This is a genomic window from Pseudomonas putida (assembly GCF_002741075.1).
GTDB lineage: Bacteria > Pseudomonadota > Gammaproteobacteria > Pseudomonadales > Pseudomonadaceae > Aquipseudomonas > Aquipseudomonas putida_T.
Map to the genome: position 1 here is coordinate 1,837,738 of NZ_CP016634.1, position 56,291 is coordinate 1,894,028.

Sequence of the window (56,291 nt, forward strand, 5' to 3'; positions counted from 1 at the left end):
CGCGGTGCAGGAAACCGTCGACGTTGTCCACCAGGCGCAGCGCCGGGGCCAGCAGCTGTTCCAGGGCCTGAGCCTGGAGGAGCAGCTCACCACGCTCCTCGCCACGCAGCCACAGCCACAGGGCGTGCTGGGTGCTGGGGTTTTCCACCACGGCATCCAACTGCGGGAACGCCCGCAGGCCCGGTACGTCGCGGCCCAACGCTTTGACCAGCGGGGCACCTACGCCAAGGATCAGGCTCTGGCCATCGACCTGCGGCAGCAAGGCGTCCAGCACGGCGGGCAGCGCCTCGACCGATTGCAGGGAGAAGAACAGGTGACGGGCATGGGCCGGCACGGGTTTGGCGAGCAGACCTTGCTGGAATGGCATAGGGGGCTAATCCTCGGTAAAAACGGGCATGCTAGAGGCGCAGGCGGCAAGCTTCAAGCGACAAATCGACTCGGCAAAAACCCATGGCTCTGCCACAGGGCTGACGCCAACTTGTGGCTAGACTGCTTTGAACTTGCCAAAGGAATGCCGCCATGACCGCCTCGCCATTGCTTACCGCCGTCCTGCCCATTGCCTTGGGGATCATCATGCTGGGCCTGGGGTTGTCGTTGACCCTGGCCGATTTCACCCGGGTGGTGAAGTACCCAAGACCCGTGATCATCGGCCTGGCCTGCCAGATCGTGCTGCTGCCGCTGGTGTGTTTTTTGATCGCTAATGGCTTGGGCCTGGAGTCGGCCCTGGCGGTGGGCCTGATGCTGCTGGCCGCCTCCCCGGGCGGAACCACGGCCAACCTGTTCAGCCACCTGGCCCATGGCGATGTGGCGCTGAACATCACCCTTACAGCGGTCAACTCGCTGATCGCCATCCTGACCATGCCGCTGCTGGTGAACCTGTCGCTGGCGTGGTTCATGGCCTCGGACCAAGCCATTCCCCTGCAATTCGCCAAGGTCATGCAGGTATTCGCCATCGTCCTGCTGCCGGTGGCGCTGGGCATGCTGATCCGGCGCGCATCGCCTGCGTTCGCCACACGCATGGAAAAGCCCATGAAGCTGGTAGCAGCGCTGTTTCTGGCCTTCACCATTGCGCTGGCCCTGGCAAAGGACTGGCAGACGGTGGTCCTGTACGCCCCGGTGGTCGGCGGCGCAGCGCTGCTGTTCAACCTGCTGAGCCTCGGCGTGGGCTATTGGGTGCCGCGCCTTCTGAGCATTCCCCGGCGCCAGGCGATTGCGATCGGCATGGAGATCGGCATCCATAACGGCACCCTGGCCATTGCCCTGGCGCTGAGCCCGTCGCTGCTCAACAACCCGACCATGGCCGTGCCCGCGGCGCTCTACAGCCTGATCATGTTCTTCACCGCCGCCGTGTTCGGCTGGTGGGTCAGCCGCGCACGCCCGCAAACCGAGGCCGCCGGCAGCGTCTCGGGCCGGGCAACCGGTGACTGAGCCTGCCCCGCGAAGATGACCGAGCGGCCCTGGAAGCCGCGCGCCAGGCAAAAATGCAGAAACGCACTGCAGATTTACCGATTGTGCATGGCATATTCGCATGACAGGATCCTGCGATCCTCCAGCGCAACTTCCAGACTTCACTTGGAAAATCAATAACAAAGCAGGGAGACCGCGATCATGACCGCGCACGCTCATTCCGAGGCCCACGTTCTGGCCGATATCCGCAATCACGTCGGCCACCTGACCCTCAATCGCCCCGCCGGCCTCAACGCCCTCACCCTCGACATGGTGCGTAGCCTGCAACACCACCTGGACCAGTGGGCGGACGATCCGCAGGTCCATGCCGTGGTGCTGCGTGGCGAGGGGCCCAAAGGGTTCTGCGCCGGTGGCGACATCCGCTCGCTGCACGACAGCTACAAGGCTGGCAACAACCTGCACCGCGACTTCTTTGTCGAGGAATACGCCCTGGACCTGTGCATCCACCACTACCGCAAGCCCGTGATGGTACTGATGGACGGCTTCACCCTCGGCGGAGGCATGGGCCTGGCCCAGGGCGCCGACATGCGCGTGGTCACCGAGCGCAGCCGCCTGGGCATGCCGGAGGTGGCCATTGGTTACTTCCCGGACGTTGGCGGCAGTCACTTCCTGTCGCGAGTCCCAGGTGAGCTGGGCACTTATCTGGGCGTGAGCGGCGTGCAGATCAAAGCTGCCGACGCGCTCTACTGCGGCCTGGCGGACTGGTACCTGGAGAGCGACAAGATCGCGGCCCTGGACGCCGGTCTGGACAAGCTGGCATTCGGCGACCACCCACTCAAGGACCTCCAGGGCCTGCTGGCCAAGCTCGGCACCCAGACGCTGGACGACGCCCCGCTGGCCCACCTGCGCCCGGTGATCGACCATTTCTTTGCCTTGCCCGATGTGCCCAGCATGCTCGAACAGCTGCGCACCGTGAGCATCGGCGACAGCCACCAATGGGCGCTGGCCACCGCCGACCAGCTGGAAAGCCGCTCGCCGCTGGCCATGGCGGTTACATTGGAGATGCTACGCCGCGGCCGTCACCTGAGCCTGGAGGACTGCTTCGCGATGGAGCTGCACCTGGATCGCCAGTGGTTCGAGTACGGCGACATCATCGAGGGCGTGCGCGCCCTGATCATCGACAAGGACAAGCAGCCGCGCTGGAACCCACCGACCTTGAGCGGACTCGATCCCAAGCGAGTGAACCAATTCTTCGAAGGCCTGTGAGCCGGGGAGTACACAGATGCAAGACCTGGAACTGAGCGAAGAGCAGATCATGATCCGCGACATGGCCCGGGACTTTGCCCGTGGCGAGATCGCACCCCATGCCCAGGCCTGGGAAAAGGCAGCCTGGATCGATGACGCCGTGGTGCGCAAGATGGGCGAACTGGGCCTGCTCGGCATGGTGGTACCCGAGGACTTCGGCGGCAGCTACACCGACTACGTGGCCTATGCCCTGGCCGTGGAAGAAATCGCCGCAGGCGACGGTGCCACCGGCGCGATGATGAGCATCCACAACTCGGTCGGCTGCGGCCCGCTGCTGGCCTATGGCACGTCCGAACAGCAACAGACCTGGCTGCCGCGTCTGGCCAGCGGCGAGGTGATCGGCTGCTTCTGCCTGACCGAACCCCAGGCCGGCTCCGAAGCCCACAACCTACGCACCCGCGCGGAACTGGTCGACGGGCACTGGGTCATCAACGGTGCCAAGCAGTTCGTCAGCAATGCTCGCCGCGCGGGGCTGGCCATCGTTTTTGCGGTGACCGACCCGGAAGCTGGCAAGAAAGGCCTGTCGGCTTTCCTGGTGCCGACCGACAACCCTGGGTTCAAGGTCGACCGCAGCGAACACAAGATGGGCATCCGCGCCTCCGACACCTGCGCGGTGACCCTCGACAACTGCCGCATCCCCGCCGCCAACCTGCTGGGCGAACGGGGCAAAGGCCTGGCGATCGCGCTGTCCAACCTCGAAGGCGGCCGCATCGGCATCGCCGCCCAGGCCTTGGGCATCGCCCGAGCGGCATTCGAAGCGGCCCTGGCCTATTCGCGTGATCGCGTGCAGTTCGGCAAGCCGATCAACGAACACCAGAGCATCGCCAACCTGCTGGCGGACATGCAGGTACAGATCAACGCCACCCGCTTGTTGATCCTCCACGCTGCACGCCTGCGCACTGCCGGCAAGCCGTGCCTGTCCGAGGCATCCCAGGCCAAGCTGTTCGCCTCGGAAATGGCCGAGCGGGTGTGCTCGATGGCCATCCAGGTGCATGGCGGCTACGGCTACCTGGAGGACTACCCGGTGGAGCGCTATTACCGCGATGCGCGTATCACCCAGATCTACGAAGGGTCGAGCGAGATCCAGCGCATGCTGATCGCGCGCGAGCTCAAGCACTACCCCCTTTGACTCCCTGGGGCCCATTCGCGGGTAGACCCACAGGTACAGCGGCGCTTGCGAAGACCGCCGCTGTACCTGTGGGCGGGTTCACCCGCGAACAGAGTGCTGTCTTGCTCGCCCGTGATTCCAAAAGTGATCGAAGCCATAGCAATTACCCATTGAACACTGCGTTGAAGGTGCAGTAAGCTCGGGCTCATTCACTGGAGAGCACTATGTCCCACAGCATCCGCAACCACGCCAACCACACCGGTCGCACCGCGCGCCCTGTGCTGGCCGTTGCTGGCTGCCAGGCCGTTGCCAGCTTTTATTTTGGGTATTGGTTTAGCCACTAGGCGCCGCTGATACCCACACGGCGCCCACCTTCGAGGGGCCGCCGAACACGAGAATACTCAAACCCCCGGTCGGCTCCCCGACCGGGGGTTTTGCTTTTCAAGGCTTCTAGAAAACACCGATTCACATTGAGGAAACAGACATGAACACCATCGCTTATTACTACGCAGACTCCTACGCCTGGCGATTTAGCCAATCCCGTTCGGGCCAGCCTGCCGCCTCCGTTCGGTCGTCCACTGGTGGCAATGCTGCACGCAGTCATAAACCGAATATCTGTCGAACACCTCGATAGGGCCGACCACGCGGGCCTGAACCCGCCGTCCGCCCAGGGAAAAACGCCATGCAATCGTCGAACCTCGCCCTGCCCCTGACCCAACCCCAGGCTGCCAACACCGCCGTCAGCCAGCGTCTGCCCAGTCCGCACCTGCTCAAGCAGCAGATGCCGCTCAGCACTGCCCTCGCCCTGCAAGTCCAGCAACATCGCCAAGCCGTGCGCGCCATCCTTGAAGGCCTCGACCCGCGTCTGCTGGTGATCGTCGGCCCCTGCTCGATCCACGACCCACGCTCGGCCCTCGAATACGCCGACCGCCTGGCCGCCCTCAGCCGCGAAGTCGATGACAAGCTGCTCCTGGTGATGCGCGCCTATGTCGAGAAACCCCGTACCACCGTCGGCTGGAAAGGCCTTGCCTACGATCCGCACCTGGACGGCAGCGATGACATGCACGGCGGTATCGCACTCTCTCGCGGGCTGATGCTGAACATGATCGAGCGCGGCCTGCCGATCGCCACCGAATTGCTGCAGCCCATGGCCGCCGGCTACTTCGACGACCTGCTGAGCTGGGCCGCCATCGGTGCACGCACCACCGAATCACAGATTCACCGTGAAATGGTCAGTGGCCTGGAGCTTCCCGTGGGCTTCAAGAATGGCACCGACGGTGGCGTGGGCATCGCCTGCGACGCCATGCGCAGCGCCGCTCATCCGCACCGCCACTTCGGCATGGACGCCCAAGGCTACCCGGCGATCATCGAAACCCTGGGCAACGCCGACACCCACCTGGTACTGCGCGGTGGCCACCAAGGGCCGAACTACGATGCGGCAAGCATCGCCCAGGCACGCCAAGGCCTGACCAAGGTTGGCCTGACCGGGCGCGTCATGGTCGACTGCAGCCACGCCAACAGTGGCAAGGACCCCGCCCGCCAGCCTGCGGTCTTCGAAGAGGTGTTGCAGCAACGCCTGCAAGGCGACCGGGCGATCATCGGCATGATGCTCGAAGGCCACCTGTACGATGGCTGCCAGGCCCTGGGCAAGGGCCCGCTCAAGTACGGCGTGTCGATCACCGATGGCTGCCTGGGTTGGGATTCGACCGAGGCGCTGCTGCGCCGGGCGGCCGAGCGTTTGTGACAGGCGCGGCAAGCCTGGCGAGACATTTGCCGAACAAGTGCGCTAGGCTTGCTTTTTTCACCCTAGGAGTAGTCCCCCATGGCCCGTGCCACCGCCCGCCACATCCTGGTCAGCAGCCTCGAAAAGTGCAACGAACTCAAAGCACAGATCGAAGCTGGTGCCGACTTCGCCGAAGTCGCCAAGGCCAACTCCACCTGCCCGTCCAGCCGCCAAGGTGGCGACCTGGGCTCGTTCGGCCCAGGCCAGATGGTCAAGGAATTCGACACCGTCGTCTTCAGCGCCCCGGTCAACACCGTGCAAGGCCCGGTCAAGACCCAGTTCGGTTATCACCTGCTGGAAGTGACCAGCCGTCAGGACTGAGCCCTCGGTCCCGGTGATGCCCTCTGTGGGAGCGGGTTCACCCGCGAATGCCGTCCTGCCAGCAACCCTGTTGCCAGAACGGACGCATTCGCGGGCAAGCCCGCTCCCACAGTACGTGTTAGGTCTGTTGATGCTATGCCTGACGCTTACAGCCCATGCCGCCCCCACCCACGCGCTCACCGCCTACGGCGAAGCCCCGCGCTACCCCCAAGCCTTCCGTCACTTCGACTACGTCAACCCCGACGCCCCCAAGGGTGGCAGCCTGCGGCGTTCAGCCCTGGAGATCGGGCAGTTCGACCATATCCTGCCGTACATCGACAAAGGCATCGGCGTCAGCGAGGTCGATGGCTGGCTGTATGCACCTCTGGCGGAGCGCTCCTTCGACGAGCCCTATACCGTCTATGGCTTGATTGCCCGGCGCATGGAGCGTGGTCCTGACGACGCCTGGCTGCGGTTCGAACTCGACCCCCGTGCCACGTTCGCCGATGGCAAACCGGCGCGCGCCGAGGACGTGCGCTTCACCTTCGAGCTGCTGATGAACAAAGGCAGCCTGCGCTATCGCACCCAGTTCGCCGACGTCACGAAGGTCACGGTAGAAGGCCCGCGGCAGGTGCGCTTCGACTTCAAACGGCCCCATGGCCGCACCCTGGCCCTGGACCTGGCCACCCTACCGGTGCTGCCCGAGCACGACTGGCAGCACCGCGATTTCGCCAACGGCGCCGGCTTCGACAAACCCATCGGCAGCGGGCCCTACCGCATCGGGCAGATCGACAACGGCCGCAGTATCACCTTCGAGCGCGACCCCACCTGGTGGGCGGCCAATCTGCCGGCCAGCCGAGGCCGCTACAATTTCGACCGTATCCGCATCGAGTACTTCGGCGACACCGAGGTCGCCCGTCAGGTGTTGCGCGGTGGCGGATTCGACTACAACCGCGAGTTCTCCGCCACGGCCTTCACCCTGGGCTACCAGGGCGATGCGCTGAACGATGGCCGCCTGCAGCGCGCCCACCTGGGCCCGTCCAAGCCGCAGACGGCCCAGGGCTTCGTGTTCAACCTCAAGCAGCCGGTGTTCCAGGATCGGCGCGTACGCCAGGCACTGGCCATGCTCTGGGACTTCGAATGGAGCAACCGGCAGATGATGCGCAACCTGTACATTCGCCAGCAAAGCGTGTTTTCCAACACGCCGCTGGCCGCGCGCGCCTTGCCCGACGCCCAGGAGCTCAAACTGCTCGAACCGCTTCGCGGCCAAGTGCCGGATGAAGTCTTCAGCCAGGTCTACACCGCACCGGTGACCGACGGATCGGGCATCATCCGCACCCAGCAATTGCAAGCCTTGGCCTTGCTCCAAGCCGCTGGCTGGCGCCCCGAGGGCGATCGGCTGGTCAATGCCCAGGGCGAACCGCTGAGCTTCACCTTCCTCAATGGCCAGTCGGGGCTCGAACGCCTGTTGCTGCCCTGGAAGCGCAATCTGGCGCAGATCGGCATCACCCTGAATATCCGCAATGTCGATTCGGCCCAGTACGTCAACCGCCTGATGGCCCGCGACTACGACATGATCGTTACCGGTTACCCGGTGACCCTTTCCCCCGGCAGCGAGTTGTACAACTACTTCGGCTCGGCCTCGGCCGAGGACCCCGGCTCGAACAACTTCATGGTGTTGCGCGACCCGGCCGTGGACGCACTGCTCGACGGCCTGGTACGCGCCGAGACCCAGCCCGACATGCTGCGCCACGCCCATGCCCTGGACCGGGTGCTGCAATGGAACTACTACTGGATCCCCAATTACTACCCACCAGGCAGCTCGACTGTGTGGTGGAACCGCTTCGGTCTGCCCAAGGTCCAGGCGACCTATGACGAAGGCCTGGACACCTGGTGGGAGATCAGCCCGACGCCGCTGACCAACGCACAGATGGCCGAACACAAGAAGGCCATGCCATGACCGCCTATATCCTGCGGCGCCTGTTGCTCATCATCCCGACCTTGCTGGCGATCCTGCTGGTCAACTTCGCGATCGTCCAGGCCGCTCCTGGCGGGCCGGTGGAACAGGCCGTGGCGCGCCTGCAAGGCATCGGCGGCGGCGCACCGGGGGCGCGGGTCGAGACGGTGCGCGGCGAGTCCCGCGCAAGCCGGGGGCTGGACCCCAAACTCATCGAAGAGATCAAACGCCAGTACGGCTTCGACAAGTCGGCCCCTGAACGCCTGTGGCTGATGCTCGGCCAATACGCCAGGCTGGACTTCGGCCAGAGTTTCTTCCGCGGTGCCAAGGTTACCGACCTGATCCTCGACAAGCTGCCGGTGACCGTGTCGCTGGGCTTGTGGGCCACCCTGATCACCTACCTGGTGTCGATCCCGCTGGGCATTCGCAAGGCCGTGCGCCATGGCAGCCGCTTCGATGCCTGGAGCAGCACGTTGATCGTCATCGGCTATGCCCTGCCCTCATTCCTATTCGCCTTGCTGTTGATCGTGCTGTTCGCAGGCGGCACTTCACTGAACTGGTTCCCGGTGCGCGGGCTGGTCTCGGAGAACTTCGACCAGTTGAGCCTGTTGGGCAAGGTCGCCGACTATTTCTGGCACCTGGTGCTGCCGGTCAGCGCGCTGGTGATCGGCGGTTTCGCCACCCTCACCCTGTTGACCAAGAACGCCTTTCTCGACGAAGTCTCCCGCCAGTACGTGGTCACCGCCCGGGCCAAGGGCCTGAGCGAGCGCCGCGTGCTGTACGGCCATGTGCTGCGCAATGCCATGCTGTTGGTGCTGGCTGGGCTGCCCCAGGCGTTGATCACGGTGTTCTTCGCAGGCTCCTTGCTGATCGAGGTGATCTTCTCCCTCGATGGCCTCGGGCGGCTAAGCTATGAGGCTGCCGTTTCGCGGGATTACCCGGTGGTGTTCGGCACCCTGTTCATCTTCACCCTCGCGGGCCTGTTGATCCGCCTGATTGGCGACCTGAGCTATACGGTGCTCGATCCTCGCATCGATTTCGACGCGAGGGGCCGCTGATGTTCTCACCCGTCGCGCTGCGCCGTTGGCGCTGTTTCCGGCGCAATCGCCTGGGTTGGTTCTCACTGTGGCTGTTCGCCGGGATCCTCGTGCTCAGCCTGGGCGCGGAACTGGTGGCCAACGATAAACCGCTGCTGCTCTCCTACAAGGGCGAGCTGTATACGCCGGCGCTCAAGCGCTACACCGAGCAGCAGTTCGGCGGCCAGCTGCCCTTCCAGCCCGATTACCGCAGTGCTTACGTACGCCAGTTGATCGAAAGCCAGGGTGGCTGGATGCTGTTCGCGCCGATCCCCTTCAGCGCCGATACGCCCAACTACGATTTACAGGTGCCCACCCCCAGCCCGCCGAGCGCGAGCAACTGGCTAGGCACCGACGATCAGGGGCGGGATGTGCTGGCGCGGGTGCTGTATGGCACAAGGGTATCGCTGTTGTTCGCCTTCGCCTTAACGGTGCTCAGTGTGCTGATCGGCGTTGCCGCAGGCGCCGTGCAGGGGTACTACGGGGGCTGGGTGGACCTTCTGGGCCAGCGGTTGCTGGAGGTCTGGTCGGGGTTGCCGGTGCTTTACCTGTTGATCATCCTCAGCGGTTTCGTCGAGCCGGATTTCTGGTGGCTGCTGGGGATCATGGCGCTGTTTTCCTGGCTGACCTTGGTGGATGTGGTGCGCGCCGAATTCCTGCGCGGGCGCAACCTGGAGTACGTCAAGGCCGCGCGAGCCCTGGGTTTGCCGGACGGGCAAGTGATGTTGCGGCATATCCTGCCCAACGCGATGACGGCCACCCTGACCTACGTGCCGTTCATGCTCACCGGGGCCATCACCACCCTCACCGCCCTGGATTTTCTTGGCTTCGGGATGCCTGCGGGCAGCGCCTCGCTAGGTGAACTGGTGACACAGGGCAAGCAGCATCTGGAAGCGCCATGGCTGGGTTTTACTGCATTCTTCGCCTTGGCGCTGACCCTGTCGTTGCTGGTATTCATTGGCGATGCGCTGCGCGAGGCGTTCGATCCGCGGGCATAAGCACTCTTTTGCAGTGGCCCACTTCGCGGGTAAACCCGCCACCACCAAGAGCGCGATCGATCGGCCTTCGCCAGCCTGGTTCGCAGCCGTCATAATCCCCGCCACTGCACTTCAAAGGCCCAGCCCATGCAAGACAGCGACAGCCTCAAGGACTACCCCCAGGTCCGGCAACTGGCGATCCGCTCACTGTTCGAGATCATCGAGCAGTCCAGCGAAGGGACAGTGATCGTCGATCGCCAGGCGCGTATCGTCTGGATGAACGAGCGCTACGCCCGGCGCTTCGGCCTGCCCGATGCCGCCAGCGCCATCGGCCAGCCCTGCGAGGCGGTGATCCCGGGCAGCCTGATGCGCGATGTGGTGAGCAACGGCCGGCCGATCCTGCTGGACATGCTCGACACACCCAACGAGCCGCTGGTGGTGATGCGCCTGCCCATTCATGACGACCGCGACGAGCTGATCGGCGCCATCGGTTTTGCCCTGTTCGATGAGCTGCGTAGCCTCTCGCCGCTGCTCAAGCGCTACTCGAGCATGCAGCAGGAGCTGGCCTCGACCCGTTCGCAGTTGCGCGCCCGCCAGGCCAAGTACAGCTTCGCCCAATTCGTCGGCACCAGCGCCGCGAGCCTGGAGGCCAAGCGCCGGGCACGCCGTGGCGCGGGCAGCGACTCTCCGGTGCTGCTGCTGGGCGAGACCGGCACTGGCAAGGAACTGCTGGCCCACGCGATACACGCCGCCTCGGCACGAGCCCACAAGGCGTTCGTCAGCATCAACAGCGCCGCGATTCCCGAAACCCTGCTCGAAGCCGAGTTCTTCGGTACCGCGCCCGGTGCCTTCACCGGTGCCGACCGCAAAGGCCGCAGCGGCAAGCTGCAACTGGCGGAGGGCGGCACGCTGTTCCTCGACGAGATCGGCGACATGCCACTGCCCCTGCAAAGCAAGCTGCTGCGCGTGCTGCAAGAAAAAGAATACGAGCCGGTCGGCTCCAACCAGATGCTGCGCAGTGACGTGCGCATCATCGCCGCCACCTCCATCGACCTGCAGGCGGCCATGGCCAGCGGCGCGTTTCGGGCCGACCTGTATTACCGGCTCAACGTCCTGCCCATCGAAGTGCCGCCCCTACGCGAACGCCTGGGCGATCTGCCAGCACTGTGCGAGGCTATCCTTGCCGAGCTCGGCAGCCAGTACGAACTGGAACCCGACGCCCAGGCATTGCTGGCCCGTCATGCCTGGCCCGGCAACATCCGCGAACTGCGCAACGTGCTGGAACGCGCGACGCTGCTGGCGGATCAGCCGCGCTTGGGCGTGAATGACCTGCAGTCGGCGCTCGGGCCGTTGAGCCCCGCGGCGCCTGGGGTTGCGGTACACCAGGGGTATCGGGAGGCGTGCGAGGCATTCGAACGCAAATTGATCGCCGATGCCCTGGTCAGTTGCGCCGGGAATGTGCCGCAGGCCGCGAAAGCGCTGGGGTTGGGGCGGTCGACGCTGTACAAGAAAATGATTGCCTTGGGCATTCAGTCTCAATAGAGAGACTTTACTCTCCATCTAGAGACATTGCTTTTTGACCGCTTTGCGGTCCATCGCACAGGCGCAGCCCAACTTTTTGTGGGCGCTGGCGAAGCCTGAGATGGCCTGCAAAGCAACCCCGACAGTCTCCATATCGAGACGCACACACCGAGAAGACCAATAAAACCTATATAATTCAACAACTTAAAAACATGGCACGATTCCCGCTATCTCCCGGCTCACCATAAAAACAACGACCTGGAGACACTTCCGATGACCGTGCTCATCGCCCTCGCTGCCCTGGCCCTACTCATGTTGGCCGCCTATCGCGGCTACAGCGTCATCCTCTTTGCACCTATCGCCGCACTGGGTGCCGTTCTGCTGACCGACCCTGCCGCCGTGGCCCCGACCTTCACAGGCGTGTTCATGGAGAAGATGGTCGGCTTCATCAAGCTGTACTTCCCGGTGTTCCTGCTCGGTGCCGTCTTCGGCAAGCTGATCGAACTCTCCGGTTTCTCGCGCTCGATCGTCGCAGCCGCCATTCGCCTGCTGGGCACTCGCCAGGCCATGCTGGTGATCGTGCTGGTGTGTGCCTTGCTCACCTATGGCGGCGTGTCGCTGTTCGTGGTGGTGTTCGCCGTATACCCGTTCGCGGCCGAGATGTTCCGCCAGAGCGACATCCCCAAGCGCCTGATCCCGGCGACCATTGCCCTGGGGGCGTTCTCCTTCACCATGGACGCCCTGCCCGGCACTCCGCAGATCCAGAACATCATCCCCAGCACATTCTTCAACACCACGGCCTGGGCCGCACCCTGGCTGGGGCTGATCGGCACGCTATTCGTCTTCAGCGTCGGCATGCTCTACCTGCGCCGTCAGCGCAACAAGGCCCTGCGCGCCGGAGAAGGCTACGGCAGCGACCTGCGCAACGAGCCTGAAACCGCCGATGACCTGGCACTGCCCAACCCCTGGCTAGCGCTCTCGCCCTTGGTGCTGGTGGGCGTGATGAACCTGGTGTTCACCCACTGGATCCCCCAGTGGTATGGGGCCAGCCATACGTTGCAGTTGCCCGGCATGAGCGTGCCGGTGCAAAGCGATGTGGCCAAGCTCACCGCGATCTGGGCCGTGCAGGCGGCCTTGCTGGTGGGCATTCTGATGGTGCTGGTGTGTGCCTTCGGCGCCATCCGCCAACGGTTGGCCGAAGGCACCAAGAGCGCCGTCAGTGGTGCGTTGCTGGCGGCCATGAACACCGCCTCGGAGTATGGCTTCGGCGCGGTGATCGCCTCGCTGCCGGGCTTTCTGGTGTTGGCCGACGCGCTGCGCGCCATTCCCAATCCGTTGGTCAACGAAGCGATCACCGTCACATTGTTGGCCGGCATCACCGGTTCGGCCTCCGGCGGCATGAGCATCGCCTTGGCGGCCATGAGCGAAAGTTTCATCGCCGCGGCCCATGCCGCGAACATTCCGCTGGAAGTGCTGCACCGGGTGGCCGCAATGGCCAGCGGTGGCATGGACACCTTGCCGCACAACGGCGCGGTGATCACCTTGCTGGCGGTCACCGGGCTGACCCACCGCGAGGCCTACAAGGACATTTTCGGTATTACCCTGATCAAGACCCTGGCGGTTTTCGTGGTCATCGCCACCTTCTACGCCACCGGCATCGTCTAAGGAGATCTGCATGACGCTCAAAGGCAAGACAGCACTGGTCACCGGCTCCACCAGCGGCATTGGCCTGGGTATCGCCCAGGTGCTGGCCGGTGCAGGGGCGAACATCCTGCTCAATGGTTTCGGCGACCCGGCACCGGCGCTCGCCGAGATCGCCCGTCACGGGGTCAAGGTGATCCACCATCCCGCGGACCTGTCCGATGTGGCCCAGATCGAGGCGTTGTTCGACCTGGCCGAGCGCGAATTCGGTGGCGTGGACATCCAGGTCAACAATGCCGGCATCCAGCACGTGGCACCGGTCGAACAGTTCCCCGTGCAGGCCTGGGACAAGATTATCGCGTTGAACCTCTCGGCCGTCTTCCACGGCACCCGCCTGGCCTTGCCCGGCATGCGTGCGCGGGGCTGGGGGCGGATCGTCAATATCGCCTCGGTGCACGGCTTGGTGGGCTCCACCGGCAAGGCGGCCTATGTGGCCGCCAAGCATGGCGTGGTTGGCCTGACCAAGGTCGTGGGCCTGGAAACGGCGACCAGCAATGTCACCTGCAATGCCATCTGCCCTGGCTGGGTCCTGACCCCGCTGGTGCAGAAGCAGATCGACGACCGCGCCGCAACTGGTGTTGATCCACAGCAGGCGCAGCACGATCTTTTGGCCGAAAAGCAGCCTTCCGTGGCATTTGTAACACCCCAGCACTTGGGAGAGCTGGTATTGTTCCTGTGCAGCGAGGCCGGTAGCCAGGTCCGTGGCGCCGCCTGGAACATCGATGGCGGTTGGTTGGCCCAGTGAGGGCCAGCCGGGATCTGGCGCGGTCTTGCATTCGTTTTCACTTGCAAGGAGGCCCTATGCGCCCATTCCCACTGACCGCGATTCTTTCCCTGACTTTGGCTGGCGCCGCGCCTGTGATGGCAGCCGGGCTCAAGGACGTCGCGCCCTACCCCGAGGCGGAAAAAGGCTTTACCCGGCAGGTCATCCACCTGCCGGCCCAGACCGACGAATCGGCCTATCAACTGGAAATCCTCGCTGGCAAGACCTTGATGGTCGACTGCAACCGCCAACGCCTGGCCGGCAGCCTTGAAGAGCACAATCTCGAAGGTTGGGGCTACAGCTACTACCGGCTGGAAAAGGTTGGCGGCCCGGCCAGCACCCTGATGGCCTGCCCGGACGGCAAGCAGACCGAGGCCTTCGTGCCGGTGGTCGGTGAAGGTTTCATGCTGCGTTACAACAGCAAGCTGCCGGTGGTGCTGTACGTGCCCAAGGACATCGAAGTGCGCTATCGCGTCTGGTCGGCGTCGCCGGATGTACAAAAGGCTAAAGTGGAGTAAAAGCCACTCGGGCTGCGCAGTTCGAAGATCAGTTGCGCAGCCCCTGCAGGAGCGGGTTTGCCCGCTCCAACAGGCCCCAGGTTCTATCGTAAGCGAGAGGTCTCGGCATGAATGATGTGCTCTGGCGCCCCTCCACGGCGCAGATCCAGGCCAGCCGGATGGATGCCTTCCGCCGTCAGGTCAACCTGCGTTACAACCTGCAGCTCACTGACTACGCCGCCCTGCATCGTTGGAGCATCGAGCAACGCCCCGCCTTCTGGCAAACCCTTGCCGACTATTTCCATGTCCAGTGGCACACGCCACCGACCCAAACCCTCCGCGAAGGCCCGCTGATGCCCGAGGCGCAGTGGTTTCCAGGCGCCACCTTGAACTACGCCGAACACCTGCTGCAGCGGCGCGATGACCGCCCCGCCATCGTGGCCGTGCGCGAGGATGGCCTGCGCCAGGTACTGACTCACGCGCAACTGGCGGCCCATGTGGCCGGCATGCAGAAGGCCCTGCAGGCGCTGGGCATCCAGGCCGGCGACCGGGTTGCCTCGGTGATGCCCAATACCTGGGAAACCCTGGTGGCCATGCTCGCCTGCACCAGCCTCGGCGCGATCTGGTCCAGTTCATCGCCCGAGTTCGGCCTGCACGGCATCATCGACCGCTTCGGCCAGATCGCCCCCAAGCTGCTCATTGCCTGCGCCGGCTACCAATACGCCGGCAAGACCATCGATCAGGTCGAAAAGATCAACCAGGTCACAGCCCAGTTGCCTCACCTAGAACACCTGCTGGTGGTGCCCTACACCCGCTCGCACACCCGCCCCGGCGAGTTCTGCGCCCCCCGCGCCAGCCTGTGGGATGACTTCTACCAACCCGGTGGTGAACCACGCTTTACCGCCCTGCCGTTCGATCATCCGCTGTACATCCTCTACTCAAGCGGCACCACCGGCGTGCCCAAGTGCATCGTCCACCGCACCGGCGGCGTACTGCTGCAACACCTGAAGGAACACGGCCTGCACAACGATCTGAAGGCCGAGGACGTCTTGTTCTACTACACCACTTGCGGCTGGATGATGTGGAACTGGTTGGTCAGCGGTCTGGCGGTCGGCGCTACCCTGGTGCTGTACGACGGCTCGCCCTTCCACCCAGGCCCCCAGCGTTTGCTCGACCTGATCGACGCCGAACGTATCCACGCCTTCGGCACCAGCGCCAAATACCTGGCCGCCCTGGAACAGGCAGGCATCGCCCCGGCCAAGAGTCACAGCCTGAACAGCCTGCGCCTGATCATGTCCACCGGCTCACCGCTCTCGCCTCACAGCTACGACTACGTCTATCGCAAGATCAAACCCGACCTGTGCCTGGCATCGATGTCCGGTGGCACCGACATTGTCTCGTGTTTCGTACTCGGCAACCCGGTGCTGCCGGTGCGCCGCGGTGAGATCCAGTGCAAGGGCCTGGGCATGGCGGTGGAGGTGTGGAACGAGCATGGCCAGCCGGTGACCGGCGAGAAAGGCGAGCTGGTCTGTACCCGCAACTTCCCCTCCATGCCAGTGGGCTTCTGGGGCGACAGCGACGGCAGCCGCTACCACGAGGCCTATTTCAGTCAGTACCCCGGCATCTGGGCCCAGGGCGATTACGCCGAAGAGAACGCCGAGGGTGGCATGGTGATCCATGGTCGCTCGGACGCGGTGCTCAACCCTGGCGGTGTGCGCATCGGCACAGCAGAAATCTACCGTCAGGTAGAAAAAGTCGAGGAGGTGGTCGAAAGTGTCGCCATCGGCCAGGACTGGCACAACGACGTGCGCGTGGTGCTGTTCGTGCGCCTGCGCGAAGGTCTGCAGTTGGACGATGCCCTGCGCCAGCACATTCGCCAGGTGATCCGCCAGTACACCACGCCCCGCCATGTCCCGGCCGTGATCGTCCAGGTCACCGACATCCCGCGCACGATCAGCGGCAAGCTGGTGGAGCTGGCGATCCGCAACGTGGTCCATGGCCTGCCGGTGAAGAACACCGACGCCCTGGCCAACCCCGAAGCCCTGGCGCAATTCCGAGACCGCGCAGAGCTGCGCGATCAGGCATAATGGCGCCCTTTTTTGCCCGAAGCACAGGTGTCCCATGAAAGCCCAAGCCCGCCACATCCTGGTCAAGACCGCTGCCGAAGCCGAACAGCTCAAGCAACGGATCGCCAAGGGCGAAGCCTTCGACGTGCTGGCCAAGAAGTTCTCCACCTGCCCCTCGGGCAAACGCGGCGGCGACCTGGGCGAAGTCCGCCCAGGTCAACTGGTGGGCGCCATCGACCAAGTGATCTTCAAGAAAGCCCTGCGGGTGGTGCATGGGCCGATCAAGACCAAGTTTGGGTATCACTTGGTGCAGACGTTCTACCGCGACTGACCTCAGCGCCGCGCCGCCAAAAGCCCCAACCCCGCACACCCCAGCAATGACGCACTGACCCGATTGAACACCCGGCGTGGCCCTGGACGCTCGAACCAACGTTGCATATACGCCCCAAGGCCTGCGTAGATGGCGATGGCGGCCCATTCCAGCAGCAGGAACATCACGCCGAGCCAGAGGAATTGCTCCGCCACTGGGGTGGCGCTGCCCACCGAGACGAACTGGGGCAGGAAGGCAGTGAAGATAAGGATGGCTTTCGGATTACCCGCCGCGACCCAGAACTCCTGACGGGCCAGGCGCCAAGTCCCGCGCGGATGATCACTCGCCACCACCGCCTCGCCCACCGGCGCACGCCATAGCTGCCAGGCAATGTAGAACAGGTAGGCCGCACCCAGCACCTTGATCGCCAGGAACAAGTATTCGCTGGTGTGCAGCACCACCGCCAGCCCCATGGCGGCCAGAGCGATCATGCCGCTGAAGGCGAGCAGCCGGCCGATACCGGCCATGCAGGCGGTCCGCAGGCCATAACGGCTGGCATTGTGCAGCGACAACAGGTTGTTGGGGCCCGGCGCCATGTTCAAGGCGAAACAGGCGGGGATGAACAGCAGTAGGCTCGACAGGTCCATTTTTCTTCTCCTTGGGACTTCGGCAGCCTCGCGCTGGGCGGGCCATGCGTCAAGCACAGTGGCGCGGTGAATGGCCGTAACAGTGGCTGGCGGTTTAGACTGCGCGCTCCGGCACTCGGCCAGCAGGCATTGCATGACCCTCTCCAGCAGCGAAATCTGGCGCGACCCGGCCCTGCCCTTCGTGGAAAGCCGGCGCGCCTGTCATAGCCGGGCCTGTTACAAGGCCCATAGCCATCCGACGTTTTCCATCGGTGCGGTAGATACGGGTTTCAGCTGGTTTACCGGCGCGGGTGACGGCCAGGCGCGGCTGACGCCCGGCACCTTGGTGCTGGTCCCGGCGCAGCGGGTGCATGCCTGCAATCCCGAACCGGGCCAAGCGTGGAGCTACCAGATGGTGCATGTGGATGCGCAGTGGCTGGGCCGACTGAGACTGGAGTCGGGAGTGAGCGCTGCCGAGCCCGGCGCGCCCGCGCGTATCACGCGCTCGGTTGAGGTGTATCGTCAGTTCTGCCAGCTCAATGCGCTGTTGTTCTCCGAAACGGACGCATCGCAGAAGGAAGCCGCGTTGGTGGCCTTCATCGGCGACCACGACTTTGCCGCGCATACGACGCTAGATGCAGCCCCGGCACCGGTCTTGAGCACGCCTGCCCTGCGCGAGCTGATTGCCATGCTGCAGACCTGCGAGCTGGCCGAGATCAGCCTGGCGCATCTGGCCAGGCACGCGGGGTTGGGGCGTTACCAACTGATTCGGGCGTTCCGGGCCGCAACGGGGCTGACACCGCATGCCTACCTGCTCAATGAGCGGGTCAACCGGGCGCGAGGCTTGCTCGGTAAAGGTCAGGACCTTGCGCAGGTGGCCTATCGCTTGGGCTTTGCCGACCAGAGCCATTTCCAGCGAGTGTTCAAGGCGCACACGGGCTTGACCCCAGGGCAATATCGACACGGCGCGGCTGGCAGATAAGTCGGCGAACCGAACCATCGCTTTCACCTCTGTAGAATCGGGTTTACCCGCGAACACCGGCACAACCGGTGCCACTCACCGTGCGAGCTGCTTCGCGGCGGTTTCAACGCCTCGATACCCCCCACAGATTTTTGTGCTGCTCTCAAACACCGCCGTACCTGGGAAAGCGGTGCCCCGCGGTCTGGCGCGTGCGCCATGCAATTATCTTCAATACCGCCCAGGGCTTGGGGCGACAGACTGCGGCTTTCCTTGCCACAGAAGCCTCGCCATGGAGCAATTTCTCGTCGTCGCCGCTGCACACTTTTTGGCCCTGCTCTCCCCGGGCCCTGATTTCTTCCTCGTCGCTCGCGCTTCGGCCAGCGCTGGCTGGCGTACCGCGAGCGGTGCGTGCCTGGGCATCGCCCTGGCCAACGGCGTATTCATCGCCATGGCCTTTACCGGGGTTTCCATCCTGCGTGAGGGCAGCGCGCTGTTCATCGCCTTGCAACTGGCCGGCTGCGCCTACTTGCTGTACATCGGTGGACTATTCCTGCGCCATGCCGGGCACAGCAGCCTGCTATCGGCTGAGGTCGGCGTGGGGCATGGTTGGGTGAAAAACCTGGGGGTGGGCTTCACCTCGGGCATCCTCAATCCGAAGAACGCACTGTTCTACGCCAGCCTGGCGAGCATGCTCGCGGCCAGCAGTGCAACCTGGAAACTGGCCTATGGTGTGTGGATGTTCACTCTCGTGCTGGTCTGGGACCTACTGGTCGCCTTGGCGATTGGCAATCGGCGCGTGCTGCGGCGCTTCGGCCAAGCATTGCCGTGGCTGGAGCGTGCCTCGGGTGTGTTGTTGATCCTGCTGGCCAGCGCAGTGCTCATGCGCCTGATCTGGGGTTGATCACGGTCAGCGTCCGAAGGTCCACCACGCTGAAAAAGCCGCTGGCCCAACCGCCGGTGTCCAGGTGCCAGACGTTGCCCAGCTGCTTGACCCGCAGGACCGGTGTATGACCGACCAGCAAGGCCCGCAAGCCGCGGACCGGTTCGGTGTCGCCCTCACGCAGGCGCCGCCGTGACCATTGGCAGACTTCCCGCACTTCTGGATCGTCCATGGCCTCCAGAAAGGCCTTGAGCGTTGACCATTCGGGGAAAGGGCTATCAGCGTGCAAAAGGCCGATCAGCCCAAGAGACGTCTGCACTTCGATCGCCAAAGGCATCTGCGCAAAGCCTTCGACATAGCGTTGCTGCTCCGCGCGCGGAAGATCGAGAAACCATGCACCACCGGCAGAACGGTACATCTCCAGATCGACCCTGCCACCCCGCAGGTGGGCGATGGCGAGCGCCTCGTGATTGCCCTGCACCGCGTGGAACCAGGGTTGCGCCAGCCAGTCCAGCGCCCGTTCGCTGGCTGGCCCACGGTCCACCAGGTCGCCGACGCTGAACAGCCGATCGACTTCAGGATCGAAACCCACCTCATCCAAACAGCGCTGCAACCGGTCGAAATGGCCATGGATGTCGCCCACGGCCAGATCGCGGCCACGGGTATTGGCAGTCACCCGCCGAAAACGGCTCATTGCACCCATCCTCTGCTGCTGTGCCAGCGACAGGCGTAAAATAGTGGGGCGAATCGTCCGTGCCCGTGGAGGTGCATCATGCGTACCACCCTCGCCTGAGTCTTGTTGATGCTGCTGGCTTCCAACAGCATGGCACAAGGCGCACCGACCGCGCAGGTCGACGTGCATTTCGATCAACCCGAGCGATTTCGCGATGCCAGTCTCGACAGCCACGGGGTGGTCTGAGCGCACCGGCCGATAGTATCCTCGCCTTTTTCGCTTTATCCATGGATGGACTCGCCATGAAGCTGTGCGCTGTACAACTGGCCTCCCGTAGGGGCGACCTGCCTGGCAATCTGGAGCGTCATCGCTATTGCGTCGAACAGGCGATTGCACGAGGGGCGCAACTGGTGGTGTTCCCCGAACTGTCCTTGACCGGCTATGAACCCACCCTGGCCCGTCAACTGGCACAGCCGTCGGACACTTCGCTGCTCGATCCACTGCAAGCGCTCTGTGACCGCCATGGCATTGCGGTGGCCGTGGGCCTGCCGTTGCTGACCCCCAGGGGGATATGCATTGGCCTGCCGATCCTGCGCCCCGCCGCCCCGCCACATTTTTATGCCAAGCAGCGCCTGCACGATGACGAACTACCGTTCTTCATCGCAGGCGAGCAGCCCCTGGTGTTCACGCTGGGCAACCAGCGCATCGCACCGGCCATCTGCTATGAGTCGATGTTCATCGAACATGCCGAGCTCGCCCGGTCAGCGGGGGCGGATATCTATATGGTCAGCGTGGCCAAGACAACCAAGGGCATCGACGAAGGTTTCCGGCACTACCCGGACGTTGCCCGGCGCCTGGGCATGCCGGTGTTGCTCGCCAACTGCGTGGGGCCGGCCGACACCTTCGTCGGTGCCGGCCATTCCGCGGCCTGGGACCCTCAAGGGAATGTGTTGGCATCGCTGGACGAGCAGGTCCAGGGGCTGGTGCTGCTCGACACCACGTCAATGACTGCTCAAGCGTTACCGCTGGATGCGCTGGCGACATGAAATACCTGATCACAGTGCTGGTCTGCTACGCCTGCGCTCATGGCAGGCTGGCCGAAATGGCCGAAGGGTTGCGCCACCGAGCGGACGCCCCGACACCTGGCGAGTTCCTGCGCGAAGCACAACCCCACGCTCGGCGCGCCCACCGGCAGTACAGCCTGGTGGTCGGGACGGTGGCAGCAGTGCTCGGTTGCCTGATCGTGCTCTGGGTGGGCTGAACGGGCTCAGAGATCCAGCGCCAGGCTCTCTCGCCCTTCCAGGGCCAGCAGGTACTGTTTGGCCTGCAGTCCGCCGGCAAAACCGGTCAAGCTGCCGGAAGCGCCAATCACCCGGTGGCACGGGGCGATGATTGAAATCGGGTTGCGCCCGTTGGCCGCCCCCACCGCCCGAACAGCGCTTGGGTTGCCGATCTGCCGGGCGATATCGCTGTAGCTGCGCGTTTGCCCGAAGGGGATGGTCAGCAACGCTGCCCAGACCTGGCGCTGGAAATCCGTGCCAACGAAATCCAACGGCAGCTCGAAGCCCCGGCGACAGCCGGCAAAATACTCGTTCAACTGGCGCGCCGTCTCCCGCAGCGTAGGGTGCCCATCGTCCCGGTGCAGTTCACCCAGGCGGACACGATTCTCCCGCTCCTGCTCCCACAACACCGCAGCCAGGCTATCGCCTCGCGCGACCAGGGTGAGGGTTCCAACGGGTGACTGCATGAAGGAAAACGCGCTGGACACGGTAGGTGCTCGCTTGGAAAAACCGATGTGGGGCACTCTACCCTCCGAGGCTACCCGGTGCATCCGCTTTCTTGCTCGAAGCGTCCACGCGCACTAGTCATTCCACATATCTGTAACTGCATCAGACAATTACACGCGCAAAATGCGCACCGCCTGGAAACTGGCACATACCAAAGCGATAGCTATTCTGGGATATACACAGTGTTTGTTCTTGCCGGATCATCGGAAGACTGGCCCAAGGCAAACCGCAACCATCCGCATGCCGATAGACGTGGCCGCCATGGCTGAGTTTCTGCGTCAATGCTGGTTTCTGCTGCTAAGCCTCTACCAGACCATTCAAAGTCATGGGCTGGTCGGTTGTGTGGTCGCATTCATCCTGGCGATACTGCTGAGCAAGGTCGGCAGCTGGCTCACGGGGCGCGCCGAGCGTTTCACCGGCACCGTGCAGAACGGCTATGGGGACCAGCATCATCACCCGGCCATTGAAGGCACGGCCAAAAGCTGGGCGCGTCGCTTGGTGGGGACACTGGTGCAAATAGCGGCGGGGATACTGTTTCTGGTCGCCATGATTGCCACGGCGAATGTGCTTCTGTACGGGCATTCGTGATGGAAGGTCGCCGTCTGCCCTAAGACGGTGACCTTCCCAATGCGCCTAATACATCAACGTCCAGAGCAAACGGCCACAACCGCGAGCTTGGCGTTGCGCCCGCTGGACTGCAACGCAGGCTCGCTTGCCACTCTTCTGGCACGCCCGACACCCCAGGCCAGTGCCCGGGTCATCGATTCGCCTGGACGCGAGTCGAACGCCTCCTCATGCAAGGCCATGCCGGACGGCGCGTAGAGACCGATGAACATCTGCGTGGCACCGGTTCGAGACAATCGAACCTGCACGTCAATACACGAGCCGCTGTCGAGTGTTTCGTCATGCGTTCGATGATGGAGAGTGGGGTCTGCCCAAGACCAGAACACGTCACCGCGAATTCTCATGCCGCCTCCTACGACTTTAGTCTTATGTGTGTTGGTAGTGGCACCATAGCGGATGCGTGCCAGCACGCAACCGCGTTCGACGGACAGAGGGATAGAATCGGACAACCGGTGCAGCACCTACCGTGGAGGTCAGGAAGAGTCCGAGGTTTTGTCGCTCCCAGGTTCAAGCAACGATTCGGCGAACGCCATCCAATCCTCGAACGCCTTGCGGTGTGCCTGGCACATCCCCTTCCAGTCGGCGCCTCCCACACGACCGTAGGCAATCTGGTTCATGGTCGAGGAAGTCAGCGAATCGAGTTCTCTCAAGAGGTGGTAGGCGCGGTAGCGCTGTTCTCTTTCAGGCATGGCTTTGTCTTCCAGCTTTTGCACGACAGGGCAAATACGAAGCCTTTTAATGGATTTTTGCGGCTTCCTGGGTCTGGACCTTCACCTGCCCGAAAAGGTTCGGGCCGCATGGTGAGTCATTCGTCAAAAACCAGTAGCCCATCCCGCGAATCACGAACGGGTGCGAATCACGCCACTGATCGCCCACCCCGCGAACACGAAGAAGGCGTCGAGGTAGAACAACCCTTGATAGTTGGGCAGCACGGTTTCGCCAGCGAGTGCGGGAGTAGGCGCAACGATGGCATGGATGCCGTTGGGGATCACCGCCAGGAGCACCAAGGCTGCATAGGTGGCGAGGCGAAGCACGCTCGTTCGCTCGATGGAGGCTTCGGCCAGTTTCAAGCCAAAAAAGGCGATAACAGCTGCCACCGGCAGTACCCAGATATGCGTTGGCAGACTGAAGAACACCTCGGCCATCAAGCTTTTCGTTCCCACGGTTAGACCTTTTCGTTGAAAGGCCGAATTATCCATTGGCCGACGGCTTCGTGACCAGGCCGAGCGTGTTCATGCTGATGATTCCGCAGGATCCAGGGGATGAGCTGATTGCCCCTATGGACATTCGTGATTGCCAAACCGGGCCCTCACCATGTCGCATCCGTCACGCCTCAGGGCGCGACGGCTTGGCCAAGGATACGGCGCAGTTACTTCATTTGCCCTGCCGAATCTATGGGTAGCACAAAGGTATTTGGTGATGGCCACAGAAAAGGTGTCTCTATACTGAAGATTCCAGGGTGCTCGGAATAGCTGAACGCATGAAACAGACGAAGCATTTTTCGGGCCGTTTTCGAAATGAGGGTTTGCGGAGTGACCGAAAACTTTCGGAATCTACCAAGCCACAAGGACCTAAAAATGAAAAAAAATCACGAATACCCAGCGCCTAGATTAAAACTAAAAGTCTCAACTTCATTACTACTCATGACTGTCGCAACGCTTGCAATTGCCGAGTGCAATATTGACTTCCCAGATAGGAAAAGCATCGATGTATGTGAGTACAAAACAGATACACTGCGACAATCCACCCCTAAGGCAACAATCGGAGACGTAACCGGAACGGTAATCTACATATGCAGCTTCAAAGCACTACATGATTACAAGACTTCTGAGCTCTTCACCATTTGGAGCACAAGGAGCAAGGGTCGTTATTTGGTAGAGAATAGTGGTAGCCAGGCAAATCCACGGGAAGCATTCCTAGTAAAGGGGTTTGGCACTCCGACGAAGGGAGATTTTTCTATCACTTTCCGAGACGGTGTCCGCGTAACCGTCACCTCGAATGGCTGGGGAACAACCAGCCTTGATCACATCGCCAATAAAAATAGTCTTTATGGCGCAACTTCTAACGAACCCAGCAAAGCCGGAGGCTCATGTAAAAGAGCGGGAAACATTACGGCCCAATTTATTGTGACGGAATAATCCAGCGCGCTGTTCACCGTTGACGATTACATACAGCTGCAGTAAATATTGCAAAACCTGCAGCTGTCGTTCCTGGTTACTGCCCCTTCTGAACAGGCGCCCCGGCTTGAACGGCCTGACGTGCCAGCTTTTTACATCTCACCAAAACTAGCGCGACAGTTCGAAGAGGCCAGCATGACCGAGCTGAAGCCTGATCCAGGTGACAAGGTGGTCTGGCCTTGACCTGCAGCCTGGCAACGGCCTCAGCCTGCGCGTCACTGATCTCGCGGATGGCATCACTTACATTCGGATGGTCGACAACACGAAGAGCATTACCGCCCAGCAGTAATGCGGTGGCACGGTCAACGAGCCCCTTCTCGTCCAAGCCGTCGAACTTCGCTGCACCGATAACCGCAACCAGCGCTTGCTCCAGAGCAACCTCACGATTTGTCGCCATACCCCCTCCTTGATCCGGCCCCATGCCGGTCACCCGCAATACCTCATATCGCCAAAAGCGCCAACTCTCGGAGCTCAAATTCTCAAGGGTCAACAGCGCCATCACTTTGTATTACGGGACTCGGCACAGTTGGTGATGGAGTAGTGTCATATGTAGTGCTATTTAAATATGGCAGCTCCGCCTTAATTAGCTCATAAGCTTTCTCCCGAAGCTCACGTTTTTGTTGTGCATAATCTTGGGGCGAAATGAACCCATTGAAGCGGTCTATGCAGAGATCAGAAAGACCGTCTCGAAGAAACTGGACACCCTGCGTACGTCTAAATAGTTGCTTCATCGAGACCGCTATTTGGCTTTGCAATGGAAAGGAATCCTGTGATGGCTAAGCGCTACGAACTTTCGGATGAAGCATGGGATGTGGTTGCGGATCTCTTCACCCCAACCCACACCAGAGGCCGACCGCGATCAAGTGATCGCCTGATGCTCGATGGCGTGCCGTGGTGGTTGCGCTCAGGCGCTGCCTGGCGTGACATGCCCGAGTGTTTTGGGCCTTGGCGGACGGTGTATCACCGATTCCGAGTTTGGCGAAATCGGGGAACATTTGATCAGATGCTCAAGCGGTTACATCTCAAACTCAATGATCAAGGGCCCATTGACCTACAGACCTGGATGATCGATTCGGCTGCTGTTCGTGCTACCCGCGCTTCAGCAGGTGCAGGTAAAAAAGGGGCCATGATGAACCCGCCGATCACGCTCTAGGCCGCAGTCGTGGTGGCCTCACCACCAAGATTCATATGCTCTGCGACGCCAACGGCGTACCACTGCGCTTTCTCCTTTCTGGCGGTCAAGCCAGCGATATTAGCTACGCGCAGCCATTGCTGGACGATGTCTGCATCCCGACGAGCAAACGTGGGCGACCTCGCAAGCGCTGCCGCTGGCTTTTGGCCGACAAGGGCTACGACGCTGATGCGCTGCGACGTTTTTGTGACCGGTATCGCATGCAACCGGTTATTCCTTTGCGTTCGATGAAGCGTAACCCAAGCCTGGACTATCCCGACTGTTTGATCGCCCCAAGTACCGCCAGCGTAATGTGATCGAGCGCATGTTCGGTTGGCTGAAAGAGAACCGCCGAGTTGAGACTCGTTTTGACAAGCTCGCAAAAAGCTATAGCGCGCTGGTGTCGCTGGCTTGTGTCATGCGGTGTCTACGACACCTTTTTTCAGACAGCACCTAGATGCTAAATGTATGGTCGCAGTTATTGCAAAGATGGTTGTCCAGAATTGTCTCATCGACAACTTTACCTGCAGCCGCACCAACTGCGGCGCCAGCGGTTAATCCACCCAGGAAGCCAATAACGCCGCCGACCACCGTGCCCACGCCAGGAAATAGAGCGCTACCAATAGCGGCGCCCATGGCAGCCCCTTCGCCTCCTCCAGCGACAGCGCCGACCCCTCCAGCCACGGCACCAACACCTGCCGCCACTTTCGTTCCAGTATTTCTTTTTTGAGTTTTATCAGAGCCACATTTGGGACAGGTGACAGCCATCGATCTTCCTTAATGCGCAGGACAATTGTGTGTCACAAGATATCAATACGATATCACTCCTGTCCAATGCCTCTAGCTCGAAGTGGCGCCGTATCCCACTCAATAGCTCAAGGTAAAGCTTGAGCACATTTGTACTCCACCCAGCTGTACCCCTCTCCCCTCTATTCACTGCCGCGATATGGCGGTCAAGGACGAAGTCATGCCTGAAGAAAACCAACTGCACCCAGCCCTGGCGCGCATCTACGACATTTTCGGCCTGCACCACTCGCATCCGATCAGCGCAAACGGAGTGGGCATCGGCAAACGTTAAGCGCAATGCCATCACTAGGCTTTCGACGATCCTCGCCGGCGCGATGCGCGATGGCCTGCTGAGCAAGAACCCGGCGGAGGTGATTGATTTGCCGAAGCGATCGCGCAAGGAGATCCATCCATTCAGCCTCGAGGAGGCGAACGCGATTATCGCCAGGCTGTACGAACACCCCCACTGACCAAGCCGGATCTACGCCGCGTTGTTCGAGTTCATGTTACAGGGCTCCGACTTTCCGAGGCCCTGGCGGTGCGGTGGGAGGTGATCGACGAAGGGAAAAGGACGGTTCACGTCAGGAGGACCATCGCTCTGGCAAGGTTGAGGAGCGGACGAAGACAGGGAGGGGCAGGTTCGTTCTGCTGAACGAGAGGGCTTTGCGCGCTGCGGTATGCGAGGGATTACGCCGAGCAGCGGAAGCAAGGGAAGGAACTGATGGCGAATACGCCATCGTCGGACCTGCACAAACAGTGGTGCCAGTGCTGAACGAGCTGGGGATCAGAAGGAGGCCCCCATACAACTGTAGGCACACCTATGCGACAATATGCTTAATGTCTGGCCTCAACCCCGCATTTATCGCCCAACAGCTGGGTCACAGCGTGCAAATGCTGCTGTCGACGTATGCGCGTTGGCTCAACTCAAGCTCCGACTGGAGCGAGCTGGAAAAGCTCAAGATTGGTATCAAATCGGTATCAACCGAGAATCCAGCCGCGTAAGTTACTGATAGGTAAGCGCTTTGATCTCCACCGCCAATATCACCATGCAATTCGGCGCCAAGCCGCTCTTTGAAAACGTCTCGGTCAAATTCAACAACGGCAACCGCTACGGCCTGATCGGCGCCAACGGCTGCGGCAAGTCGACCTTCATGAAGATCCTCGGCGGTGACCTGGAGCCGTCCGCCGGCCAGGTGATGCTCGAGCAGAACACCCGCCTGGGTAAACTGCGCCAGGACCAGTTCGCCTACGAGGCGTTCAGCGTGATCGACACGGTGATCATGGGCCACGAACAGCTGTGGAAGGTCAAGGCCGAGCGTGACCGCATCTATTCCCTGCCGGAAATGACCGAAGAAGACGGCATGGCCGTCGCCGAACTGGAAACCGAATTCGCCGAGATGGACGGCTACACCGCCGAATCACGTGCCGGTGAGCTGCTGCTGGGCCTGGGCATCCCCCTGGAGCAGCACTTCGGGCCGATGAGCGAAGTGGCGCCGGGCTGGAAACTGCGCGTGCTGCTGGCCCAGGCGCTGTTCTCGGACCCAGACGTGCTGCTGCTGGACGAACCGACCAACCACCTGGACATCAACACCATCCGCTGGCTGGAAAACATTCTGACCGCGCGTAACAGCACCATGGTCATCATTTCCCACGACCGACACTTCCTGAACAGCGTCTGCACCCACATGGCGGACCTGGACTACGGTGAACTGCGCCTGTTCCCAGGCAACTACGACGAATACATGACCGCCGCCACCCAGGCGCGGGAGCAGTTGCTAGCCGACAACGCCAAGAAGAAAGCCCAGATCGCCGAGCTGCAGACCTTCGTCAGCCGCTTCTCGGCCAACGCCTCCAAGGCCAAGCAGGCCACCTCGCGCGCCAAGCAGATCGACAAGATCCAGCTGGCCGAGGTCAAGCCGTCGAGCCGGGTCAGCCCGTTCATTCGTTTCGAGCAAACCAAGAAGTTGCACCGCCAGGCGGTGACCGTGGAGAAAGTCTCCAAGGGCTTCGAGGGCAAGACCCTGTTCAAGGACTTCAGCTTCGTGGTCGAGGCTGGCGAACGCGTGGCGATCATCGGCCCCAACGGTATCGGCAAGACGACCCTGCTGCGCACCCTGGTCGGCGAGATGGCACCGGATGCCGGTTCCGTGAAGTGGACCGACAGCGCTGAGGTGGGCTATTACGCCCAGGACCACGCCCACGACTTCGAAGACGACCTGAGCCTGTTCGACTGGATGGGTCAGTGGACTCAAGGCGAACAGCTGATCCGCGGCACCCTGGGTCGTATGCTGTTCTCCAACGACGAAATCCTGAAGTCGGTGAAGGTGATCTCCGGCGGTGAGCAAGGCCGCATGCTGTTCGGCAAGCTGATCCTGCAAAAACCCAACGTGCTGGTGATGGACGAACCGACCAACCACCTGGACATGGAATCGATCGAGGCGCTGAACCTGGCGCTGGAGAACTACCCGGGAACGCTGGTATTCGTCAGCCATGACCGTGAGTTCGTGTCGTCGTTGGCAACGCGCATCATCGAACTGACGCCCGATGGCGTGGTGGACTTCAGCGGGACCTACGACGACTACCTGCGCAGCCAGGGTGTCGTGGTCTGATAGAGCCCCCACGTCGACCGCTTGCACGCCCTTCGCGGGTAAACCCGCTCCCACAGGTACTGCGTCGTTCTCCGGCTCGGCGCTGTACCCTTGGGAGATGCGGCCCCTTAAATGACCGAAGACTGGCGGGCTCCGCGCGCTGAAATTCGAGGGCCAGGGGCTGCTTTGCAGCCCATTGCAGGCTTAGCCGGCTCCCACAACCAGCACGCAACCACCGAACAACTCGTTAGCCTGCTTTCTTTTATTCCGCACAGACGCCATGATGGGCCACGTCCCACCGCCCGCCCGCGAACGTGCCCATGACCGCGCAACAACCCACCTCCAGCATCACCCTGCAGATCCTCTCGATCGTCTTCTATACCTTCATCGCCTTTCTGTGCATCGGTCTGCCGATCGCGGTGCTGCCCAGCTATGTCCATGACCAGCTTGGCTTTGGCGCCGTGATCGCCGGCCTGACCATTGGCCTGCAATACCTGTCCACCCTGCTCAGCCGTCCGTTCGCGGGCCGGGTGGCCGATGGCCTCGGGGGTAAACGGGCAATTCGCTACGGGCTGTACGGCATCGCCGGCTGCGGCGTGCTGACGCTGTGCTCGGCCTGGACCCTCGCCCTGCCCTGGCTGAGCCTCATCCTGCTGCTCGGTGGCCGGGTATTGCTGGGCATCGCCCAAGGGTTGATCGGCGTCGCCACGTTGAGCTGGGGCATCGGCCAGGTCGGCAGTGAGCACACCGCGAAGGTGATTTCGTGGAACGGTATCGCGTCCTACGGGGCCATCGCCATTGGCGCACCAGCCGGCGTGCTGCTGGTGGACGGGCTGGACTTCAGCGTACTCGGCCCGGCCTTGCTGATCCTGGCCCTGCTTGCGCTGCTGGCTTTGCGCACACGTCCAGACACCGTGGTGGTACGAGGCGAACGCCTGCCATTCTGGTCCGCCTTCGGGCGGGTGGCCCCGTTCGGCCTAGGCCTGACCCTGGCCTCGATCGGCTATGGCACGCTCACGACCTTCGTCACCCTCTATTACCTGGAGCGTGGCTGGGTCGGTGCCGCCTGGTGCCTGAGCGCCTTCGGCCTGTGCTTCATCGTGTCCCGGCTGTTGTTCGTCAACGCAGTCAACCGCTTTGGCGGCTACAACGTCGCCATCGCGTGCATGGCCACCGAAGTGTTGGGGCTGACCCTGCTCTGGCTGGCGCCCTCACCTGCCTGGGCCTTGGTCGGCGCTGGCCTGACGGGGTTCGGGCTGTCACTGGTGTACCCCGCGCTCGGTGTGGAAGCGATCCAGCAGGTACCGAGCAGCAGTCGCGGCGCTGGCTTAGGCGCCTATGCGGTGTTCTTCGACCTGGCCTTGGCCATCGCCGGGCCTGTGATGGGGGCGGTCGCCGTGCGCCAGGGCTATGCGTCGATCTTCTGCGTGGCCGCCTTGCTGGCGCTGTCAGGGGTGGGACTTGTGCTGCTGCTCGCCCGGCACGCCCGTCGCGACTGAGCGTTCGGCAGGCAGCGGTGCCCCCAGGGCCTGGCTGAAGAACAACGCCGTCTCACGCTGCAGCGAATGGTGAATGTGGCGACGGTCGACACCTTCGGCGTCCTTGCACAGCGCGGGCATGTGGGCATGCTGCTCCTCGTCGCAGGGCGCCATGAACACGAAATGGCCGGCACCGGCCAGCAGGCGATAGTCGGGCGTTACCGGCAACTTGCGCGCCAAGGCTTCGGCATTGCGGTCCACGGCTAGCAACTGGTCCCGATCCCCGCTGTAGATCAGTGCGGGGACCTTTACTCCAGCCAAGGCATGGCGGCCAAACATCAGGCTCAGGGGCGCCATCAACATCACCGCCCCCACGCGGGCATCGGCCTGGGGCGTGAGTTCGGCGCGGTCGGCGATCAGTACCCCGTGGGTCTTGCATGCATCCGCGTCGCCGGGCCGTTCCAGGCAATACCGGTGCAGGCGGTCCAGGTCTGGTTGCGCACCGGAAAGAATCAACGCGGTTTCCCCTCCCGCCGAGTACCCGATTACCCCGACCTTACCATCGTTCAGGTAGGGGCCAAGCAAGCGGTCATCACGGGCAGCGCTGATCGCAGCGCTCACTTGCAAGGGCCGTCCGTAGAGATTGCTCAAGGTGCCCAGACGGCTGTGGTCACGGTTGTTGTCGCCGGGATGGACCACGGCCACGACGATAAAGCCCCGGCGCGCCAGAGCGGTGGCCAGGTCGTGCAGCGCCAGTGGGCTGCCGTTATTGCCGTGGGACAACACCAGCAACGGAAACTGCCCCATAGCGACCGGTGCTTCCTCCGCCACGGTCAACGGATAGCCTTCCAAACGGACAGCGCGGGTCGGGCCATGGGCCGGGTAGAACGCCAGCGCCTGCATAGGCCGGGCATCCAGCGGATCGGCCAGCTGCATCCGGTGCAGGCCACTGACCCAAGGCGCTGCCTCGGCGCGGGCCAGCAAGCCACCGAGCAACACCAGGGCCAACAGTGCACAGGTTCGCTTCATGGGCAGGCAGCTCCGCGCAAGACTGAGGAACAGTGCCAGCATAAAGCCAGCCAAACGACCAGCAGATGAAACCTGAATGAAAAAACCGGCTGGCGCCTGGAGCATCAGCCGGTTTTTTTTGCGTGCCGATCAGGCGGCCACGAACAGCTCGTTGGCGATCTGTGCTTGGGCCGCGTCGATGGCCTTGCTGCGGTGTTCCGGGCCATAGGCAAGGCCATGGGCACGAACGATCTCAAGGTCGGTGATACCGATGAAGCCCAGGAACACCTTGAGGAACTCCTCATGGCCTACGCCGGTCGGCTGGCCGTGGTGCAGGCCACCGGCGGTGGACACCAGGATCACTTTCTTGTCACCGCACAGGCCTTCAGGGCCAGCTTCGGTGTAGCGGAAGGTCTTGCCAGCGACGGCGACGCGGTCGATCCAGGCCTTGAGCTGGGTCGGTACCGTGAAGTTGTACATCGGCGCGCCGATCACGACCGCATCGGCAGCCAGGAACTCTTCCAGGGTCTCGGCGCTGAGCTTGGCTTCGTGAGCCTGGGCGGCGTCGCGCATTTCGTCTGGGGTACCGGCGGCAACCAGGGTCGCGGCGGAGAAGTGGCTGATGGCATCGGCAGCCAGGTCGCGGTACACGACCTCGATGCTGGGATCTGCAGCTTTCCAGGCTTCGACGACTTCGCGGCTCAGTTGGCGGGAGGCGGAATTGTCGCCCAGGATACTCGAATCGATATGCAACAGTTTCATGGGACTCTCCTGTGAGTGAAGACCGCATCTAGGGGCGATCGCGATGGAGAGAATCCTATAGAACCATCGAATGACTGATAAGCGGGTAAAAATGCGTTAGTTTGTCCCATACATGGAACAATGAGACGTTACCCATGCAAGACCTCAATGACCTCTTCTATTTCGCCCGTGTGGTGGAAGCCGGTGGTTTTGCGGCTGCGGGCCGCCAGTTGGGCATCCCCAAGTCGCGCCTGTCACGGCGCATCGCCGAGCTGGAAGAACGCCTGGGCACACGCCTTTTACAGCGCACCACCCGGCAACTGAAGCTCACTGCCGTCGGCGAGCGCTACCTGCAGCATTGCCAGGCCATGCTGCTGGAGGCCGAGGCCGCCGACGAAGCTGTGGCCAGTATGAGCAGTGAGCCACGCGGGCGTTTGCGGGTCTCGTGCCCAGTGGCCCTGGCCCATGCCTTCATGCCGGATGTGGTCAGTCGGTTTCTCGAGCAGTATCCCTTGGTGCAACTGGACTTGGTCCTGCTCAATCGCCGGGTCGACCTGATTTCCGAAGGGGTCGACGTGGCCTTGCGCGTACGTGACTTGGGTGACGAAGACCCAGCCCTGGTCACTCGTCGTCTGCGCCCGGCACAAACTCACCTGGTGGCCGCGCCGGGCTTTGCCGACCACTTGCGCGAGCCGTCGCAACTGGCCGGTTTGCCTGTGCTTGGCGCGGCGGAGGCCGACCGGCTGGTGCACTTGCGTCTGATCGGCCCGGGGGGACGGCAAGAGGAGCTCGCCCTGGAGCCGCGCCTGGCAGTCGACGACTTTTTGGTGCGCAAGGCGGCCGTACGCGCAGGCCTGGGGTTCACGGCCCTGCCGAGCATGTTCTGCGAAGAGGAACTCAAACGCGGCGAACTGGTACGCCTGTTGCCGGACTGGTCGCTGCCTGGCGGCTGGCTGCAGGCGGTCTACCCTCATCGCCGGGGCCTGCTGCCGGCAGTGCGGGTGTGGATCGACCATCTGGCGGCTTCGTTCGAAGCCTGTGGAGAGCGGTATGTCTGAGCGGCGGATGACGCCGGAGCAGGTAGCGGCGTTCTGCCTGACCTTGCCCGGTGCCCGGGAAGACTACAAATGGGGCGGCGTACGGGTGTTCTCGGTCGCGGGCAACAAGATGTTCGCAGTGCTGGACCTGGCTGGTGCAGGGTTGTCGTTCAAGGTGGCCGATGAGCTGTTCCTGGGCTATTGCGACCACCCCGGCGTACGCCCGGCGCCTTATCTTGCGCGGGCGCATTGGATCAGCATGGCCCCACCGTATCCGATGGGGCGCGAAGCGTTGTGTGAGCTGCTGCAGCGCTCACACCAATTGGTGGTGAGGCGGTTGCCCAAGCGGCTGCAGGCAGGACTCTTGCTGGAGTGAGGGCGAGGCGGATCGGGCGGCGATCACCTCCTCCCCATCAATTGCCGGTCAAGAAACCGAACACTCCGCCCAGCCAGCGGCCATTCAGCAGCAAGTGATCGACCCAGAACGCCTCGTGCAGCATCACGATGCCCCAGAACGTCGCCTGGTAAGACACCTTGCGTGTCTTGTGCCGAAACAGCTGCTGAGCCACCAGCGCACCCGGCCAACCACCACACAGCTCGCTGGCGTGCAGGACCTTCTCGGGCGTACGCCATGCCTGGGTGCGGGCTTGCTGCTTGTCCTGCCAGTAGAGCAACAGGCTGACCAGGCTCGCCAACGGATAGACCGCCAACGGAATCCAGGACTGCCCGTTGATGGCCATCTGTGCAGCGCCCAGCGTGGGCAGCAGACACAGCCCGGCCAGCACCAGCAACTTCAGGCGCAGGTTGCGTACGCCCTCCTGGGCGCGGTTGGCGCCGCGCTGCGGTACAGTTTGCGAACGGGCCATCTCAGCCGTGCGCCGTGGCCCAGTTGACCCAGCCAAAATGCCAGGTCGCCAGGATCAACAAACCGAAAACGATGCGGTACCAGGCAAAGGCCGCATAACTGTGGTTGGCGATGAACTTCAGCAGGCCCCGTACCGCGATCATGGCGAAGATGAACGACACCACGAAACCGACGGCGAACACTGGCAGATCGCCAGGCTGGAACAGGTCACGGTATTTGTAGCCCGAGTACACCGCGGCACCGACCATGGTCGGCATAGCCAGGAAGAACGAGAACTCGGTCGCGGCCTTGCGCGACAGGCCGAACAACAAGCCGCCGATGATGGTCGAGCCCGAACGCGAAGTCCCCGGAATCATCGCCAGGCACTGGACAAGGCCGATCTTCAGGGCGTGGCTCCAGCGCATGTCATCCACATGGTCGACCTCGACGCGGTGATCGCGCCGCTCCGCCCAGAGCATGATCACCCCGCCAACCACCAGGGCTGCGGCCACGGTGATCGGGTTGAACAGGTATTCGTGGATCATGTCGGCGAACAGCACGCCCAGCACCACTGCCGGGAAGAACGCGATCAGCAGGTTAGCGGTGAAGCGACGCGCCTGGGGCTGGCTCTGCAACCCAAGCACCACATCGAAGATCTTGCGGCGAAACTCCCACACCACGGCGAGGATCGCGCCGAGCTGGATGATGATGTTGAACGCCATGGCCCGCTCGCCACCGAAGTCGATCAGGTCAGCGACGATGATCTGGTGCCCGGTGCTGGAGATCGGCAAGAACTCCGTCAACCCTTCCACCACGCCTAAGATGATTGCCTGCAAGGCACTCCAAAAATCCATTATTCCCCCGATGGAACTCAGCTCCTGGCTGGCCCCTTGTACTTGATTTGCATGTGATTGCCGCGAAAGGCCCGGCTTTTTTACAGCGACTGCCGACCCGCTTTCCAGTGGAAAGAGCCTGATACCTAAAGGTTTCATCTTGCGCGGCCGAGATCCTATCAGAGCTGCCTGTCAATTGGCTCGCGCGGTATGCGACACGAAATGCCTGCCACGGCACTTAGCCCTTGGTCGGGTGTGTCGCGATGTGCAAAGCATGCTTGGATGCGCCTGATAACAAGAACAATGCGGGAGTACCTTTCATGAAGACCTTGAGGTCGATGTCGATCAGCCGGCGTCTGTCGCTGATCCTGCTGGTGGCGGTGGCCATGCTGGTGGTCCTGGGCCTGCTGATGCTGCGCCAGCTTCATGGTGACCTGTACCTGGCCAAGGCACAGAAGACCCAGCACGTGGTACAGACCGCCGCCGGGGTGCTGGCCTATTACCAAGGCCTGGAAGCTGCCGGCACACTCAGTCGCGAGGCGGCCCAACAGCAAGCGCTGCAGGTGGTGCGGGGGCTGCGCTACGACAAGGACGACTATTTCTGGATCAACGACCTGGGGCCGAAGATGATCATGCACCCGGCCAACCCCAAGCTCGATGGCCAGGACCTTTCCGCCATCCGCGACCCCGACGGCTTTGCCGTGTTCAACGAGATGGTCGCCCTCGCCCGCAGCCACGGCGCAGGCTCGGTCGACTACCGCTGGCCCAAGCCCGGCGCCAGCGAGCCGGTGGCCAAGACTTCCTACATCCAGCTGTTCAAACCTTGGGGCTGGATCATAGGCTCGGGGGTCTATATCGACGACGTTCAGGCCGAGTTCGCCCGCCAGGTGCGCGATGCCTCCCTGCTCGGCCTGGGCATCGCCGTGCTGATGGCCCTGCTGGTGCTGTTGATCGCCCGCAGCATTGCCCGCCCGCTGCAGGACGCGGTGCAAGCCATGGGCAACATCGCCAGTGGTGAAAGCGACCTGACCCGGCGCCTGGACACCCATGGCCGCGACGAGCTCACGTACCTGGGCGAGCACTTCAATCGCTTCAACGGCAAGCTGCAGGGGGTGGTCGGTCAGTTGCAAGGCGCAGCCCATGCGCTGGCCCAGTCCGCCAGCCACGTCGGCGACAACGCAGGCCAGGCCCAGGCGCGCAGCGTCCAGCAGTCGCTGCAGATGGACCAAGTGGCCACGGCCGTCAACGAGGTCACCTACGCGGTTCAGGACGTGGCCAAGACCGCCGAACAGGCCGCCAACGAGATGCACGCGGCCCAAGTGCAGGTCGATCATGGGCAGCAGGCCATCCACGGCAGCCTGCAGCAGATCGACCGGCTGTCCAGCACCATCGAACAGGCGGTGCAGGTGATCCGCGAGTTGGCGGGGCACAGCACGCGGATCGGCGGGGTGCTGGAAGTGATCCGCTCGATCGCCGAGCAGACCAACCTGCTCGCCCTCAATGCCGCCATCGAGGCCGCCCGAGCCGGTGAACAGGGCCGGGGCTTTGCCGTGGTCGCCGATGAAGTGCGGCTGCTGGCTCAGCGCACGGCCCAGTCGACCGCCGAGATCCAGACCATGATCGAGCACCTGCAAGGCCAGTCGGAAGCGGCCGTCAAGGCCATCGACACCAGCAGCGAGGCCTCGCGCCAGACCGTCCAGCAAGCGCGCGAGGCAGGCACCAGCCTGGATGCGATCAGCCAGGCGCTGAACAACCTCACCGCACTCAACGCGTCGATCGCCAGCGCCACCTTGCAGCAAGCCCATGTGGTCGAAGAGATCAATCGCAACGTCCTCGACACCGCCGGGCTGTCCCAGCAGACCGCCGAGGCGGCCCGCCAGTCCAGCGATGCGGGTGCCTCCCTGGCACGCCTGAGCGAGGAGCTGGAACAGTTGCTGCGCCAGTTCAAGGTCTGACAGCTCATCGATGTGCGCACGGGTGAACCCGCTCCCCCTCCAGGAGCGGGGTTGTCCGCGAACAGGCCGCCATCAGCCACTACAGCTTCCCTGCCTCACAGGCTACAATCGCGCCCTTCCCCACTCCCAAGGATCGCCGATGTCCGGCCTCGAACTCTTCGCCGCCGTGCTCGGCGTCATCGCCGTGTGGCTCACGGTCAAGCAGAATCCGTGGTGCTGGCCGATCGGCCTGGTAATGGTGCTGCTCTACAGCTGGATCTTCTATGAAGTGAAGCTGTATTCCGACATGCTCCTGCAAGTGGTCTATGCCGTGCTGCAGCTGTACGGCTGGTGGCAATGGACGCGCCCAGAGCGGGTCGAGGACGCCCGCCAGGTGTCCAGCCTCGCCCCAGGACCTATGCTCACAGGGCTCGGAATCGGCCTGCTGGCAAGCCTGGGTCTTGGCATGGCGATGGCGCACTGGACCGACGCCGCCCAGCCCTGGCTGGACGCCGCCCTGACAGGCTTCAGCCTGGTAGCGCAATGGTGGATGGCGCAGAAGCGCCTGCAATGCTGGGCGTTGTGGGTGGTGCTGGACGTGATCTTCGTCGGCCTGTTCCTTTATAAAGACCTGTACCTGACCGCCGCGCTCTACGCCCTGTTCACCCTGATTGCCGTGCGCGGCTGGCTGGAATGGCGACGCGACCCGGCGCTGGTGGCGACATGAAGGTCCTGGTGCTGTGCGGGCCGGAGTCCAGCGGCAAGAGCTGGCTCAGTGGAGAGATCCAGGCGCATTTCGGGGGGGTGGTCGTCAGCGAGTACGTGCGCCACTTCATCGATCGGGAACAGCGCGACACCTGTTACGCCGACATCCCCACCATCGCCCAGGGCCAGCTGGCCTGGGAAGACCAGGCCCGTCAGTTGGCGCCGGAGCTGTTGATTCTCGACACCCACCTGCTCAGCAACATGCTCTGGAGCTATGCCCTGTTCGATGACTGCCCGTCCTGGCTGGAACAGGCCTTGCTTGCACGTCGGTACGACCTGCACTTGTTGCTCAGCCCCCAAGACGTCGGCTGGGTAGATGATGGCCAGCGCAGCCAGCCCGACCTGAACGACCGCCAACGGTTCTTCGACGACAGCCTGGCGTGGCTGGAACGCCATCGCCAACCGGTGCAGATCATTGGCGCAGAGTGGTCCAAACGAAGCATGGCAGCCCTGAACGCGGTGCAACGCCTGCTGGATGGCAAATCTCCCACCTGCCCCACCGAGTGTTAAGGGCCTGACACACCCTTGGGGGCGTAACCCCCGGATTCACGGGCCTTTCACCAGTTTTGGGGGTAGTGTCAAACACGTGAAACACTTGTGAAAAAAGCCTCCTCAGGCAACGCCGATGCAGGGTCAGGCCGCACTCGACTGAAAATCCGTCTCATCCCTGATACAACAAAATCCAAACCCCCGTAGCTAGATTCTCCAACGCTTTGATTTAACGGGAAAATCAAAAACCGGCACACCTTCTGCTCTCATCAGGGCAACGCTGACCAGGGCCAGCGCACAAAAGAAGGAATTGCCATCGTGAGGAAATTCGCCAAAGGCCTGATTCACCCCCTGCTGGCTGGTTGCGTACTCGGCTCATGCCTGAGCCTGCCCGTCCAGGCCGACAACGGCATCATCGTGATCACCCGCGATGTCCAGCCCCGCATGGCCATCCGTGCCCCTGTCGCCCCAGACCCCAACCCCACCACTGCCAACGCCAACCCCTCTGCGCACATCCTCAGGCAGACCAACGAGCTCAGTGACGGCGACTTCGCCAATATCACCAGCGGCACAGGCATTTCCTCGCTGATCACTCAGCAGACCACCAACCTGGGCGGCTCCATTGGCAACCAGACCCAACTGCCCAACATGGCCGCAGGCCGCGGTACAGGTGGCGGCAACAGCATCTCCAACATGGTCAACTCAAGCGTGCAGCGCGGTATGGCGCCGCTACAGATCCTGACCGGAGGCAAATGAGATGAGGCAGACGCTGTTAATCCTTGCCGCGTTTTGCAGTGCATCGGCCTTGGCCCAACCTCCTGTGATCAACGACGCCACCATCGACAATTCCGGCGCGCAATACCAAGGCAACTTCAGCCTCAACCAAGCGGCGGGTGACTTGCAGCAGCAAGCCAACGCACGGGCCTTCGCCTATGGCCACGAGGCCAGCGCGACCACGCAGATCCGCCAGGGCCTGCAGACGGTGGTCGACCCCAACATGGGGGCTCGCGCCAGCATCCAGGGCAATGCCTTCAGCCATGGCAGCGGTGCACTGGGCGTGAACCAGAGCGCAGGCGCCAGCACCCAGCAAGCCAACGCACTGAGGATCAGCATCAGTGCGCATCCACAAGCCATCGACGACAGCGTCCTGCTGCAGCAGAACGTTGCGTTGGTCAACAGCTCCGATCCAACCGATGCCTCTCCCGGCTATCGCCAGGTCACCACCGGTGACCAGGCCTTCACCGGTAGCCGTGGGGTCATTCAGTTGAATCAGAGCGCCGGGGTGGGAAACCAGACGGCAAACACCCTGAGCGTCCGGGTCGCTAATTGACCCAAACAGGTGAGAACAACACTTAACCTAAAAAAGATGGAGAAACACCATGAAACCCTCGATGGCACTCAAGCCTCTGGTTTTCGCAATTGCTGCGGTCATGGCTGTTGCTGCACAAGCGGATCAGAACGATCGGCGTGGACATGGCCATAACGGCCACCACAATCCTCCACCAAAACCTGTTTACACCAGCTCCACTGCCAAAGCTGACGATACGCAACGAAGTCACGACAACTTCATTCTCAATGAAGGCACCATAAACGAAGCAGAGATGAGCAGCTCCGGTGGCGGCGCGAGCGGCAACGTCGGGATCAACGTGGCGGCCGGTAACGGCAACCAACAAGACAACGCGGCGGCCATTGCCAACACCGCGTCCGACAATTCCGCGCTCGACAACAGCTTCGTCTTCGGCGAATCCATGGCAACCGCCAGCGTCGATCAGCGCAGCAGCAACAACACCGTCAAGAACTGGTCGACCCAAAGTTCTGCCGTCATGAGCGGCTCGGCAGACACCACCAGCGGCAACGTGGGTATCAACATCGCTGGTGGCGACCTGAACCAGCAGAAAAACACCATGGCCATTGCCAACAACAGTGCGCCAATGGGTAATTCCACCGCTACCGCTACCGCCACTCAGACCGGCCCAGGCCTGACCGTCATCAACAAGGCAGACCGCACCTATCGGGTGGATACGCTGACCTACACCACGTCGAAGAGCGGTTCCTCTTCCAGTAGCGGCACGTTCGACTCCAGCATCGACAAGAGCTCCAGCTCCAGCTTCAGCGAGTCTGGGTCCAACAGCAGCAGTGCCAGCGCCTCTCACAGCAGCAGTGCCAGTGGTTCGAGCAGCATGACCGCCAGTGGATCCCACAGCAGCAGCGCCAGCGGCTCGAACAACATGGCTGCCAACGGTTCCAACAGCTGGAATGCCAGTGGCTCGCACAACTCGAGCTCGAGCTCGTCGTCGAGCGCTTCGTTGAACGCGTCGTTGGATGCGACTGTCGGTGCCGACGCCACCTCGACCACCACGTTCGGTCCGTTCGTGCGTAGCCGCAGCGACAGCTTCGACGGCTCGCTCAACGCCAACCTCGATGTGAGCGTCGATACCTCGCACGACCAGTCGCATGAGTCGTCGTTCGACAAGTCCTTCGATTCGTCGTTCGACAAGTCGCTCAGTTCCTCGTATGACCGCGCCCATGACTCCTCGTACGAGAAATCTCGCGACTCTTCGTATGACAAGTCGCGCGAGTCGGCATGGGAGAAAGCGAACGCCTCGGCCTACGAGAAAGCTGGCGAGAAAGCCTCGCAATCTTCGGACACCATCTCGAAGAGCTACAGCGAGTCTAGCGAGTACGCACTGAGCAACACTGTGTCGTTCCAAGTGCTGACCCCGACCGGCTGGGCCAACCCTGTGACCAACACCGCAACCCTCAGTGGTTCGGTCAATGGCGGCAGCGGCAACCTGGGCGTCAACGTGGCAGCAGGTGTGGGCAACCAGCAAAGCAACTCGCTGGCCATCTCCAACACCTCGATGTAACTGCGACCTGGAGGCCCCCTGCGGGGGGCCTCTTCCTCACCAGAAATGCAAGGGGGCGTGGGACATGCGTATTTTCGCCTTGGCGTTGTTGCTGTGCGTGACCTGCGTGGGCGAAGCCGCCCAGATGCCGCTGTCGGTCCTGCCAGGCGGCGCGGTGATCTACAAACCCATTCAAAGCATTCGCGAACGCAAGTTCGCCGACCTGGTGCAGCAGAAAACCGACTTCAGTTGCGGCGCCGCGGCGCTGGCGACCATCCTGCGTCAGGCCTACTGGCTGGACGTCAACGAAGAACAGATCATCGAGGGCATGCTCGCCCACGCTGACCAGGACTTGGTCCGGGTGCAGGGCTTCTCGATGCTCGACATGAAACGCTACGTGGAAAGCCTCGGCATGCGTGCCCGTGGCTATCGGGTGGCCCCCGACACCCTGTCCAGTATCCGCATTCCAGTGGTCGTGCTGATGGACATCCGGGGCTACAAGCACTTCGTGGTCATGCAGAAGGTCGATAGAGGCTGGGTCTACATCGGTGACCCAGTGCTGGGCCATAAACGCTTCACGGTCGCAGATTTCCTCAAGGGCTGGAACGGCATCATCTTCGCCGTCATCGGCCAGGGCTACGACAAGAACAATATCTTGCTCGACCCGCCGTTGCCGCTGAGTGCCAAGAACCGCGTGAACAACTTCACCCCCGTGCAGGACGCTGAGTTGATGGACTTTGGCTTCATCCAAAGCGACTTCTTCTGAATATTAGAGTGGGCATGACGCTCCGGGAGCTCCCATGAAGACTTCAACCTGGCTGGCCGCCATTTGCCTGGTCGCCGCCCTGCCGACCCAAGCCGAAACGTTCAAACCCATCGAACTCAAGGACCAGGAACTGGCCAACCTGCGAGGCCGCTACGTGATGCCGGGACGGATCGTCAGCTTCGGCATCGTCATGACCAGCACCTGGCAGAACGCCAACGGCGAGGTGATCGGTGCGACCTCTGCGATGCAGATCCAGCAAGCGACCATCAAACCGCAATTCTACGTGTCGTTGATCAACGAGAAAGGCACCGGCACCTCCCAGCCCAAGAGCGGCACCGGCACGGTCACCGGTGGCAGCGGCCTCAATACCACCGAAGGCGTGACTCAGGTGGTGCGGGCCGCCGGTGACTTCAACACCGCCCACAACAATGTCGCCATCAACGTGACCAAGGGCGACAAAGCACCCAGCGGCACGCCCATGGGCCAGGCGCTGGCCAACGGTTCCACACTGGTCGGCAGCAACGGCGCAGGGGCGCTGAAAGTGTCCTCCTCCGGCACCGGCGTGCAGATGAACATCGTCGCCAACAACAACCAGGGCAGCACCTTCCAGCGCATTGGCCAGGGCGGCCTGATGCAGAACACCACCTTGCTCGGATCCAGCAACCGCGTCAGCAACCTGACCTCGTTCAACGTCGTGCTGCGAGAGGCGCCTGCGGCCGGGTCGATGAACGTCAACCTGGACCAGCTTAAAGGTCTCCGTGGTCTCGGATACTGATCTACGCTCAGTCTCATCGAAAGCAGTCAGAAGGGACGGCTAACCCATGCACCGTTTGTTGACGCTAAGAGCTATCGTTTGTTTGAGTACCCTGACCCCAGCCACCCTGCTACACGCAGCAACCGATCCCCAGGTCGAAGCGCTGAAGCAGGAGCTGATGGCGCTCAAAGAGCGCTACGAAGCACAACAGAACGCATTGATGGTGCTGGAACAACGGCTGCGCCAGGTCGAAGAAGCACCTGTGGCTCCGGCTCCGCGGCGCCTGACCAAATCGCCCGCCGAGGGCGTCAAGGGCAGCCAGACCGTGGCCTCTGGCGCCCCGGGCACCACCGGAAGCTCCTATGGGCAATCGCTGCAGGACAACTCCGAGCCCGCCCAGAGCGTTTCCAACCTGTATGACGAGGCCAGCGGCTTCTTCGGCGGCGGCAAGTTCAGCTTCGAGACCGGCATCACCTATACCCACTACGATACGCGGGCCCTCACCCTCAATGGGTTCCTGGCACTGGACTCGATCTTCCTCGGCAACATCAACATCGACCGCATCAAGGCGGACAACTGGACCCTGGACCTGACCGGCCGCTACAACCTGGACCAACGCTGGCAGTTCGATATAAACGTGCCGATCGTCTACCGCGAGTCCACCTACTCCTCCGGTGGCGCAGGTGGCGCCGCCGGGGTCACCTCGGACGACTCGGTAACCCGCGACCCGACCATCGGCGACGTCAACTTCGGCATCGCCTACAAGTTCCTGGACGAGTCGGAAACCTGGCCAGACGCCGTCGCCACCCTGCGGGTGAAGGCTCCGACCGGCAAGGATCCCTACGGCATCAAGCTGATCCAGAGCCCCGGCAACGACAACCTGGCTGTGCCCGAAGACCTGCCGACCGGCAACGGTGTCTGGTCGATCTCGCCCGGCCTCTCGCTGGTCAAGACCTTCGACCCGGCGGTGCTGTTCGCCAGCTTGCAGTACACCTACAACATGCAAGACTCGTTCAGCGACATCAGCCCGCAGGTTGGCAGCAAGGTCAAAGGCGATGTGAAACTTGGGGATTCCTGGCAGATCGGCGGCGGCATCGCCTTTGCCTTGAACGAAAAGATGAGTATGTCGTTCTCGTTCACCGACCAGTTCTCCAGCAAAAGCAAGATCAAGCCCGATGGCGGCGATTGGCAGTCGATTTCCAACAGCGACTACAACGCAGCGAACTTCAACATCGGCATGACCTTCGCGGCCACGAACAACCTGACCATCGTTCCGAACCTCGCCATTGGCCTGACCGACGACGCACCGGACTTCTCGTTCAGCCTCAAGTTTCCCTATTACTTCTGATCAGAACCGGGGTGCACTGCACCCCAACGCTGTCGTTTATGCAAACTTTGGTAATGAGTCTGCAGGCCGCGCCGCCCCTTGCACCCTGTCCGCAAGCCCCGCCCAGCGCCGAACGCCTGTTATCATGGAGCACACTTGAGTGACTGTTTCATGACAAGAAGGAAGTCTTTGTGAAGAACATACTCGGTCATCCCCGTGCCCGACTGCTCGCCTTGGCAGTCCTGGTGCTGGTGATCCCACTGGGTACAAGGGCCTTGCTCGGCTGGTCCAACCCCTTAGGCTACCTGTCCGATATCGCGATCGGTAGCCTGTTGGTGCTGCTTCTGCACCGTCGCGCCTGGTGGCTGGCGCTGCCTGTACTATTGGTCTGGGGCGCTTTGCTGGTGGCTTCGGCAGAGCTGGTGAGCGCAGTCGGTCGACTGCCCAACAGCGCCGACCTCACCTACCTGTTCGATCCGCAATTCATGGAAAACTCCACCGGCGGCGCCCTGGCCCACGCTTGGCTGCCCTGGCTGCTGGCCGCCGGGCTGCTGGCCTGGCTGATCACCGCCTGGCGCAGCCGTGGGCAACGCGATGCATCCCTGCCCCGCACGGCCTGGGCCATCCCCCTGGCTTTGCTGGGCGTGCATTGGGCCAGCCAGCACCTGAGCCCCTCCGACGCCGACCAATGGCGTCAGTACAACCTTCCTCACCAACTGCTCGCCGCCGCGGTGGGCAATGTACAACGCGCAACGTCCAGCGTTCTGGGCAACGAGCAACCCGTGCCCGTCCTGCCCATCGCCGGCCTGACCCAGTCGGACCTCAACGGGCGCAAGCTTCTCGATGCGCCGGGCAAAGCCCGGAACGTGCTGGTGATCGCCCTGGAAGGCATCCCTGGCGCCTACGTGCGCGCCAACCGCCAAGCACTGCACAGCCATTTCGACGAAGAACTCATGCCCAATCTCAGCCGCTGGGCTGAGCGCGGCATGAACACGCCCGACTATGTGCTGCACACCCATCAGACCATCCGCGGCCTGTACGCCCTGCTCTGCGGCGACTACGACAAGCTCGCCAACGGTACGCCCAAGGGCATGGAGCTGCTGACCCAGGACCTGCGCAACCAAGCCTGCCTGCCGGCGCAGCTGCGCCAGGCCGGTTTCAGCACCCATTACCTGCAAGGAGCCGGCCTGCGCTTCATGGCCAAGGACCGGATCATGCCGCACATCGGCTTCACGTCGGTGCACGGGCAGGAGTGGTTCACCAACAAGAACTACCTGCATTTCCCTTGGGGCAAGGACGACCGCGCCTTCTTCGAAGGAGCCCAGAAGTACGTGACCAAGCTGCGCAAGCAAAAGCAGCCTTGGATGCTCACCCTGCTGACCGTTGGCACCCACCAGCCCTACTCAGCGCCAGAGCGCTACCTGCAGCGTTACGACACCGCCAAGCAAGCGGCGGTGGCTTATCTGGATGATGCCCTGGGCGCCTTCCTCGACAACCTCGAGCGCCAAGGCGTGCTCAAGGACACCCTGGTGGTCATCACGTCCGATGAGTCCCACGGTATCGACGGCGTACGCCTGGCCTCCTCATGGGGCTTCAACCTCACCCTGGCGCCGGAACAGGCCCAACTGCCGCGCCTCAAACAAGGCACCTATGGCCATGTGGACCTGGCCACCTCCCTGCTCGACTACTTCGCCTTGCCCATTCCCGCCGCCCTGAGCGGGCGCTCGCTGTTCCGCGACTACGACACCGGGCGCGAGATGATTTCCTACACCAACGGCATGCTGCGCTATCACGACGGCCATGGCACCCTGACCGAATGCGACTTCCAGGAGCGCTGCCGTCGCTATGCAAGCCAGGGTTTCATTGCCGACCATGCCCAGTACCTGGGCCGAGGCAATGAGATCACCGGGCAGCAGCTCACCGCCCTGGCCACCACACTGGATCAGTCGCTGCTGCAAACCCCGCTCAACCTGCGTTACCAATTCGGTGGGCCGGCAGCCATTACTTTGCACAAACGTATCCGCGATGACTGGGCCGACAATCTCATCGGAGCCCAATACCTGGAAATGCCTCAGGGCTCACATACCCGGGTGCGGGTGAAGGTGCGTTCCCTCGATCCGAAACACGATGCCTATATCCAGCTCAAGGCCAAAGAGTTCGAGCAGGATGTGCCGTTGGGTTTGCCGGAGGAAATCATCGTCACCGCCGATCAGCCCCTGGAGCTTGAGTTCGGCTTCGACAACCCGTCGGTGCGCAAGGCGTTTTCATTCCACCTATTGGGTTATGGCGGGGGCAAGGTGGAAATCAGTGACTTCAGTGTGATCACCGGCTTCGCTGGAGGCGGCTGAATCACCTCCGGGACGCTCCCACCGTTGCAGTGGGAGCCGTTGCATGTCGTGATGGGGCTGCTGGGCAGCCCCTTTTTCCATCAGGCGATTGCCGAATCCACCAACACCTGAGCTTCTTGCACCAGGCGCTGAAGGTGCGCTTCATCGATGAAGCTCTCGGCGTAGATCTTGTAGATATCCTCGGTGCCAGACGGTCGCGCTGCGAACCAACCGTTGGCAGTCATCACTTTCAGACCACCAATGGCCTGGCCATTGCCTGGCGCGTGGCTGAGGATCTGCTCGATCGGCTCCCCGGCAAGCTCGGTGGACGTCACCTGCCCGGGCGCCAGTTTGCTCAACAGCGCCTTCTGCCGTGCATCAGCCTTGGCCTCCACACGTGTCGCGTACGGTTTGCCCAAGGCTTCGGTCAGGTCGGCATAGGCCTGGCTTGGGTTGCGGCCAGTACGGGCGGTCATTTCCGCGGCCAGCAATGCCGGAATCAGACCGTCCTTGTCAGTGGCCCAGACCGTGCCATCCTTGCGCAGGAACGAAGCTCCGGCACTCTCCTCGCCACCAAAGCCCAACGAGCCATCGAACAGCCCCTGGGCAAAGAACTTGAAGCCCACCGGCACTTCGTACAGGTCGCGGCCCAGACGAGCGGTCACGCGGTCGATCAAGCCGCTGCTGACCACGGTCTTGCCCACCGCCGCGTCGCTGCGCCACTGTGGGCGATGACGGAACAGATAATCGATGGCCACGGCCAGGTAGTTGTTCGGTTGCAGCAAACCATCGGGCGTGACGATGCCGTGGCGGTCGTGGTCGGGGTCGCAGGCGAAGGCCACATCGAACCGCTCGCGCAGACCAATCAGGCCCTGCATGGCATGGGGCGAGGATGGGTCCATGCGGATCTGGCCATCCCAGTCGACGGTCATGAAGCGGAACGTCGGATCGACCTCGGTGTTGACCACTTCCAGGTCCAGACGGTAGTGCTCGGCGATCGCCTGCCAGTAGCGCACCCCTGCCCCGCCCAATGGGTCGACACCCAGGCGCAGTTTGGCGTTGCGGATGACGTCGAAGTCGATGACGTTTTCAAGATCGGCCACATAGCGGCCCACATAGTCGTAACGCTGGGTGGTGGAGGCTTGCAGGGCCTGGGCATGGTCCATGCGCTTGACGCCGGCAAGACCTGCGGCCAGTAGCTCGTTGGCCTTGGCCTCGATCCACTTGGTCACGTCGCTGTCGGCCGGCCCCCCATTGGGGGGGTTGTACTTGAAACCGCCACTTTGCGGCGGGTTGTGCGACGGCGTGATGACCACGCCATCGGCCAGACCCTGCTGGCGGCCACGGTTGTGGCAGAGAATGGCGTGTGACACGGCCGGGGTCGGTGTGTACTCATCGTCCTTGGACAGCATCACCTGCACGCCATTGGCGGCCAGCACCTCCAAGGCGCTGGCTGCAGCTGGTGCCGACAGGGCATGGGTATCGGCGCCGACGAACAGCGGGCCATCGATGCCTTTTTCCTGGCGATAGAGGCAGATGGCCTGGGTGATCGCCAACACGTGATCTTCGTTGAAGCTCAGTTCCAGCGACGTGCCCCGGTGCCCTGAAGTGCCGAAGGCCACACGCTGGGCCGCCACTGCCGCGTCGGGACGGCCGGTGTAGTAGGCGGTGAGCAGGCGGGGAATATCGACCAGCACGCTGGCCGGAGCCGGCTTGCCTGCCAAAGGACTGAGCGTCATGCAAGAACCTCGAGATCAACAGGATGTTGGTGTTGGAACACGCAGTGTACTGGGAGTTGCAACGCCGTGCGATGGGGCCTGCGTGGATTATTCGCGAGCTGCCTGCCACCAGGAAGGGAACATCTGCTGCACCCTTGGCTCGGCGAAACGCTCGTCGATCAACAGCAACACGCCACGGTCCTGATCGCCGCGGATAACCCGGCCTGCGGCCTGGATCACCTTGCGCACGCCGGGGTAGAGATAGGCGTAGTCGAAGCCTGCGCCGAACTGACGTCCCAGACGCTGCTTGAACTGCTCGTTGACCGGGTTGACCTGGGGCAGCCCCAGGGTGGCGACGAACGCGCCAATCAAGCGGCTGCCAGGCAGGTCCACACCTTCGCCGAAAGCGCCACCCAGCACCGCGAAGCCAACCCCTTTGCCGTCAGGCACGAAACGCCCCAGAAACGCCTCGCGCGCGCCTTCGTCCATCCCCGGTGCCTGCTCCCACCGGGGGATCGCCGGATAACGCTTGGCCAGCAGCATCGCCACCTGGTCGAGGTATTCGAAGCTGCTGAAGAACGCCAGGTAGTTGCCTGGCTGGCGTCGATACTGCTCGGCGATCAACTCGACGATCGGTGCCAACGAGGCATGACGTTCCCGATAGCGGGTGGAAACCTCGCTGACGATGCGCACCGCTAACTGCTCTGCGCGAAACGGTGCCGCCACTTCCAGCCAGGCCGTGTCGCTCGGCATGCCGAGCAAGTCGGCATAGTAATGCCGTGGGCTCAGTGTGGCGGAGAATAGCGTGACGCTGCGCGCCGCCTGCATGCGCGGCCCCAGCAACCGCGCCGGCACCACGTTGCGCAGGCACAAAGTGGCCAGACGACGCTTGCGCGGGCCCGTGCGCAGGGTCACATCGAAGATGAAGTGCTCATCGAACAGTTCAGCGACCCGAGTGAACTGCAGGGCCTGGAAAAAAAACTGCAACAGCGCAGGATCCACCTCGCCAGGCACCTGCTCCAAGCGCTCCTGGATCAGGCCGATGCACTGCGCAAGGGCCCGCAGGAACGCCTCGGGCAGGCGGTCGAGTGCCTGGTAAGGGGCTTGCTGCGTCTTGTACAAGGCGTTCCACTGCCGGTTCAAACGCTCGAGGGCGCTGCCCATCCCAAGGGGTTTGCTCTGGCGCAGGCAGGCCAATTGGCCTTGGTCCAGGTTTGCGCTGTACATCCCCCGCCCACGCTCGACCAGGTTGTGCGCCTCGTCTACCAGTACCGCCACACGCCACTGGTTGGCTTGGGCCAGGGCATACAGCAAGGCATGGGCGTCGAAGTAATAGTTATAGTCAGCCACCAGCACATCGGCCCAACGCGCCATCTCCTGCCCCAGGTAGTAAGGGCAGATTTGGTGTGCTAGGGCCACCTCGCGAAGGCCAGCCTTGTCGAGCAGCGGTCGGCGCGCCGCCTCCTCGCGCGCGGCATGCAGGCGGTCATAGAGGCCCCTGGCCAATGGGCAGGACTCGCCATGGCAGGCACTGCCGGGGTGTTCGCACGCTTTGTCCCGGGCGATCAACTCCAGGGTCCGCAAGGCCGGCAGCGGCGTAGCATCGGTGATCTGGCGCAAAGCATCCAACGCCAGTGCCCGGCCTGGGGTCTTGGCGGTCAGGAAAAACACTTTGTCCAGTTGCTGGGGTGCCATGGCCTTGAGCAACGGGAACAAGGTCCCGAGGGTCTTGCCGATGCCAGTGCTGGCCTGGGCCATCAGGCAACGGCCGGTGCTCACCGCCTTGTACAGCGTCTCGGCCAACTGGCGCTGGCCCTGGCGAAATTGTGGATAGGGAAACCTCAAGGCCTGCAGATCCCGATCACGTTCGGCCAAGCGCTGCTGCTGGAACTGGGCCCACGCAAGAAAGCGCTGGCACTGAGTCTGGAAAAAGCATTGCAGGTCTGCGGCGGTGTGCTGTTCGCTGATCAACGTCTGGCGGTCGCTGTCCACGTCCAGGTAGACCAACGCGACGTCGATCGTTTCCAGCGCCCGGGCGTGGCACATCAGCCAGGCATAGACCTTGGCCTGCGCCCAATGCAACTGACGATGGTTGGGCGGCTGGCGGGCCAGGTCGCCTCGGTGGGTCTTGATCTCTTCCAGGCAATTGCGCGCCGGGTCATATCCGTCGGCGCGGCCACGCACGCGCAAGCCTTGGTACTGCCCCTCCAGTGCTACCTCAGCTTCGTAGCCTGCGTCCCGCCGGGCCACGACCCGACGGTGACCCGCGATACCTTCCTGGGCCGTGGGCGATGGCGTGAATCGCAGGTCCAAATCGCCCACCTTCGCGCTGAACTCGCACAGCGCCCGGACTGCCACGGTGTAGGTCATGCCGGCGTCTCGACCCAGCGTACATGGCACACCGCAACGGGCAGGCCGTGCTCACGGCAGAAATCGAGCCAGCGCACTTGGTTGTCCTGTAGCCGATCCCCAGGCCCCTTGACCTCGACCATGCGGTAACGGCCTTCGGCTGGCCAGAACTGGATCAGGTCAGGCATGCCCGCGCGATTGCTGCGAATGTCCTGCAAGAGGCGTACGAAACAGTGTTTGAGGTGAGCCGCAGGTATACAGGTCAGGGCCTGATCGAGCAGTTCGGGGGTGAGCATCGGCCAGAACACGAACGGCGATTGCAGCCCTTGTTTGGCGACGAAACAGTCCTGCATGGCCTGGCGGTAGCTGCCATCGTCGAGCCTACTCAGGCAGGCTTGGAACAAAGCCGCGCGCCGTTGCTGGAAGTCGCCGTCGTGCAGGTCTTGGGGCCCTGCCTGGAATGGGTGGAAGAAAGCGCCAGGCACCGGCGCGAAGATCGCGTCCCAGCACAGCAGGCCGAAGAGGCTGTTGAACAGGGTGTTTTCGACGTAATGGCAGGTGCTTGAACCTTCGGCCAGGTGCAACCGTACCGCCTCTTCGACACCATGGGCGGAGCGTGCCACTGGTAGCTGCAGCTCAATCAATGCCAGGTCCGTTGGGCGGCGGCGAGCTTGCGGCGGCCCGCCAAGCTTGCGTGCCAGACGTGGCAGCATACGCGCCAGGGCTTGTTGTTCCTGGGCATTGGCAGGCGAGGTGGCCAAGTCCAGTGCCATTGCCTGCGCCCGCTCCCACTGCTCGCTGCGCTCCAGTACCCGCACCTGGCGCACACGCGCCTCGGGGTGATCGCTGCGCGCATAGACCGCCAAGGCCTGGTCCCAGTCACCCCGGCGCTCGCACTGCTGGCCGATGCTGTACATCAGTCGCCCCCGTCGCCGTACCAACCACGGGTTGTCGCTGTGCAGGCCCTCCAGGGTCGCCAGCAACGAATCGGCGTCCTCTCCTTGCTCCAGCCGCTCGGCACATTGGTGCAACGCCATGGCCAGGTCGACCTCCGTGCGCTGGCGCAAGGCCCGCGAATCGGCGCACAGCGGCACCTGTTCATAACGCAACAAACCCAGATCGGCCAGCACGAACTCCGACCAGTCCTGATACAGGTTGCCGAAAAACAACAAACGCAAGCGGTCACACAACGGCTGCAGGCGCCAATGGAGGATACGTACAGGAGATTGCGCAAACCACTCAGCCAGCGGGCGGGGTGCAAGTGCGAGGGACTGCAATTGCGTGAGCAGTTCGCCCTTGGCTGCCCGAGGCCTGCTCAGTTGGGCGGCAAAGCACTGGGCCAGTTCCTGCTTGCGCAGTACATCGAACAATTGCTCCAGGGTCAGGACGGCATCGTCGCTGACCCACCCCAACGCCAGCAGCGGCTGCAGCGCCGCAGTACTATCACCAATTTCGGCGTAGTCGAGCCTGTCGCTGCGAAACAACTCCCCCTTGCGCATGACCATCCGCACCAGCAAGGCCTGGGCAGGCTCGGGCAACTGCTCGAACGCTTGCAGGAAGCCCTGCTCGGCCTCATCGAGCAGGTCAGCATAGCGCTGCTCGACCCAGGCCAACACCTGCCGGAAGTTATGCAGGTAATAAAGAGGGTCGTCGACGGAGTGGGCAATCACAGTGCGCGTTCAGTTGAGGAAACAGGCACTGGTTATACATACAGATCAAGCGCGGTGGCAAGTGCTACAGGTCGCCTCGCTGGCGAGGGCAGTGGCACTCGCCGGCAAAGCGCCGCTCAAGGCCGGTACATGAGGTAGGCTTCACCGCTGACTCGGATCATCGGGTGCGGCACGATAGTGCAGGTTTTGACAATCTTGAACCCGTGTCGCTCGTAGAAACGCCGGGCACCGGTGTTCGCGGCATAGTCGATCAAACTCAGGCCTTTGAGCCCTAACTGATCAGCGCGTTGCTGAGCCTGTTCAAGGAACCGTACACCCAGACCCTGGTTACGCCAGCCTTCACGAAGAGCCAAGCTCGAAACATAGAGGGTGTCGGGGACTTCCATATCGGCATAAGGCGCCAACACAGGATCAGTCGCCGGCGCAGGGTCTGGATCGTGATACATCGGATAGCTGTGCATCATGCCGATGACCTGCCCTTCGGCTTCAGCAATAAGGCAGTTCTGGTAGGAGAAATCTACGTTATCGCGGGCATAGCGGACAGTGCCGACATCGAGTAAATCCTGACCCGGTTCTGCTAACTGGCTCCAGATATAATCGGCTACCCCTTCGGAAGTTATTTGGAACAACTGGGCAATATCACGCGCATCCGAGCTGCGACCCGGACGAAATTCGACGGCCATGTAGAGGACTCCAAGGAAGTGTCGCTCTTTATAGCGTGGAGAAAAGCGTGTTTCAACAGCACCAATAAAAAGATATAACGGCCTTATTAACCGATATAAAAGCGCGTCGTACAAGGGCATTTATATGTCGCACCCGGACAATAAGAACTCTTAATTTACGCTTCACCTTCAACGTTGAACGCCTCCAAGACCCTTGTCGAAAAACGTACAAGGGGTGAATTCGTTCAACGTCCGACAAGCCCCCTTCCCAACCGACGCAACGCCTGTTCCAGGCCATCCCACGACTCTGCGCACCAGACCAGCAGCACATGCTGCGGGAAACTGCCCTTGAGCCCGAACAACTCTCCGGGAATGACGGACAAGGGGGTCCCCGCCACCGCTGCCAGGAGGACCTTCGTATCGATCGGCTGGTTCAGCCGCGCCCAGATTCCTCGCCCTCCATCAGGCCTGGCGAACGCCAGGTGCGTGCCCAGGCGCAATTCGATCCGGCTGCAAAGGTGCTCCATGCGAGCCTGGAGATCGAAGCGTAAGGCTGCCAGGCTCTCGTCGACCTCCCCTTTAGCGAAGGTATTCGCCACCGCGTGCTGACGCAGCGGTGGGAGCAAAAAGCCGCGTCGGACGATAGCTTCGTCGACGCCAGGTTGGCGACACAGCAAGTAGGCGTAAGGTGCTTCTGCGCCTATCGTGGCCTCCAGCGAGCCGAGTATCAGCAGGCGACTGGCGTCGATGCCATCGCGTAGCCGCGACGCCGGGGGGCCTGCGAAACAGTGATCGCTGTCCAGGTCATTCTCCAGTAACAACGCGGAATGCTCGGCAAGCAAACGGGCTAGCTGTTGCTGATCCTGCGCAGGCATAAGACGCCCCAGGGGCACGGACAGACAAGAAGGCATCACGACAAGCTGGACCGGCTCACGCTCCAGCAAACGTGCGAACGCGCGTATATCCAGCCCTCCATGAGCAGCCATCGGCGCTTCGAGCACGCGCATACCGGCCTGCTGCAAGCCATTCAGCAACCGCCAGCAGCAGGGGGTTGCCACCACGGCCGTTGCCCCTTGCAGATGCAGGGCGAGCAACAAGGTTTCAAGCAAGGCTTGCACATCCGTGGCCAAATGAACGTGCCGGGCATTCCAGCAATGGCCAGAGGCGCGGGTATAGCGGGTGGCCAGAGCGCTACGCAACAAGGCGCCGTTGCCCAAACGCCACGTCGCCTCACCACCCTGGCGCGAGAGACGTCGCTCATGGGCGAGCAAGGTACGTTCCAGCGTCCGGGGCGATGGCATTGGCAGGGGGAATGCCGGAAGAACCAGGGCGGCGTCCGCACCTGGCGAGTCCACCTCCCGCTCGGCGAAATTCACGAAGTACCCGGACTTGGGCACCGAGCGAACCCGGCCTTGCCGCTCCAACAGGCTATAGGCGCACTGCACGGTCGCCAGCGAAACCCGAAGGCGCCGGGCCAGGTCTCGCAAGGACGGCAAACGCCCCTGCTCTGCGTAATCGGCCTGGGCAATCAGGGCGTCCAGATAGCGATACACACCTTGATAGGCGAACTCCCCACGCGCCGAACGCCCCATCAGAGTGCCGCCTGGCGCACGATCGCAGGTGCCGTGTCCAGAGGCGACAACCACCGCAGCGCCGCATCTCGCCGTGTCAGATTGACCAGCACACGCCATGCCGATGGCTCGAGGTGACCGGCGTAGACCGCCTGCAACTGAGCCAGGCTCAGACCGCTGACATCCACCAACCAATGCTTGATGGTCTCGGGGCAAGGTTTGCCTTGCAGTGCCTTGTGCAGATACGGCAAAGCAACACGCATGCGCGGATGGTAGGCGTGCACGAAGTCCGTAAGCTTTTTACCTTGCCCGTTGAAGGGAGCGAACAGCAGGCATACCAGCTGGGTTTCATCGAGCCCCAGCGCCTGCAGGAATGACGCCCTGTCTTGTTGCTGCACCCGCAGCCACCAGCTCACTCGTGCATCCTTCTGGGACAGGTGCCCTTCTTGCCACCGGGACTGTCGCGCCAGCAGATGTGCATGCAAGCCCGCCAAGTTCTCTACCACGCTGGACGCTGTCCAGGCGCCCAACGGCGTATCGGGTACGCCGAGCACTTTTTGCGCGCCAAACATCGCGTCCAGGTGATGCGCCTCGCTCGCGGGACAAAGCAAGTCGTCCACCGTCAACATCTGGAGCGGTAGTTCAGGGGCCATTGCCGCAGGCATATCCAGACACCGGCCCAAGGGTGCCCCGACCCGCATATGCAAGCGGCTCAACCCTTCGGTCAACGTCGCAGCACATTGATGCACGTCGCCAAGCCCCTGGAATTCCCCAGCCAGGCGCAGCAGACGCCGCCCCCAGGCCATGACACGTCTGCGCTCACGATCTGGCAGGGCCGTGACCAACGCGCTGGCACCGCCGCTGTGGCCCAGCGCCCCGTGCAAGGCTCCAGCCAGTTGCAGATGCAGCCTGCAGCCCAGCAGGGCCTTGGGTGTGGCCTCAGTCAGGTGCCCGAACATCAACAATGCCTGCCGTGCTCCCGTCCAAGGCTGGACGGCTTGTGCCTGGCATGCGCTGAACGGCACCACCTTGTCGTCCTCCAGCATGAGCAGCTCTACCCGAGGGTCGTCCTGCATGAACAGCGCGCTGAAGAGACGCTCATGACTCAGCAGCGTCTCTGGATCGGGGGTGGGCAGGCAGCTCGCGACCACGCGCAACCGGAAGGTCTGGCCGCCACGCAGGGCCAGGCGCAACTGGGCTGCGCGCAGACTGGCCAGCAGATGCGCGCTGCGACGGTCGCCACCTTGCACCACCAGCAACTGGAATTCACCGATGTACTGCTCCCCGCCAGCGGCAATCGTCAAGCGCTGGACCAGCAATTGCAGCGAGGCCTGTTGTCCACGGGACATCTGATCGCACACACGGTCCAGTACCTGTTGGTAGATGGACTGCATGGCTTGGTCATGAAGACTGCTCATCGGAACACTCCCTGTTCTTCGTTGCGGTGTTTCAACGTAAAAGGCGGAACAAAAAAGGGGCTCACTTCAACTTTGCAGAACTTTCCTACAAAACTTTGGGAAGTACAAAAGTGCACCACCCGGCCCAATTCATTCCGCGCACTGGCGTACACACGCCATAGCCTCCCCAAGCCCATCCATTGCTCCTAGAAAACATCCGTACAAGGCCATTATCGAAGGTTGCATTACGAATAAAAGATACAGATCCGGGTAAAAAAACCATTCAGCCCCGTCCGCTTTAACCATTAAAGATCTGGACGCGATCGAGTGGTGCAAACAAATACTTCATTTATTGACTGTCAACTTTTATTTGTAAGATTAACGTTGATGCAATGTAGGATTTATCTCTAGGTAGAGCCAAATAAAAAGCCCGGACCAAAGGCCCGGGCTTTTTATTATTCGCACATGACAGATTGGGGTTAACCCATCGTCAAGACAATCCGCCCTCCACAGGGGCATTCATCCATCTCGCGGTGTGCTTCGACCACATGGGTGAAGGGATAGACCTTGCTGATCTGGGGTGTCAGCAACTGATCGGCCGTGAACTGGTTGATGTCACGCAACGCGCGATGCAAGGCAACCTGGTCCTGGGCAATGCCCAGCTCCGGCTTGCCGGTGAAATTGCCGATGCAGTGCACGTAGAACTGAATATTCTTCTGGAACGCCGCACA

The 56,291-nt window shown here is 62.4% G+C and carries 54 protein-coding genes and 2 pseudogenes (2 of these 56 only partly in view); 36 read left to right on the plus strand and 20 right to left on the minus strand.

The annotated features are described in order from the left end of the window. On the minus strand, positions 1-367 hold the 5' end (the start) of the coding sequence (locus IEC33019_RS08525) for a Dyp-type peroxidase (protein ID WP_070092914.1). 512 nt of this gene lie to the left of the window's left edge; 367 of the gene's 879 nt are visible here — the first part of the coding sequence; the start codon lies at positions 365-367; the stop codon falls past the left edge of the window. 152 nt (positions 368-519) lie between these two features. Between IEC33019_RS08525 and IEC33019_RS08530 the strand changes: the two genes are divergently transcribed. The 14 genes from IEC33019_RS08530 (at position 520) to IEC33019_RS08595 (ending at position 16,792) form a co-directional block, all read left to right on the plus strand. After that, on the plus strand, positions 520-1,428 hold the full coding sequence (locus IEC33019_RS08530) for a bile acid:sodium symporter family protein (protein ID WP_099593327.1): 909 nt from the start codon (positions 520-522) through the stop codon (positions 1,426-1,428). Between the two features lie 180 nt (positions 1,429-1,608). Continuing rightward, complete coding sequence (locus tag IEC33019_RS08535) at positions 1,609-2,673, plus strand: enoyl-CoA hydratase/isomerase family protein (RefSeq protein WP_070092912.1); 1,065 nt, start codon at positions 1,609-1,611, stop codon at positions 2,671-2,673. A 16-nt stretch (positions 2,674-2,689) separates the two neighbouring features. Next, positions 2,690-3,841, plus strand: coding sequence for an acyl-CoA dehydrogenase family protein (locus IEC33019_RS08540; RefSeq protein WP_070092911.1), 1,152 nt, complete (start codon positions 2,690-2,692; stop codon positions 3,839-3,841). A gap of 661 nt (positions 3,842-4,502) precedes the next feature. Beyond that, positions 4,503-5,564, plus strand: a complete 1,062-nt coding sequence (locus IEC33019_RS08545) for a 3-deoxy-7-phosphoheptulonate synthase (protein ID WP_070092910.1) — start codon at positions 4,503-4,505, stop codon at positions 5,562-5,564. A 78-nt stretch (positions 5,565-5,642) separates the two neighbouring features. Then, on the plus strand, positions 5,643-5,924 hold the full coding sequence (locus IEC33019_RS08550; protein ID WP_043214523.1) for a peptidylprolyl isomerase: 282 nt from the start codon (positions 5,643-5,645) through the stop codon (positions 5,922-5,924). Between the two features lie 16 nt (positions 5,925-5,940). Next, on the plus strand, positions 5,941-7,863 hold the full coding sequence (locus tag IEC33019_RS08555; protein ID WP_081337464.1) for an extracellular solute-binding protein: 1,923 nt from the start codon (positions 5,941-5,943) through the stop codon (positions 7,861-7,863). Further along, complete coding sequence (locus IEC33019_RS08560) at positions 7,860-8,918, plus strand: microcin C ABC transporter permease YejB (RefSeq protein WP_070092908.1); 1,059 nt, start codon at positions 7,860-7,862, stop codon at positions 8,916-8,918. Before IEC33019_RS08555 ends, IEC33019_RS08560 begins: the two co-directional genes overlap by 4 nt. Then, complete coding sequence (locus tag IEC33019_RS08565) at positions 8,918-9,934, plus strand: ABC transporter permease (RefSeq protein ID WP_070092907.1); 1,017 nt, start codon at positions 8,918-8,920, stop codon at positions 9,932-9,934. Before IEC33019_RS08560 ends, IEC33019_RS08565 begins: the two co-directional genes overlap by 1 nt. Positions 9,935-10,060: 126 nt before the next feature. Then, complete coding sequence (locus IEC33019_RS08570; RefSeq protein ID WP_070092906.1) at positions 10,061-11,455, plus strand: sigma-54 interaction domain-containing protein; 1,395 nt, start codon at positions 10,061-10,063, stop codon at positions 11,453-11,455. A gap of 252 nt (positions 11,456-11,707) precedes the next feature. Next, positions 11,708-13,099, plus strand: a complete 1,392-nt coding sequence (locus tag IEC33019_RS08575; RefSeq protein ID WP_070092905.1) for a GntP family permease — start codon at positions 11,708-11,710, stop codon at positions 13,097-13,099. A gap of 10 nt (positions 13,100-13,109) precedes the next feature. After that, complete coding sequence (hbdH, locus tag IEC33019_RS08580; protein ID WP_070092904.1) at positions 13,110-13,880, plus strand: 3-hydroxybutyrate dehydrogenase; 771 nt, start codon at positions 13,110-13,112, stop codon at positions 13,878-13,880. Positions 13,881-13,936: 56 nt separating this feature from the next. After that, positions 13,937-14,416 carry a serine protease inhibitor ecotin gene (eco, locus tag IEC33019_RS08585; RefSeq protein WP_070092903.1) on the plus strand — a complete coding sequence of 160 codons (480 nt, stop codon included), beginning with the start codon at positions 13,937-13,939 and terminating at the stop codon, positions 14,414-14,416. 107 nt (positions 14,417-14,523) lie between these two features. Beyond that, positions 14,524-16,482 carry an acetoacetate--CoA ligase gene (locus IEC33019_RS08590; protein ID WP_070092902.1) on the plus strand — a complete coding sequence of 653 codons (1,959 nt, stop codon included), beginning with the start codon at positions 14,524-14,526 and terminating at the stop codon, positions 16,480-16,482. Positions 16,483-16,516: 34 nt separating this feature from the next. Continuing rightward, on the plus strand, positions 16,517-16,792 hold the full coding sequence (locus tag IEC33019_RS08595) for a peptidylprolyl isomerase (RefSeq protein ID WP_043211902.1): 276 nt from the start codon (positions 16,517-16,519) through the stop codon (positions 16,790-16,792). 2 nt (positions 16,793-16,794) lie between these two features. On the opposite strand, the gene IEC33019_RS08600 is transcribed toward IEC33019_RS08595, so the two are convergent. After that, positions 16,795-17,418: a LysE family translocator gene (locus IEC33019_RS08600; RefSeq protein WP_070092901.1), complete on the minus strand. Its 624-nt coding sequence runs from the start codon at positions 17,416-17,418 to the stop codon at positions 16,795-16,797. A 133-nt stretch (positions 17,419-17,551) separates the two neighbouring features. Here IEC33019_RS08600 and IEC33019_RS08605 point away from each other — a divergent pair, with 133 nt between their 5' ends. Continuing rightward, a complete protein-coding gene (locus IEC33019_RS08605; RefSeq protein WP_070092900.1) occupies positions 17,552-18,379 on the plus strand; it encodes an AraC family transcriptional regulator in 828 nt (275 codons plus the stop codon). A 268-nt stretch (positions 18,380-18,647) separates the two neighbouring features. Then, positions 18,648-19,259 carry a LysE family translocator gene (locus IEC33019_RS08610; RefSeq protein WP_070092899.1) on the plus strand — a complete coding sequence of 204 codons (612 nt, stop codon included), beginning with the start codon at positions 18,648-18,650 and terminating at the stop codon, positions 19,257-19,259. On the opposite strand, the gene IEC33019_RS08615 is transcribed toward IEC33019_RS08610, so the two are convergent. Beyond that, on the minus strand, positions 19,237-19,932 hold the full coding sequence (locus IEC33019_RS08615) for a metallophosphoesterase (RefSeq protein WP_099593329.1): 696 nt from the start codon (positions 19,930-19,932) through the stop codon (positions 19,237-19,239). The genes IEC33019_RS08610 and IEC33019_RS08615 overlap by 23 nt on opposite strands. Positions 19,933-20,213: 281 nt before the next feature. On the opposite strand from IEC33019_RS08615, the gene IEC33019_RS08620 reads away from it, so the two are divergent. Next, positions 20,214-20,957, plus strand: a complete 744-nt coding sequence (locus IEC33019_RS08620; protein WP_070092897.1) for a carbon-nitrogen hydrolase family protein — start codon at positions 20,214-20,216, stop codon at positions 20,955-20,957. After that, complete coding sequence (locus tag IEC33019_RS08625; protein WP_099593331.1) at positions 20,954-21,172, plus strand: hypothetical protein; 219 nt, start codon at positions 20,954-20,956, stop codon at positions 21,170-21,172. Before IEC33019_RS08620 ends, IEC33019_RS08625 begins: the two co-directional genes overlap by 4 nt. 6 nt (positions 21,173-21,178) lie before the next feature. On the opposite strand, the gene IEC33019_RS08630 is transcribed toward IEC33019_RS08625, so the two are convergent. Continuing rightward, entirely contained in the window at positions 21,179-21,679 is a 501-nt protein-coding gene (locus tag IEC33019_RS08630) for a methylated-DNA--[protein]-cysteine S-methyltransferase (RefSeq protein ID WP_070092980.1), read from the minus strand. A 280-nt stretch (positions 21,680-21,959) separates the two neighbouring features. Here IEC33019_RS08630 and IEC33019_RS08635 point away from each other — a divergent pair, with 280 nt between their 5' ends. Continuing rightward, positions 21,960-22,286 carry a hypothetical protein gene (locus IEC33019_RS08635; RefSeq protein ID WP_139139885.1) on the plus strand — a complete coding sequence of 109 codons (327 nt, stop codon included), beginning with the start codon at positions 21,960-21,962 and terminating at the stop codon, positions 22,284-22,286. Positions 22,287-22,339: 53 nt separating this feature from the next. Here the strand turns inward: IEC33019_RS08635 and IEC33019_RS08640 are convergent, their stop codons facing one another. The 3 genes from IEC33019_RS08640 to IEC33019_RS08650 form a co-directional block, all read right to left on the minus strand. Beyond that, the gene (locus tag IEC33019_RS08640) at positions 22,340-22,666 is read right to left on the minus strand and encodes a hypothetical protein (RefSeq protein ID WP_070092894.1); all 327 of its coding nucleotides are present in this window, start codon (positions 22,664-22,666) and stop codon (positions 22,340-22,342) included. Between the two features lie 129 nt (positions 22,667-22,795). Beyond that, the gene (locus IEC33019_RS08645; protein ID WP_099593333.1) at positions 22,796-23,011 is read right to left on the minus strand and encodes a hypothetical protein; all 216 of its coding nucleotides are present in this window, start codon (positions 23,009-23,011) and stop codon (positions 22,796-22,798) included. 150 nt (positions 23,012-23,161) lie between these two features. Beyond that, entirely contained in the window at positions 23,162-23,467 is a 306-nt protein-coding gene (locus tag IEC33019_RS08650) for a hypothetical protein (RefSeq protein WP_244509764.1), read from the minus strand. 432 nt (positions 23,468-23,899) lie between these two features. Here IEC33019_RS08650 and IEC33019_RS27330 point away from each other — a divergent pair, with 432 nt between their 5' ends. Beyond that, on the plus strand, positions 23,900-24,460 hold the full coding sequence (locus IEC33019_RS27330) for a hypothetical protein (protein ID WP_139139884.1): 561 nt from the start codon (positions 23,900-23,902) through the stop codon (positions 24,458-24,460). A gap of 76 nt (positions 24,461-24,536) precedes the next feature. Here IEC33019_RS27330 and IEC33019_RS08655 read toward each other — a convergent pair whose 3' ends face one another. Continuing rightward, positions 24,537-24,896 carry a hypothetical protein gene (locus IEC33019_RS08655; RefSeq protein ID WP_070092892.1) on the minus strand — a complete coding sequence of 120 codons (360 nt, stop codon included), beginning with the start codon at positions 24,894-24,896 and terminating at the stop codon, positions 24,537-24,539. 375 nt (positions 24,897-25,271) lie between these two features. On the opposite strand from IEC33019_RS08655, the pseudogene IEC33019_RS08660 reads away from it, so the two are divergent. Continuing rightward, positions 25,272-26,127 (plus strand): annotated as a pseudogene (locus IEC33019_RS08660) (IS5 family transposase). Here the strand turns inward: IEC33019_RS08660 and IEC33019_RS08665 are convergent. Then, positions 26,124-26,438: a hypothetical protein gene (locus IEC33019_RS08665; RefSeq protein WP_081337532.1), complete on the minus strand. Its 315-nt coding sequence runs from the start codon at positions 26,436-26,438 to the stop codon at positions 26,124-26,126. The pseudogene IEC33019_RS08660 and the gene IEC33019_RS08665 sit on opposite strands and share 4 nt — an antisense overlap. 260 nt (positions 26,439-26,698) lie before the next feature. On the opposite strand from IEC33019_RS08665, the pseudogene IEC33019_RS27755 reads away from it, so the two are divergent. The 3 genes and pseudogenes from IEC33019_RS27755 to IEC33019_RS08680 form a co-directional block, all read left to right on the plus strand. After that, a pseudogene (locus IEC33019_RS27755) lies at positions 26,699-27,458 on the plus strand (tyrosine-type recombinase/integrase); the annotation flags it as partial. Between the two features lie 20 nt (positions 27,459-27,478). Then, positions 27,479-29,065 carry an ABC-F family ATPase gene (locus tag IEC33019_RS08675; protein ID WP_070094479.1) on the plus strand — a complete coding sequence of 529 codons (1,587 nt, stop codon included), beginning with the start codon at positions 27,479-27,481 and terminating at the stop codon, positions 29,063-29,065. Positions 29,066-29,364: 299 nt separating this feature from the next. After that, positions 29,365-30,543, plus strand: coding sequence for an MFS transporter (locus tag IEC33019_RS08680; protein WP_070094478.1), 1,179 nt, complete (start codon positions 29,365-29,367; stop codon positions 30,541-30,543). On the opposite strand, the gene IEC33019_RS08685 is transcribed toward IEC33019_RS08680, so the two are convergent. After that, the gene (locus tag IEC33019_RS08685) at positions 30,493-31,551 is read right to left on the minus strand and encodes an alpha/beta hydrolase family protein (RefSeq protein WP_070094477.1); all 1,059 of its coding nucleotides are present in this window, start codon (positions 31,549-31,551) and stop codon (positions 30,493-30,495) included. The genes IEC33019_RS08680 and IEC33019_RS08685 overlap by 51 nt on opposite strands. A gap of 129 nt (positions 31,552-31,680) precedes the next feature. Then, positions 31,681-32,292 (minus strand): FMN-dependent NADH-azoreductase, encoded by a 612-nt coding sequence (locus IEC33019_RS08690; RefSeq protein ID WP_070094476.1) that lies wholly within the window; start codon positions 32,290-32,292, stop codon positions 31,681-31,683. A gap of 134 nt (positions 32,293-32,426) precedes the next feature. On the opposite strand from IEC33019_RS08690, the gene IEC33019_RS08695 reads away from it, so the two are divergent. Beyond that, a complete protein-coding gene (locus IEC33019_RS08695) occupies positions 32,427-33,329 on the plus strand; it encodes a LysR substrate-binding domain-containing protein (protein WP_070094475.1) in 903 nt (300 codons plus the stop codon). Further along, positions 33,322-33,684 (plus strand): MmcQ/YjbR family DNA-binding protein, encoded by a 363-nt coding sequence (locus tag IEC33019_RS08700; protein ID WP_070094474.1) that lies wholly within the window; start codon positions 33,322-33,324, stop codon positions 33,682-33,684. The genes IEC33019_RS08695 and IEC33019_RS08700 overlap by 8 nt, the downstream gene beginning before the upstream one ends. A gap of 37 nt (positions 33,685-33,721) precedes the next feature. On the opposite strand, the gene IEC33019_RS08705 is transcribed toward IEC33019_RS08700, so the two are convergent. Together IEC33019_RS08705 and IEC33019_RS08710 are read right to left on the minus strand one after the other, a co-directional pair. After that, complete coding sequence (locus IEC33019_RS08705) at positions 33,722-34,174, minus strand: DUF1294 domain-containing protein (protein ID WP_070094473.1); 453 nt, start codon at positions 34,172-34,174, stop codon at positions 33,722-33,724. Position 34,175: 1 nt separating this feature from the next. Next, positions 34,176-35,006: an undecaprenyl-diphosphate phosphatase gene (locus tag IEC33019_RS08710; protein ID WP_099593335.1), complete on the minus strand. Its 831-nt coding sequence runs from the start codon at positions 35,004-35,006 to the stop codon at positions 34,176-34,178. A gap of 299 nt (positions 35,007-35,305) precedes the next feature. Between IEC33019_RS08710 and IEC33019_RS08715 the strand changes: the two genes are divergently transcribed. The 10 genes from IEC33019_RS08715 to IEC33019_RS08760 all read left to right on the plus strand — a co-directional run bounded on the left by IEC33019_RS08715 (position 35,306) and on the right by IEC33019_RS08760 (position 46,214). Next, positions 35,306-36,940 (plus strand): methyl-accepting chemotaxis protein, encoded by a 1,635-nt coding sequence (locus IEC33019_RS08715; protein WP_070094471.1) that lies wholly within the window; start codon positions 35,306-35,308, stop codon positions 36,938-36,940. Between the two features lie 139 nt (positions 36,941-37,079). Further along, entirely contained in the window at positions 37,080-37,646 is a 567-nt protein-coding gene (pnuC, locus tag IEC33019_RS08720; protein WP_070094470.1) for a nicotinamide riboside transporter PnuC, read from the plus strand. Then, the gene (locus IEC33019_RS08725) at positions 37,643-38,194 is read left to right on the plus strand and encodes an AAA family ATPase (protein ID WP_070094469.1); all 552 of its coding nucleotides are present in this window, start codon (positions 37,643-37,645) and stop codon (positions 38,192-38,194) included. Before pnuC ends, IEC33019_RS08725 begins: the two co-directional genes overlap by 4 nt. Before the next feature lie 297 nt (positions 38,195-38,491). After that, positions 38,492-38,929: a hypothetical protein gene (locus IEC33019_RS08730; RefSeq protein ID WP_070094468.1), complete on the plus strand. Its 438-nt coding sequence runs from the start codon at positions 38,492-38,494 to the stop codon at positions 38,927-38,929. Between the two features lies 1 nt (position 38,930). Then, a complete protein-coding gene (locus IEC33019_RS08735) occupies positions 38,931-39,503 on the plus strand; it encodes an adhesin (protein WP_070094467.1) in 573 nt (190 codons plus the stop codon). Between the two features lie 49 nt (positions 39,504-39,552). Continuing rightward, entirely contained in the window at positions 39,553-41,040 is a 1,488-nt protein-coding gene (locus tag IEC33019_RS08740; RefSeq protein ID WP_070094466.1) for a heme utilization protein, read from the plus strand. A gap of 64 nt (positions 41,041-41,104) precedes the next feature. Further along, entirely contained in the window at positions 41,105-41,785 is a 681-nt protein-coding gene (locus tag IEC33019_RS08745; RefSeq protein WP_070094465.1) for a C39 family peptidase, read from the plus strand. Positions 41,786-41,819: 34 nt separating this feature from the next. After that, positions 41,820-42,560 (plus strand): hypothetical protein, encoded by a 741-nt coding sequence (locus IEC33019_RS08750; RefSeq protein WP_070094464.1) that lies wholly within the window; start codon positions 41,820-41,822, stop codon positions 42,558-42,560. 46 nt (positions 42,561-42,606) lie between these two features. Continuing rightward, positions 42,607-43,887: a transporter gene (locus tag IEC33019_RS08755; RefSeq protein WP_070094463.1), complete on the plus strand. Its 1,281-nt coding sequence runs from the start codon at positions 42,607-42,609 to the stop codon at positions 43,885-43,887. A gap of 170 nt (positions 43,888-44,057) precedes the next feature. Further along, positions 44,058-46,214 (plus strand): LTA synthase family protein, encoded by a 2,157-nt coding sequence (locus IEC33019_RS08760; RefSeq protein ID WP_070094462.1) that lies wholly within the window; start codon positions 44,058-44,060, stop codon positions 46,212-46,214. A gap of 80 nt (positions 46,215-46,294) precedes the next feature. Here IEC33019_RS08760 and pgm read toward each other — a convergent pair whose 3' ends face one another. The 7 genes from pgm to IEC33019_RS08795 form a co-directional block, all read right to left on the minus strand. After that, the gene (gene pgm / locus IEC33019_RS08765; RefSeq protein WP_070094461.1) at positions 46,295-47,932 is read right to left on the minus strand and encodes a phosphoglucomutase (alpha-D-glucose-1,6-bisphosphate-dependent); all 1,638 of its coding nucleotides are present in this window, start codon (positions 47,930-47,932) and stop codon (positions 46,295-46,297) included. Between the two features lie 87 nt (positions 47,933-48,019). Continuing rightward, positions 48,020-50,281: an ATP-dependent DNA helicase gene (locus tag IEC33019_RS08770; protein WP_070094460.1), complete on the minus strand. Its 2,262-nt coding sequence runs from the start codon at positions 50,279-50,281 to the stop codon at positions 48,020-48,022. Next, entirely contained in the window at positions 50,278-51,930 is a 1,653-nt protein-coding gene (locus tag IEC33019_RS08775) for a VRR-NUC domain-containing protein (protein ID WP_070094459.1), read from the minus strand. The genes IEC33019_RS08770 and IEC33019_RS08775 overlap by 4 nt, the downstream gene beginning before the upstream one ends. A 116-nt stretch (positions 51,931-52,046) precedes the next feature. Beyond that, positions 52,047-52,613, minus strand: a complete 567-nt coding sequence (locus IEC33019_RS08780) for a GNAT family N-acetyltransferase (RefSeq protein WP_070094458.1) — start codon at positions 52,611-52,613, stop codon at positions 52,047-52,049. 224 nt (positions 52,614-52,837) lie between these two features. Further along, on the minus strand, positions 52,838-54,184 hold the full coding sequence (locus IEC33019_RS08785) for an aminotransferase class I/II-fold pyridoxal phosphate-dependent enzyme (protein ID WP_099593338.1): 1,347 nt from the start codon (positions 54,182-54,184) through the stop codon (positions 52,838-52,840). Next, positions 54,184-55,581, minus strand: a complete 1,398-nt coding sequence (locus IEC33019_RS08790; RefSeq protein WP_099593340.1) for a hypothetical protein — start codon at positions 55,579-55,581, stop codon at positions 54,184-54,186. Before IEC33019_RS08790 ends, IEC33019_RS08785 begins: the two co-directional genes overlap by 1 nt. A gap of 458 nt (positions 55,582-56,039) precedes the next feature. Then, on the minus strand, positions 56,040-56,291 hold the end of the coding sequence (locus IEC33019_RS08795) for a zinc-dependent alcohol dehydrogenase family protein (protein ID WP_070094455.1). Its footprint extends 765 nt past the window's final position; the window shows 252 of its 1,017 coding nt (coding positions 766-1,017); its start codon lies beyond the right edge, outside the window — the gene reads right to left on this strand; it ends in the stop codon at positions 56,040-56,042.

Coding starts and splice junctions, on each gene's coding strand:
- IEC33019_RS08530 (WP_099593327.1), top strand. CDS start 520: ATGACCGCCTCGCCATTGCTTACCGCCGTCCTGCCCATTGCCTTGGGG.
- IEC33019_RS08535 (WP_070092912.1), top strand. CDS start 1,609: ATGACCGCGCACGCTCATTCCGAGGCCCACGTTCTGGCCGATATCCGC.
- IEC33019_RS08540 (WP_070092911.1), top strand. CDS start 2,690: ATGCAAGACCTGGAACTGAGCGAAGAGCAGATCATGATCCGCGACATG.
- IEC33019_RS08545 (WP_070092910.1), top strand. CDS start 4,503: ATGCAATCGTCGAACCTCGCCCTGCCCCTGACCCAACCCCAGGCTGCC.
- IEC33019_RS08550 (WP_043214523.1), top strand. CDS start 5,643: ATGGCCCGTGCCACCGCCCGCCACATCCTGGTCAGCAGCCTCGAAAAG.
- IEC33019_RS08555 (WP_081337464.1), top strand. CDS start 5,941: ATGCCCTCTGTGGGAGCGGGTTCACCCGCGAATGCCGTCCTGCCAGCA.
- IEC33019_RS08560 (WP_070092908.1), top strand. CDS start 7,860: ATGACCGCCTATATCCTGCGGCGCCTGTTGCTCATCATCCCGACCTTG.
- IEC33019_RS08565 (WP_070092907.1), top strand. CDS start 8,918: ATGTTCTCACCCGTCGCGCTGCGCCGTTGGCGCTGTTTCCGGCGCAAT.
- IEC33019_RS08570 (WP_070092906.1), top strand. CDS start 10,061: ATGCAAGACAGCGACAGCCTCAAGGACTACCCCCAGGTCCGGCAACTG.
- IEC33019_RS08575 (WP_070092905.1), top strand. CDS start 11,708: ATGACCGTGCTCATCGCCCTCGCTGCCCTGGCCCTACTCATGTTGGCC.
- hbdH (WP_070092904.1), top strand. CDS start 13,110: ATGACGCTCAAAGGCAAGACAGCACTGGTCACCGGCTCCACCAGCGGC.
- eco (WP_070092903.1), top strand. CDS start 13,937: ATGCGCCCATTCCCACTGACCGCGATTCTTTCCCTGACTTTGGCTGGC.
- IEC33019_RS08590 (WP_070092902.1), top strand. CDS start 14,524: ATGAATGATGTGCTCTGGCGCCCCTCCACGGCGCAGATCCAGGCCAGC.
- IEC33019_RS08595 (WP_043211902.1), top strand. CDS start 16,517: ATGAAAGCCCAAGCCCGCCACATCCTGGTCAAGACCGCTGCCGAAGCC.
- IEC33019_RS08600 (WP_070092901.1), bottom strand. CDS start 17,418: ATGGACCTGTCGAGCCTACTGCTGTTCATCCCCGCCTGTTTCGCCTTG.
- IEC33019_RS08605 (WP_070092900.1), top strand. CDS start 17,552: ATGACCCTCTCCAGCAGCGAAATCTGGCGCGACCCGGCCCTGCCCTTC.
- IEC33019_RS08610 (WP_070092899.1), top strand. CDS start 18,648: ATGGAGCAATTTCTCGTCGTCGCCGCTGCACACTTTTTGGCCCTGCTC.
- IEC33019_RS08615 (WP_099593329.1), bottom strand. CDS start 19,932: ATGAGCCGTTTTCGGCGGGTGACTGCCAATACCCGTGGCCGCGATCTG.
- IEC33019_RS08620 (WP_070092897.1), top strand. CDS start 20,214: ATGAAGCTGTGCGCTGTACAACTGGCCTCCCGTAGGGGCGACCTGCCT.
- IEC33019_RS08625 (WP_099593331.1), top strand. CDS start 20,954: ATGAAATACCTGATCACAGTGCTGGTCTGCTACGCCTGCGCTCATGGC.
- IEC33019_RS08635 (WP_139139885.1), top strand. CDS start 21,960: ATGGCTGAGTTTCTGCGTCAATGCTGGTTTCTGCTGCTAAGCCTCTAC.
- IEC33019_RS08640 (WP_070092894.1), bottom strand. CDS start 22,666: ATGAGAATTCGCGGTGACGTGTTCTGGTCTTGGGCAGACCCCACTCTC.
- IEC33019_RS08645 (WP_099593333.1), bottom strand. CDS start 23,011: ATGCCTGAAAGAGAACAGCGCTACCGCGCCTACCACCTCTTGAGAGAA.
- IEC33019_RS08650 (WP_244509764.1), bottom strand. CDS start 23,467: ATGGCCGAGGTGTTCTTCAGTCTGCCAACGCATATCTGGGTACTGCCG.
- IEC33019_RS27330 (WP_139139884.1), top strand. CDS start 23,900: ATGAAAAAAAATCACGAATACCCAGCGCCTAGATTAAAACTAAAAGTC.
- IEC33019_RS08655 (WP_070092892.1), bottom strand. CDS start 24,896: ATGGCGACAAATCGTGAGGTTGCTCTGGAGCAAGCGCTGGTTGCGGTT.
- IEC33019_RS08665 (WP_081337532.1), bottom strand. CDS start 26,438: ATGGCTGTCACCTGTCCCAAATGTGGCTCTGATAAAACTCAAAAAAGA.
- IEC33019_RS08680 (WP_070094478.1), top strand. CDS start 29,365: ATGACCGCGCAACAACCCACCTCCAGCATCACCCTGCAGATCCTCTCG.
- IEC33019_RS08685 (WP_070094477.1), bottom strand. CDS start 31,551: ATGAAGCGAACCTGTGCACTGTTGGCCCTGGTGTTGCTCGGTGGCTTG.
- IEC33019_RS08690 (WP_070094476.1), bottom strand. CDS start 32,292: ATGAAACTGTTGCATATCGATTCGAGTATCCTGGGCGACAATTCCGCC.
- IEC33019_RS08695 (WP_070094475.1), top strand. CDS start 32,427: ATGCAAGACCTCAATGACCTCTTCTATTTCGCCCGTGTGGTGGAAGCC.
- IEC33019_RS08700 (WP_070094474.1), top strand. CDS start 33,322: ATGTCTGAGCGGCGGATGACGCCGGAGCAGGTAGCGGCGTTCTGCCTG.
- IEC33019_RS08705 (WP_070094473.1), bottom strand. CDS start 34,174: ATGGCCCGTTCGCAAACTGTACCGCAGCGCGGCGCCAACCGCGCCCAG.
- IEC33019_RS08710 (WP_099593335.1), bottom strand. CDS start 35,006: ATGGATTTTTGGAGTGCCTTGCAGGCAATCATCTTAGGCGTGGTGGAA.
- IEC33019_RS08715 (WP_070094471.1), top strand. CDS start 35,306: ATGAAGACCTTGAGGTCGATGTCGATCAGCCGGCGTCTGTCGCTGATC.
- pnuC (WP_070094470.1), top strand. CDS start 37,080: ATGTCCGGCCTCGAACTCTTCGCCGCCGTGCTCGGCGTCATCGCCGTG.
- IEC33019_RS08725 (WP_070094469.1), top strand. CDS start 37,643: ATGAAGGTCCTGGTGCTGTGCGGGCCGGAGTCCAGCGGCAAGAGCTGG.
- IEC33019_RS08735 (WP_070094467.1), top strand. CDS start 38,931: ATGAGGCAGACGCTGTTAATCCTTGCCGCGTTTTGCAGTGCATCGGCC.
- IEC33019_RS08740 (WP_070094466.1), top strand. CDS start 39,553: ATGAAACCCTCGATGGCACTCAAGCCTCTGGTTTTCGCAATTGCTGCG.
- IEC33019_RS08745 (WP_070094465.1), top strand. CDS start 41,105: ATGCGTATTTTCGCCTTGGCGTTGTTGCTGTGCGTGACCTGCGTGGGC.
- IEC33019_RS08750 (WP_070094464.1), top strand. CDS start 41,820: ATGAAGACTTCAACCTGGCTGGCCGCCATTTGCCTGGTCGCCGCCCTG.
- IEC33019_RS08755 (WP_070094463.1), top strand. CDS start 42,607: ATGCACCGTTTGTTGACGCTAAGAGCTATCGTTTGTTTGAGTACCCTG.
- pgm (WP_070094461.1), bottom strand. CDS start 47,932: ATGACGCTCAGTCCTTTGGCAGGCAAGCCGGCTCCGGCCAGCGTGCTG.
- IEC33019_RS08770 (WP_070094460.1), bottom strand. CDS start 50,281: ATGACCTACACCGTGGCAGTCCGGGCGCTGTGCGAGTTCAGCGCGAAG.
- IEC33019_RS08780 (WP_070094458.1), bottom strand. CDS start 52,613: ATGGCCGTCGAATTTCGTCCGGGTCGCAGCTCGGATGCGCGTGATATT.
- IEC33019_RS08785 (WP_099593338.1), bottom strand. CDS start 54,184: ATGGGGCGTTCGGCGCGTGGGGAGTTCGCCTATCAAGGTGTGTATCGC.
- IEC33019_RS08790 (WP_099593340.1), bottom strand. CDS start 55,581: ATGAGCAGTCTTCATGACCAAGCCATGCAGTCCATCTACCAACAGGTA.